We start from the raw sequence: 44,447 nt of genomic DNA on the forward strand, positions 1-44,447 counted from the left end.
ACAGTGTGCGTATTGGAATCCCAAACCTAGCACTGACCTCTTGGAATGTCAACTGCTCTTTTGCTTTTACTTTAAATAATCGCCGTCTGAAATCTAGTGAGTATGACATACTACAAGATACAAAAAACATGTCAAACTATAATGATTTAGCTATATTATTAATATTTCTGATTACAACCAAAAACAAAAGAAGAAACAAAAACCACACCCCAGACGAGTAACAGTTGATAGCTTATCTGAAGTCAATATTGCAAAGCAATGTATGATTCAAGAATTTGAAAAAGTGATTGAAATTGGTATAAAAGATACCCTAAATAACTCTGTAAAGATAATACCTTCCCAAGTTCAAAATAATTCAGAAAAAATGCTATTTATCAAAGGAGAAGTTAATAAATACATCGATAATGTTCATAATGACAACACTTTTACAGAAGTTCTAACAATACAAGAAATAAACTACTCCACAGAGAAAGTATATAAAAGGGTAATGAAGCAAATATCGAATTTACTTTACTCTTGATTAAGCACTAAACTAAGTATTCTATTTTTTAGCTACTGAGTTTTATCTTTTCTTCAAGTTGAGCAATTTCTCTATTTCCGTATAAGAAAAAGTCGCCTATTTCATTACTACCATTAAATTCTACGGGTAGTTCTATGTAAGTAATATTATCATACGGAATATGCCTACTCTCTTTTTTTATTCGCCCAATTACTGCTCTTTTTGTTTTAGTATATAAATTTATTGCAATGTTTTTATTATTCACTATTACCAACAAATCGATACCTTCTTTGACATCAAGATTTGTATTATAAATTACTTTATAATCAGTTGCATTTTCACTTATTAGCTTTGAAAAATGCAAATCACGAATTAATGATGGATAAGTTCTATATATTCTTGCTTTTAATCCATCATAGACCTCTTTGGTTAAAGGGGTTGAATTAAACCAACTTTTGTTATTAGCTAAATAATAATTATAAAATTCATCTTGTGATGGTAGCTTATCATTGTTATAAATATATTTATAAAAGCTATCAAGAAAAGTTGGGAATCGAACGCCCCATTCCGCTTTTTGATTACGGTTATTTATAAAAGTTAGTTTAAATGATAGTATTTGATTCTCAATTTCTTTTGAAGATATTTTAAAAAGTTCTAAATGATTTGAATATTTAATAACATCTAAAATAGCCATACTAAAATCTTAATTGTAAATTTAGTTTAAAGTATAATTTACCATCCTTCTCCATATAAATCTTTCCAAATCTATGTCTTGTCGTAGACGGGGTATCTAAGCTTATATTTTCAAAAAGGTAGTCTTTCAAACTCTTGCTGTCTATTATATGAAAACCTAAACAATCTCCTGACTTTTTTATAACAATAGTTCCATTTGCTAAATATTCTCCATCCCATTTTTTACCTGCAAAAAAGCCTAATAAAATATCTATTAAAAGTCTTTTGACTTTTATTTCTAATGATTCTTTTTCTCCGTAATTAACATCTTTATTCAAAGAGCCCTCTTTGTGAATTTCATCTACAATTTTAGTTAACTTAGAAATTCTTTTTTTATAAAAACTCAATAATAAATGACCTACAATATTTGGCATTAAACTATCGGAAATTTTTAAATTATGCTCCATAGTTTCTTTTTCTGCACCAACATAATTAAAAGAGCCACCCAATTCCTCAATAAAAATAATCCTATCTTTTAACTTTGTCCTTGTGTCTATTTGATTTATTTCATCAATTTTTGATTCATTTATACCTTTTATTTCAAAAATAAAATTAGTATTCCCAGAAGCGTTTAAAAGAGTGGGCTTACTACCTAAATATGATTTTATGCCAAACCCTTCATTTTGTTTTTCTATTTCTTCATTTTTAATATCTAAAATTATATCTGATTTTTGACTACTTGTTCCTCCTTTAATTACATTAAAACCTAAACTATTCTGTATTATTTCAAACTCAGGAACATTGAACGTAGCTTTTCCATTTTCAATTGATTGAGTTATTTTTTTTAAACTTTTTTCGTTTAATATACTTGAAATATCAATTGTAATATTTTTACCAGAAGTATTGTTAACAGCTTTTATTGTTGTTTTATCTATTATGAAAAAATCTAAATCTAAATTGCGAGTTGTTATTTTTGAAATATTAAAAAAATCAATTTTTTGATTTAAATCCTTATCAGATAGATGAAGCTTTTGTTCTGCTAGTAATTTAACAAATACTAATAGTTCTGTCCATTCTCCTTTATTTTTAGGTTCTTTCATTTCCAATTTTGAAAAATTTGAAGTTTCTAATGATTTTAAATGATTGAGCATTTGATTTCCAACTTCTTGAATGGCATCAATTGCAACGCTATTTCCTAATTGTTTTATCGCTTGTGTCTTACTTACTGGAAATTCATATTTTTCTGGAAAACCTTGCATTCTTTTTCCTTGCTTAACACCAAGTTGTCTTACTTGTCCGTCCACAAGATAAGAATCCCAATTTCTTCGATCATTTATATTTGAACCACGACCGCCAACTCTAATAGTAAATCCAATTTCTCTACTACAATTTCCTTCCCAGACATCACTCATTGTAAGTTTTAATGGCTTTGTTTTAGGAAATGTAAATCCTTTCATAAAGCTTTCATCACGAAAACCAATCATAAAAGCTCTTGGTCTTAATTGAGGTAATCCATAATCCGAAGCCTTTACAATTTTAAAATAAAACGAATACCCTAACTCATTTTCTAAAATTTCACGTATTACCTTAAACGTTTTCCCATTATCATGCGTAACTAAACCCCTAACATTTTCAAGAAAAAAAGCTTTTGGTTTTTTTGTCTCTAATATTTCTGCAATGTTAAAAAACAGATTTCCTCTTTCAGAATTATGATTATCTTCAAAACCTCTTTTATATCCTGCCTGACTAAATGGTTGACAAGGAAAACCAGCACAAAGGATATCAAAGTCAGGAATATCATTAGGGTTTATGTTTCTTATGTCATCATTAAACCTGTTTTCTTTAAAAAGCTTGGGAGATATATTCTTGAAATTATGTTCGTAGGTTATTCTTGCGGGTAAATCCATTTCTGATGCAAAGACACATTCCCCACCTAAGTTATGCATTGCAATATGAAATCCACCAATTCCTGCAAATAAATCAATGAAAGTGAAATTATGTTTATTATTCATTTAGTTTTCTTATCATATTTTTAATTTTTTCCTTTTTCAAAGTCCACTTTTATAATCTCAAATATTATTAGTGAAACCCAATTAAGCCCGTGACTAACAATTGGTTTAAAGAAATAGTCTGGAAATAAAATTTCAGTCGAACTCAAATTATTTTGCCAAGTCCCTTTAGTTAGATGAAAGAATCTATTTCTTATAATTATAATAAAATCATAGAATCCTATAAAAGAAAGTTTAATTTCTTGATTTAAAGTTTGACCTTTTAAATCTTTGCCATTCATAGGTTTATTACTTACTTTATCTAAGTATATTTTATAATATGCCTCCCTCAATTCCGTTCTATCAATCGTATTAAAATCTATGTCGATAGTTGACTTGAAAAAATCTTCTTTTTTGAATGTTTCTGTTATGAACCTTTTGAAAAAGGCTAATTCGCCATCTTGTTCATTATTAAAAAATGACTGTAATTGTTTATATGTCTTATCATAGTTGTTATTTTTAGAAACATAGATAAGCGGTATTGAATATGAAATACCTTCTAAAATTCCATATAAATAAAAGAATGCTTCTAGATGATTATTCTTTTTTACAGCTATAAGACATTTAATTATTTCGGGTTCTATTGAACCATAAAACTTTGAATTAAATCTAGAACGCTTAAAATATTCGTTCAGGTCTTTTAATTTTACTTCATCTGGGAAATTGTTTAGAACGACAGATTGATTTATTTTTTCGTTAGTAGTGAAGGGGAAATTTGAATAATTTTCTCTAAACTTATATACCTTATTTTCATAAGTATCAGTACAATTAATTGTGCCAGATATTAATCGAAAGATATTCAATATTTTATTTGAACTCTCAATTCTTAAATTCTGATTTTTAGTAGAGGCTTTAAAAATTGGGTCTTCGTATGTATAACGATTAATCATTAGTCAATTCGCTGAAATATTCCAACAATTCCAAACTATCTAAGTCTTTTAGTTTAGAGTAATTTTTGAAGTAATCATACGAAAGCTCTCTCCTTAATTTCCCAAGTTTTATTTTGGAAGGATTAAAATCTGAAAAAGCCTGGTCAAAAGTTTTAATTGAATTTTCGAATTGCTCTACAGTTAAATCTTTAATGTCTTTTGAAGAAGTTTTCATTCCAACTGCAAAACCTACTAGATTGTTAGCTTGTTTTAACCATTTTAATGAAATAGGACTTTTTTGAAACTTAGCAAGAGATTTAATCATATTCTCAAAAGTTGAATCTTTCTCAACTTTTTCTGCTGAAACTATTTTATTAACTATTAATTCATCCATTTTATCCTGGATGATTTTTTTATTGTCCACCATAGGACTATTAGCCATATATGCTAAATAAGCTTGTACTAAATCTGATTTATTGAAAGAGTTCATTTTGATTTTAACAGCTCTTTCTTTTTCTGTTTGAACATGTATTCCAAGTTCATTAAAGTCAAAAACATTAGCCATCATCACTTCAACTTGATGTCTAGGTGTCATTGGCTTTTGTCCGTTATTAAGAGTTATCATTCTGTAAAGTAATTTGTCAACTGAATCACTATAAACAATGTTTAAATATAGTTTTCTGTCTAAATCAATATCTTTAGAATCACTAACTCTTGAAAGTGTATTTAACCTTTGAATACCATCTAAAACGAATGATTTTGAGTTATTTTTTTCAAAAAACTTTATTATGTCTTCCTTTTTAGAATTTGCAGTTATTGTTTTATCTACAAATGCTATTGTAATTGATGGCATTATACAGCCATCTACAATATCCCTTTCTAGTTTTTCATAGAATTTTTTGTCTTGTAGTTTTCTCTGAAATTCGGTCTTATTAATTAAAGGAACTAATTTTTCGATTGCTTCTTTGTATGTTATTGAGCCACTAACAACAATTGCGTTAATTACTTCATCAGAATCAATTTCGTATATGTTCATTTCTTATTTTATTTTTATCATATTAATTACAATAATTTGATATTGTGAATTATCTGCATCTATCCAAATATAATACAAATTTACAGGGATAGTATTAGGTTTGAAACTACTTTTTTAATAAAATGAATGTTAATATGTGTAGAAGCACCCTTAAATCATTAAAATTAGTAGATTTTCAGTTATTTAAAAGAGTCGTTTATTAACAACTTTGTTTTTTGAATTAATGTGTTTTCACTAAAAATACAGTTTAAATATCTGTATATAAATATGTTATGCTAATATTTTTGTTTTTGTTCAAGAACTTGTTTGTATGTCTTTTTTGGGGTCAATGTAGTTTCTAGTAAACTCCACATTTTCGTCTCCAAAAGTGCAATAAGGGGCTTTTTAGGGCTAAAAATCGCTCACAGAAATTATTTTGATCCTGTTTTCTTTTGCTTCGTTTAAAAAGGCTTCTTTTATGTCATCAAGGTCATAGTTAATCTCTTGTGTTTCTAAATCATCAATGGCATTTTGTAGCCTTGTATCGAGTATTTTTATAGATTCAGTGATTTGTTTGTATTTTTTGTGATTCTTTCTTAGTCTTTTATTGGTTTCGTCCCATTGATTCAATTTACAAGAGTATGGAAGTGTAACAATTTTGTTTTTTTTATGCATTTTTTTTAATAAAATGAATATTAAATTATAGAGTTTTTTGTATAAAGATCAAAAACAATCCGTATTTCAACGCTTGCCAATTTCCGTCAAAGCTTTATTGATTAGTTTTTTGGAATCATTACTGACATCAGAGTCTTTGGCGTAAATTTCCCAATCAGAAATAGCACTTTTCACTTCATTAATAATAGTTTTAGAGTGTTTCATTTCAAAGGTGTTTGCCAATTCCAATAAATGTTGCTCTTCTGGTGCTTTGCCCTCCCTTGCTACCATAGGGTTATGCATGCCGTGTGATGAATTTGAAAAAGTAAGATCATATGCTGGAGCTAATTTCCATTCTCCAGCGGCGTTCATTAGGAAGGATATATTCTTGCTATAAAAGTATCATCGTATTTAAAAAAAATGGTTCCGTTGTCGGAGACCATTTGACCAACAGAAAGGGGCGTGTCGGTAAAACGAAGGTAAATATCCAATTTTTCAATAGGTTCCATCAACTTTTCTTTTTTGAATCAAATAATTTCTCAATATACTCAAGGTCTTTATCTGGTTTCAAAACGTTTTAAGCTGCCTAGCGATACTCCTGAGCGCTCTGCTAATTCAATTTTGGATAATCCTCTTTGTTTTCGAAGTTTTTTATGTTTGTTAGCAATTTCGAAACGGACATCTCTCGGAAGTTTGTCTATACTATACTTGTTCATAGAATAGATAATATATTATCTATAAATTAAGTTTAATATTTATAGTATATGAAAATGTTTGGATATAAAATAGATTTTGATATTTGTCTCTCTTATTTAGAATAAATAGCTGTTTTTGCTGCTTCAACAGTTTTTTTAGAATTACCAATAAAAATCTGATTACCATTTATTATAACAGGCCTGTTTAAAAAAGTATAGTGATCGAGTATATAATGTTTATAGTCACGCTCTTCTAATTGCTGGTTTTTTAAATCCATTTCTTTATAAAGTTTAGAGCGTTTGCTAAAAAGAGACTCATAACTACCTGAAAGTTCTTTCATCTGTTCTAATTGAGTCACTGTTATTTCTTCTTTTTTAATGTCTTGTAAAATAAATTTAGAAGGTAGATCCAAGTCTTTTAAAATTCTAATACAAGTGCTACAGGTTTTTAGATAATATACTTTTTTCATGTTCATGCGTTACTTTTATTTATAAAAACTATTTCTACAAAATAAAAGTAATTATATCATTTAGAAGTATATTTATCCAAAAAATAAATGACATGAAATTCGTATTCGAAGTATTATTCAATACAAGAGATTCTCTTAAAAGCATATTAGAAAGAACAAGTTTAGAAGATTTAAATAAAATTCCAGAAACATTTAATAACAATATTATCTGGAATATTGGTCATATAATAGTGAGTGAGCAACTTTTAGTTTATAAATTATCAGGTTTGCCAACGATGTTGTCTAACGAAATGATTGATAAGTATAGAAAAGATAGTAAACCAAAAGGTGTTGTAACTCAAGAAGAGGTTAATGAGATAAAAGATTTACTGTTTTCAACTATAGAAAAAACAGAAGCAGATTATAAAAACGAACTCTTTAAAGAATACAACGAATATACAGTTTCTACTACAGGTAATACTTTAAGAAATGTAGACGAAGCTTTGCAATTTGTGTTATTTCATGAAGGATTGCATATTGGGTATATTAAATCCCTTTTAAAGGTTGTTAAAAAATAAAAGAGAATCAATTTCTTCAAAAGGGATCGTGAATTCTATAATATCTGTTAAGTATGGTGCTACTTCATAAGTGTTGTAGAGTAAAACAATACCTTCTTCAGTATATGCTATATTTGACGGTAGTTTGAAGATGTCAGGATCACCTAAAATAATTTCCTCGTCTTTAATGACTTTATTAAAATAAATTTTAGCTACTTTTTTGAAGCCCTCAATATCTTTAAATAATTTGTTGTTAAGTATTAAATTTCCTGTTTTGGTTTCAAAATTCAGAAAAGAGATATTTAACGTTCCATGTGCTCCGCCAGTATTAATGTAAGATGTTATAGCGATACTTATTATTTCCAAAGAATGAAACAACACCTCTCCGTCTATTTGTGCTTCCCACTGTTCTGCACTTTCTGGAAAATCAGTTTCAAAGGATTGAAATTCTTTATTAAATAAAGTAATGCTTTCTTTAATAGATTTTGACGTGATATGATCTGGTTCTCCGATATGTAATGACGCTATTATGTGTTTAGTTATTATTGAATTTATTCGATCAGTAATGTCTTTATTACCAGTTGCATTAGGAATATTTACTTCAACAAGATTATTATGACTAGTTGAAATGTTAACTTCTGAAAATGACAACTTTAATTCATCTTTACAAGCCGTAAAAATGAAAAACAAACATATAATTAAAAGGTGTTTTTTACGATGCATACAGGATTTATTAATCAACATTAAAGATAATTATTGCATTTGAATTAAAGAATAATTCCTCAATATAAAATATTGAAGTTTCTTTTGAAATTATCATTTTCGCAAAAGCGGGAATCTAAGCAATGGGTGTTTATATTCAAACCTGTTTCCGTTAATTATGAGTCAAATGATTTATATAATTACATTTATTAATATTTTTTGCTTCACCGAATTAAAACTTACCTTTGTACAAAGGTTTTTTAAAATGAAATTTAATACTAAAGTAATACATGGAGGTCAAGAACATGATGCCGCTTATGGTGCCGTAATGCCTCCAATTTATCAAACGTCTACTTATGCTCAAACAACTCCGGGAGGACATAAAGGGTATGAGTATTCTAGAACTCATAATCCAACTCGGAATGCTTTAGAGAATGCTTTTGCAAGTATTGAAAATGGAACGTACGGATTAGCCTTTGGCTCAGGTCTTGCTGCAATAGATGCTGTTATTAAGCTTTTAAAACCTGGTGATGAGGTGGTTTCTACCAATGATTTATATGGAGGTTCTTTTCGTTTGTTTACAAAAATTTTTCAGGATTTTGGAATTAAATTCCATTTTATAGGAATGGAAGAGGCTTCAAACATAGAGGCTTACATTAATACAAATACTAAACTAATCTGGGTTGAAACACCTACCAATCCAATGATGAATATTATTGATGTAAAGACCGTTTCAGCTATAGCAAAAAAACATAGTATTTTACTAGCTGTAGATAATACATTTGCTACACCGTATTTACAACAACCTTTAGATTTAGGTGCAGATATAGTAATGCATTCTGCAACTAAATATTTAGGAGGGCATAGTGATGTTGTTATGGGGGCTTTGGTTGTAAAAAATAAAGAGTTAGCAGATAGACTATACTTTATACAAAATGCTAGTGGTGCTGTTTGTGGGCCACAGGATAGCTTTTTAGTATTAAGAGGTATAAAAACATTACATATTAGAATGCAACGCCACTGTGAAAATGGCAAAGCTGTTGCTAACTTTTTGGCAAATCACCCAAAAATAGAAAAAGTTTACTGGCCTGGTTTTGAAAATCATCCGAATCATGATATCGCTAAATCTCAAATGAAAGATTTTGGTGGAATGATCTCTTTTACTACTAAAGGGAACAATATGAAAGAATCAATTAAGATTGTTGAAAGTCTTAAGATTTTTACTCTAGCAGAGTCTTTAGGAGGTGTTGAATCGCTTTCTGGCCATCCCGCAAGCATGACACATGCCAGTATTCCTAAAAAAGAAAGAGAAAAAACAGGTGTTGTAGATTCTTTAATTCGATTAAGTGTGGGAATAGAAGATATAGAAGATTTAATCGCTGATTTAGAGCAGGCTTTAGAATAATTTTTTAGTCCAAATAATAAATATAACCGATATTAAACCATAGTAGCCAATCATTACTTTTGTTGAATTCCAATTGATGATTAAGGCCGTCTACCCAATCACTAAAATAGTATTGCCATCTTAAATCAAGCATTAAATCTGAAAGTTTATCGAGCTTGTATCGTACTCCAACACTAGAAACCATAGACCATGTACTGCCTGAAGACGCGTCTACCGATCCCGGATCCCATTCAGAATAAAAATTACTAGGTTCAAGTACATTTCCTATTAAAAGAGGGTTAGGGTTTTCGTATGTGGTGCTAACTTCTGGAGTAAAGGATGTATAATGCACTCCCAAGCTTACAAAAGGAGCAAGCCTATAACTAAAAGCTTGAAAGGAACGAATGCTAAGAGGATAGAATTCAAGTTGAGTTCCTATATCTAAATTTTTAGAGACACCTTTATGTCCTCTTAATTGATCAGCCAGAACGCTTGTTTTGCTAGGATCAACAAACTCACCAAGATGTTCCAGATTGGTTTTATTGTATGATATTTCGTTTCGTACTTTAAAATGGTCGTTAAAATAAGTATCTGTAGTGTAGCAGTTACAATCTGCTCTGTAAGAGAAGTTTAAATAATGTACAATACCTATTCCAAAACCAGAATTTCCAAAATTTGTTTTTGAATCCTCACGACTGCCATAATCGGATCTTAGTTGTAAAGGACCGGCTATAACCCCAATTTCATGAGAAAAGCCTAGTTGAGCACTGGCTGTTTGAAAGGTAATAAACAAGCAAAAAGCAAAAGCTACATATTTTATGTTAAGCATAGTAAGTTTTTTGTTTTTTCTGAGGCATAATCGACAACAAATATAGAAAAACTCGGTGAAATACCAAATTTTATCGGTAAACTAACATAATATTAATGAATTCTCCCAAATATATTGAAATTATTTGTTGAAAATTTCAAAAAATTAATCTTTTAACTTTAAGATAATTAGCAATTTAATTTTTTGAACTATTTTTCTAAGTCATTATAATATAGTCTAATACATTTTTTTGAGGGGTTGCTAAAAACGAAGAAATTAAAACTCAGTAAAAAATAAATCTTGTTAGTAAATAATCAAACAGAACAATAATAAATTTCTTCTATAATGTGTTGAGATTATTTATTGCGAATTTCAAAAAAAAATGATGTTTTTTTTTAAGATAACGTATATTTGCATCCTAAAATCATCTATTTAATAATAACAATACAATTTTGTGTGTATGAAAAGTAATATTGAATCATTTTTAGACTTAGTAAAAGAAAGAAATGGTCACGAACCAGAATTTTTACAGGCTGTAGAGGAAGTAGCAGAAACAGTCATCCCATATATTATTGATAATGATATATATTATGGTAAAAATATTCTTTTAAGAATGGTTGAACCAGAGCGTGTTATAACATTTAGAGTTTGCTGGGTTGATGATCAAGGTGAAATAAGAGTTAACAGGGGATATAGAATTCAAATGAATTCTGCGATTGGCCCTTATAAAGGAGGTTTGCGTTTTCACCCAACGGTTAATATGAGTATTTTAAAGTTTTTAGCATTTGAGCAAGTGTTTAAAAATAGTCTTACAACTTTACCTATGGGAGGTGGAAAAGGAGGAAGTGATTTCGACCCAAAAGGAAAGAGTGATAACGAAATTATGCGCTTTTGCCATGCGTTTATGAGTGAGCTATTCAGGCATATTGGGCATAATACAGATGTACCAGCAGGGGATATTGGTGTTGGAGCTAGAGAAATTGGTTTTCTTTTTGGAATGTATAAAAAAATAAGCAATGGATTTACCGGTGTTTTAACAGGGAAAGGAATGTCTTGGGGAGGTTCGTTAATTAGACCAGAAGCTACTGGTTATGGCACTGTTTATTTTGCACAGAAAATGCTGGAAACTAAAGGAGACACTTTTGAAGGTAAAAATGTGGTAGTATCTGGATCTGGAAATGTTGCACAATATGCAGCAGAAAAAGTAATACAGCTAGGCGGTAAAGTTTTAACACTTTCTGATTCTTCTGGTTATATATATGACGAAAATGGAATAGATTCAGAGAAATTGGCTTACGTAATGGAGCTTAAGAATACAAAAAGAGGGAGAATTAGTGAGTATTTAGAAGTATATCCTGAAGCAAAATTTGTAAAAGGTAAAACACCTTGGGAGGTTACATGTGATATAGCGTTACCATGTGCTACTCAAAATGAGCTTAATGAAGATGATGCCAATACTCTTTTAAGTAATGGATGTGTTTGCGTAAGTGAGGGGGCAAATATGCCTTCAACCAAAGATGCCATTACAGCGTTTCATAAAGCTAAGATATTATTTGCACCTGGAAAAGCGTCAAATGCTGGAGGCGTAGCTACATCTGGTTTAGAAATGACTCAAAACTCATTAAGATTTAATTGGACTAGAGAAGAGGTAGATTTAAAACTAAAAGATATCATGTCCAATATTCATGATGCTTGTATTGAATACGGGAAAGATGAAGATGGCTACATAGATTACGTTAAAGGCGCCAATATTGCTGGATTTGTGAAAGTAGCTGATGCTATGTTGGCACAAGGGATTGTGTAATTAGTATCATTAAATAAAAAGAATAAAGAAGCTTCTCATTTTTGAGAGGCTTTTTTGCTTAAAATATATTATTTTAAAGTAAAACTCGTTAGTTATAAATATATTTGAATATCTAAATAGTATGTATGTTTAAAAGACTAGTTGTTTTCATAATTTTCTTATTTCCATTATTGCAGTTTTCACAAGATTTTTCTGCTTTGTGGGAAGGTCATTTTTCATATAATGAAATAAAAGATGTAACACAAGGCAATAATAAAATTTATGCAGCAGCAGAGAATGCTATTTTTAGTTTAGATATACAAACAAACGATATTGAAGAACTTACGACTGTTAATGGATTATCAGGAGAAACCATTTCAACAATTTATTATAGTGAGATATATGAATTATTGGTTATCGGTTATGAGAATGGCTTGATAGAGATAGCTTTTGACAATGATGATAATATCCTTTCTGTAGTTGATATTATTGATAAACCTACTATTCCTGCAACAGACAAAAGGATTAATCATTTTAATGCCTATCAAAATGTTATATATATTTCGACAAACTATGGAATTTCTGTTTTCGATTTAGAAAAATTAGAGTTTGGAGATACTTATTTTATTGGAAACGGAGGAAGTCAAATACAAGTCAATCAAACAACTGTTTTTGGCGATTATATTTATGCTGCTTGTATGGATGGAGCTGGTATTAGAAAAGGACTTGTATCTAGTCCTAATCTTATTGACTATCAAAACTGGCAATTGGTTAACTCAGGTAATTGGTTATCAATAGAGACTCATTTGGATAAGTTATATGCTATTGAAGCCAATCGAAGAATTTATCAAATAATTAATGATGCTTTAACTGAAATATTTTTATATGCCGATGCTCCATTAGATATGAGGGCGGTTGATACAAATTTAATAGTGACTACAAGAAATGATGTATTTGTTTATGATGATAATTTTAATTTAGTATCTCAAGTTTCTATAGATCCTACTTTTGATACACTATATAATACTGCTATCATTGATTTAGACAATATTTATATTGGCACTGAAGATTTTGGAATTTTAAAAACACCATTGCTAAACCCAGTAATTTTTGAAGAAATACATCCGGATGGACCATTATTGAATACCCCATTTTCAATTGAAGCTGAGTCAAGTGGTTTGTGGGTCACTTTTGGAGATTTTACAATCCAATATAACCCATCTCCGATGAGACGCTATGGTATTAGTCATTTAAAAGATGAAGATTGGCATAATATACCATACGATAGTTTGTTTAATGCTAGAAATCTAAATAAGATTACCATAAATCCTTTTAATTCTGATCAGGTATTTGTTAGTTCTTTTCAAGATGGATTATTAGAAATTAATAATGACAAACCAACAATAAAATATAATCAGACAAATAGTGGGTTGGAGTCACTAGTATTACCTGGGAGCCCCAATTTTATTAGCCTACGGTTATCTGGGACAGCTTTTGATACTAGTGGCTTATTATGGTCGATTACTTCGTTACTGGAGAGACCTTTAAAATCATATAATCCTAGTAATAATCAATGGAGAAGTTATAGTTTTTCCGAGTTAATTAATGATCCAATTAATAATAATTTAGGATTTAATACTGTCGTTATAGATCCTTTAGGCACGAAGTTTATAGCATCCTTTTCTAAAGGAGTAATAGGTTTTAATGAAAATGGAAATTTACTAAAGAGTATTAGTAAAGAAGAAGAAGGGTTTCCTGTAAAGTCTGTTCGTTCATTGGCTATAGACCAAAGAGGGCAATTATGGATAGGGACAAATGGAGGTTTAAGAGTTTTATATAATACCTCAAACTTTTTTACAGATGATAATGTTCGAGTTGAAGAGATCATTATTGAAGAAGATGGTATTGCAAAAGAACTTTTGGCAGAACAATTTATATCAGACATTAAAGTAGATGGTTCCAATAATAAATGGATATCTACCATTGATTCAGGAATATTTTACTTATCCTCCGATGGGCAAAAAACAATATTTCATTTTACTAAAGATAATTCACCTTTGCCATCAAACGATGTAAATAATGTTTCAATTGATGGGGTAAATGGTACCGTCTATATAGCTACAAGCAAAGGCTTAGTATCCTTCCGCTCAGGAGGATCAAGCCCATTTGAAGATTTAGAAAATGCTTTTGCTTATCCAAACCCTGTAAGGCCAGGGTTTAATATAGTAGATGAAAAAGTTAAGATTAAGGACCTCTCAGAAAATGTAAATATTAAAATAACAGACATTGAAGGTAATTTAGTAGCCGAGGCACAATCTAGAACAAATCAGAGGTATGGCGGATACAACCTTGAAATAGATGGAGGAACAGCCTATTGGAATGGAAAAAACATGGCAAACAATGTTGTTGCTTCAGGAGTTTACTTAATTATGCTTTCTGATTTAGATTCATTTGAAACCAAAGTTTTAAAATTAATGGTTGTTAGGTAATGTTAATTGCAACAAATGCCATAGTTTTATCTAAATTAAAGTACAGAGACAACGATTTAATAGTAAGATGCTATACAGAGCAATTAGGCATTGTAAGTTTTTTATTAAGAGGTGTTTTAAAAAATAAAAAAGGACATTCAAAAACAGCTTACTTTCAGTTACTTTCACAATTACAACTAGTTTTTTTATATAAGAATAACAGATCGTTACAAACTATTAAAGAAACTAAGTTGAATACTATTTATACAAGTTTGCACTCTAATGTTTTAAAGAGTTCTATTGTTATGTTTTTATCTGAAGTATTGTCGAATACACTAAAAGAAGAAGAAAAAAACGAAACACTTTATAGTTATATAGAAACTACATTATTATGGTTAGATACACATTCTGAATATTCAAACTTTCATTTATTATTTTTGCTTAATTTAACAAGGTATTTAGGGTTTTATCCTGATACAAAAAATATAGACTATCCTTTTTTTAATTTAAATGAAGGTAAGTTCGAAATAAAATCACAAGATAGATATACTATATCTGGAGAAAATTTAACACTTTTAAAACAACTATTAGGCACAACATTTGATGCATTGTCTACAGTGCAAATTAATGCAAGACAAAGACAATCATTTTTAAGTATGATATTGCTATATTTTGAATTACATTTGGGTAGTTTTAAAACACCTAAATCGTTACAGATATTTAATCAGGTTTTTAATTAAAAAGCATGAAGTTTTTTTACACAGTTTTCTTCTTTTTACTTGTTTCTATATCTTCTAGGGCACAGAACATAAAGGTATTTAGTGAGCTTACAAAAGAGCCCATTTTTGGAGTAGCTATATATAATGTAGACAAGTCAGAAAGTGTTTTTACTAATTTTAGAGGAGAAGCAGACTTAAGTAAATTTTCGGATACCGAAATAATTTACTTTAAACATTTGTCACATATTTTAAAAAAGATAACTAAACTTCAGTTGGGAAAATCAAATAGAGTTTATTTAAGTTCTAATACACAAGGCTTAGAAGAGATTGTTATTTCTGCTTCAAAATTTGAACAAAATAAAAGAGATATTCCACAAAAAATAGTTAGTGTAAGTAGCGCAAGTGTACAATTTTCAAACCCACAAACAAGTGCTGATTTGTTAGAAAATACAGGAAAAGTTTTTATTCAAAAAAGTCAATTAGGAGGAGGAAGCCCTATGATTAGAGGGTTTTCTACTAATAGATTGTTAATTACTGTTGATGGGGTAAGAATGAATAATGCCATTTTTAGAGGCGGTAATTTACAAAATGTTATTGCTATTGATCCTTTTTCTGTACAAAATACTGAAGTTACTTTAGGGTCGGGTTCCGTAATTTATGGAAGTGATGCTATTGGTGGCGTTATGAGTTTTTATACACAGAAACCAAAATTGTCTTACTCGGATACATTGCTGTTCAAATCAAATATTATAGCAAGATATGCATCGGCTAGTGATGAAAAAACGGGACATTTCGATTTTAATTTAGGATATAAAAAATGGGCTTTTGTAACTAATGGTAGTTACACGAGTTTTGGAGATTTAAAAATGGGTAAAAATGGACCTGATGATTACTTAAGGCCTGAATATGTTCTGGTCTCTAATACAGGGGATGCTATAATCGAAAATAACGATCCACGAGTTCAAAAATCTTCAGGTTATGACCAATTAAATATCATGCAAAAAGTTCGTTATGAACCTTATAAAAATCTAAGTTTTGATTTAGGGCTATACTATACTAGAACGTCCAATATTCCCAGATACGATCGTTTAATAAGGTATAGAAATAATGTCTTGCGTTCTGCTGAATGGAATTATGGACCCCAGAAGTGGTTTATGTCTAATCTGCAGGTCACCAAATTAAGTAGTAACTCTAATTTGCATGATCAAATCAAGGTGACTTTAGCATATCAAAATTTTCAAGAAAGTAGATTAGACAGAGATTTTCAATCCACTATAAGAAATGTAAGAGACGAAGCTGTAGATGCCTATTCTTTTAATTTAGACTTAGAAAAAACATTGAGTTCCAAAACGGAGTTTTTTTATGGGCTAGAATATGTTTATAATAAAGTCATGTCTCAAGGTAAAGAAGAGGATATATCCAATAATACAAGCTTGTCATCCGTTTCCAGATACCCAAACGGAGCTAGTTGGCAATCTGCTGCAGTATATTCTAGTATTAAGTATAAACCAAATACTCAGTTTGTTTTTCAATCTGGTTTGCGTTTTAATCATATTGTTTCCAAGGCTGATTTTAGAGAAAACAATGCTTTTTTAAATTTACCTTTCCAATCATCTAAAAACGAAGCAGGAGCACTTACTGGAACAGCAGGTATTAGGTGGTCGCCAAATAGAACCATACAATGGAAATTTAATGCATCTTCCGCTTTTAGAGCTCCTAATATTGATGATATTGGTAAAGTCTTTGATTCCGAACCAGGTTCGGTAGTTGTTCCTAATGAAAGTTTAAGGCCAGAGTATGCCTATGGAGGTGAATTAGGAATCAAACTAGATTTTAATAGGAAGTTTATCTTAGATATGAGTACGTATTACACCTATTTAGACAATGCTTTAGTTCGAAGAGATTATAATTTAAATGGTAATACAGAGATTGTTTATGATGGCGAATTAAGTAATGTACAGGCGATACAAAATGCGTCAAAAGCATGGATTTATGGTTTTGAGATTGGTTTAAAAGCAGCGATTACAAATCACATCGATTTGACGTCTCAATATAGCATTATAGGAGGAACAGAAGAAGATGATGGCATAGAAGTTCCTATTCGTCATGTGGCACCTAATTTTGGAAACACACATTTAGTTTGGACATCTAAAGGGCTAAAGTTAGATATGTTTGCAAATTATAATAGCGAACTTTCTTTTAATCAACTGGCGCCTTCTGAAGTTGAAAAAGACTATATCTATGCGTTAGATACTAATGGAAATCCGTATAGCCCCTCTTGGTATACATTCAATTTTAGAGCACAATGTAAAATAAGTAATTCAGCCACGGTTACAGCTAGTTTAGAAAATATTACAGACCAACGTTATAAAACATATTCTTCCGGAATTGCAGCGGCAGGTAGAAACCTTATTGTGTCTTTAAAATATAGCCTGTAAAAAAACACCACGAACAAATTATGCTGTGGTGTTTGATATTATTTTTGAATTTCTTTTTTTATTTTTTTACTGCTTTTTTTGTAATTATTGTACCATTAGATAATGTTACTTGAGCCATGTAAATGGTGCTGTTTAAGTTAGAAAGCTTGTAAGTCTCAGAACTTTTTTGACCTTTAAAATTATATAATTGCCTTCCTAAAAGATCATATATGGCTACTGCTTTAATGTTTAGGCTGTTTGAGGTTTTAAATTGAACATGGTCATTATCTAGTTCAACAATGCTTAGACTGTTTTTGTCTGTAGCAATATTATCTACAGATAAAGAACTGGCATTAAATACAATTTCAAAGCGGTCATTAAACTCACCAACTTCCGATGTAAAAGTGTAATCAGATGTAGATAAATCGTGTATCTTATTTAATATATTATCTTTTAAATAGATGGTATTATTGTTTAAAAAATCGCCTTGAATCTTAGCAACAGATAGTTTGTATAACGTAGCTAATTCAATAGATGTATAGAACCCTAAAGGGATAACTTCTTCTTCATTTATACTGTTTGTGTTTTTACCCTGAATAGCATATTTTTTATTACTTTCTTCATTAATTAATGTGTAAATTATAGAAGCCCCTCCACTAGATAAAATTCTTGGTGCATCATATGCCATTCCATCGTTTTCGTTTGTAGCACCATCAACATAAGCAACAAGAACCTGATTAAAGATGCCATTATCAGATGTTAGATTAACCCATAATTTGTTATCAATAGAATTGTTTTTCTTTTTTGAATTTGAATTTTTGAAAAACTGAGAGTTGCTAGTTCCATCAGCCATTCTCATTGAGTTGTTAAAAGTGACATTGCCATTTGATAGTCCAGCGATAAAAAAGCCTTGTCCAGACGGAATATAGTCGTTAGGAAAAACTCCATCTCCATTATCAGAGTTATTAATACTTCCGCTACCAGCGGTTATGATGGCATAATCGTTTTGTGAAAAATTCAAATTCTCATTTCCACTGGTTGTACTAGAAGGAGCTGTTCGATGCGACCATAGGTAGGCAGCACCATCTACAACAGCAGAATTTGCAGTATAAAAAGCATTAAAATCTAAAGCGCATGGGTATGGGTTGCCAATAAGGTTCCAATGTCCACCCGTATTAGCAGAATTATAAGAGATCGAAGTTGTATATGGGCCATTATTAAAAGCCCCATTAAAGTTGTAATTATAAGACAAAGCTCCAATATAACCTATTCTGGAGTGAGTTGCAGCAAACCCTACACCAGCATCCATTGTGTATGTATTACCAGCAAATTGCCAATCATTCCCGTCATCGTCAATATCATCTGAACCTGAGTTATAAACCCCAGTATTTCCAACCTCGGCTAAAATATCTAAGTAATTGGTGGCATCATACCAATAACGTCTATCAGAATCCACTAGTGGACTAGTGGCTATGGTTAAACCAGAAACAGGAGAACTCCAATATGTATAGTCATACCAATTGTTTAATATGGACGTGCTTTTTCTCACTAAAGATGTTCCTGTACCAAGTGTAAAAGATGAAGCGTCATCATTTTGAACAAATGCACCATGATTCTGTACCGTAATATTTCCATCAACGTCTACATCATTCTGGACTTCTACAAAAGTATTGTCAATGATATTTAAAGTAAATCCACTATTTACAGTTAAACTACAAGCTCTAAAACTTCCTGTACTGGTGTCGTAGTCGTCTGCAATAATAACAGGGGTATTTATATTTGGGCCAGTAACTGGAGACCAAGCACCTGCCGTCCATGTTACAGTTGGAGAAGAACAGGTTGGTAAAGCACTAACAGTTCCGTTTATTACGATTCCTTTATTAGTAGCAGTATTTTCATCAATGTCAAAAGTTCCTGTTGCACCCGTAGAATTATAAGCGTATAGTCTGAACGTAATAGTTCCTGTGATACCTGTTATTGTTGATAAATCTATCCCGTTATTATTTTCAGTTCCAGCAGAAACGGAAGCATCAGTAAATATGGAAGAGAAACCAGAGCCAGTATCTACTTGAATATCAACCATTGTTGGACCAGTTCCACTTCTATCATATGTCAAATCCATTGTTGTTAAATCGATTTCATAACCAGAATCCGGTGTTAAAGTCCATTCTAAATAATCATTAACATCAATTGATGCACTTGTAGTCCAATCTCTAGAATTATAAGTTGCTCCTGCATTTGCGTTAATTCCAGAGCTTCTGCAAATACCTGAGGTAGAAACTAAATCAATATTTGGATCAGATGAAATAATACCACTGCATCCAGCATTTGCAACTGAACTATATGATATTATTTCTTGCCCATACCCAAAAGTAACTACAAGCAAACATGTAATTAAAAAAGCAAGGGATTTCAATGGAGTAATTTTTTTCATGATGTTAAGTTTAAAATCTATACTTCGACTACGCTCAGCACAGTGGATTTGGTTTTTATAAATTCTTATTCTTATTGTTAATTTATCTATTGTTATTTTTGAAACCATGAAGTTATCAAAAATAACATATACGGTACAAGAAGCCACTAAAAAATTAGAGCATTATTGTGCGTATCAAGAACGTTGTCATCAAGAAGTTAGACAAAAACTAACTAATATGAATATGATCCCTGAGGCTATCGATATGATAATCGTTCACCTTTTGGAGCATAACTTTCTTAATGAAGAACGTTTTGCCAAAGCATTCGTAAGTGGTAAGTTTAAAATCAAGCATTGGGGGCGACGACGTTTAACTTACGAACTTAAGAAAAAAGACGTGGTCAAAGTTAATATAAATCAAGCACTTAGTGAAATCGAAAATGAGGAGTATATCGAGGTTTTCAACGATTTAGCCGAAAAAAAGGCAAATTCGATTAAAGAAACTAACAAGTTTAAGAAAAGAAAGAAATTAATAGATTTTTTAATATATAAAGGGTGGGAGTCTGATTTAGTGTATGAAAAAGCAAATGAACTTATACAATAAGAGTACTGTTTTCATGTGTTCTTATTATGGCCTGCTCATTTTTCCAATCAATCCATTTTTGACCTCTTAAACGTCTCATCATATTATCATAATTACGCATAATCAATAAGTTATATATTGCTCTGCTAAAGTTTTTAGGATTTCTTGCTATTGCCCTTAAACTCATAGAAAAACCAGGTGTTATATAACGCATATAATGCCAATAACCTTCTGGCATGTATAAAATTTCACCATGTTTTAATTCGGTTTTATGCCCCTTAGCTTTTTTAAGCATGGGCCATTTTTTAAAATCTGGATTGTTAAAATCTATGTCTTCTCTGGTGATTAAAGAATGTGGAATTTTATACAAGTATTTACTTTGTTTTTGGTCAAACATAATAACCTGTTTGGTGCCTTCAAAATGAAAATGAAAAATATTAGCTAAATCAATATCATAATGCATAAAAGTATGGGAATTACGCCCTCCAAAAAACAACATAGGAATTCCTTTCATGAGTCGTAACCCAAAATCTGGAAACGTAAAATCTTTTTGTAATTCAGGTATTTCTTTTAGAGCATTCCAGAGAAAAATACGATACTTAGTAGGCTCGCTTTTTAGCAAATCTATATAATCGCTCATTTTCATTTTTGCATGTGGTTCATTAAACCCATCTTTATAATCTACAGGTCTGTCATCGTAAAGTGGAATAGTAATATTACCAGCTATGGCTTTCATATAATCTAAATTCCATTTGGTGTAAGCAGGCCAGTCCTCTATAAACCGTTCAATAACAATAGGTTTTTGCGGATTAAAATAATATTTTAAAAAATCCGCTTTATTAATGGTTTTTACACGAGGAATATCTTGCAGATTAAGTGCCAATACTTAAATAGTTTAGTTTTCAAAGTTAAAAAAACGTTATGAAATCAAAAATAGTATTTTTGGAAGTCACTTCTAATTTTTTGAAATGAAGCATCTTAAGCAAGTTGGCTTACTTTAATAAAAATTTAAAAGTGATAATTTATTTAAAAATATAATTACTTTAAAGTTTTAGCTTTTTCTTTTGCAATTTCGTTACGCTCTATAGTATGATCTGGTCGTGTCCATTTAGGTTTCTCACCTAAAGCTTCATATTGAGAATCACTAGCTTCAACGGTTTGAGGTTGTACTTTTTTGGTAAATGGTTTTTGTGGATTCATCCCCAATAATTCAAACATTTTCATGTCTTCATTTACATCAGGGTTTGGAGTTGTTAATAGTTTGTCACCAGCAAAAATGGAATTAGCACCAGCAAAGAAGCACATAGCCTGCCCTTCTCTAGACATATGGGTTCTACCTGCACTTAAACGCACCTGAGTTTCTGGCATGACTATTCGTGTGGTAGCAACCATACGAATCATATCCCAAATTTCAACTGGTTTCTCATTTTCTAAAGGCGTGCCTTCAACCGCTACTAAAGCATTTATTGGAGTTGATTCTGGTTGCGGATTTAAGGTCGATAAAGCGACTAACATACCTGCACGATCTTCTATGTTTTCACCCATACCTATGATACCACCACTACAAACAGTAACGTTAGTTTTGCGTACATTGTCAATGGTATCCAACCTGTCTTGATAGCCTCTTGTAGATATAACTTCTTTATAGTATTCTTCAGATGAATCTAAATTATGGTTGTAAGCATATAAACCAGCTTCGGCTAATCGTTGTGCCTGATTTTTAGTAATCATTCCAAGTGTACAACACACTTCCATATCTAGTTTGTTGATGGTTCGTACCATTTCTAAAACTTCGTCAAATTCTTCACCATCTTTCACATTACGCCATGCAGCCCCCATACAAACGCGAGAGCTTCCAGTTGCTTTTGCACGCAAAGCTTGTGCTTTTACTTGTTGTACAGACATTAAATCATTTCCTTCAATATCGGTATGATAACGCGCCGCTTGCGGACAATAACCACAATCTTCTGAGCACCCTCCTGTTTTTATAGATAATAAAGTAGATACTTGTACTACATTAGGGTCATGATGCAAACGATGAATGGTTGCGGCTTCGTAAAGCAACTCCATTAAAGGTTTGTTATAAATTTTTATGATGTCTTCTTTTGTCCAGTTGTGTCGTATCTCGCTCATAAATGAAGTTAATAATCTGTATCAAAAATACTAATTAAATAGAATATACGTTCAATATTTCTCTAATTAATATACCTATTGATTCAGGCATACGTTTTTTATAAAACTAAAGATTTTGTATTTTACTATTGTCTGATTATATGATAAATGTGTTATTTTGCCTACTTTGTATTTGTCTTTAAATAATGAACCTTAAAGAGTATGAACAGAATACTGGTTTTCTTAAAACATCCAGATAAAAAGAGTATTTCCAAAATGATAAAGGAAATAATAACTCTTATGATTAAAAAGAGAGAAATACCTTTTTTTAAGGAAGCATGCAAAGAAGTTGTCAATGCCGTTAAAATTATACCAGATAGGTTTATAGGTTGGGATGTTGCAATTACCCAAAATGGTCCGATTATAGTTGAAGCAAATTGGGATCCCCATATTTTTTTAAGTGACTATGCATATGGAGGTTTGTTAAAAAATAGACATATAAAAAGATTAGTAAATGATTTAAAAAAGTAAAATGAATTAAACTAAGAAGAAAGTATAGAATAACTACACATGCATTAAAAGAGCTTTTTTCAGCTTAAAAGGTTTCTAAAACATAAAAACCCGAAGTTAGTCGGGTTCTTATATTTTATACATTTTTGAAAAGAATCTTATTTTTCTTCTTCAGTGTTGTTTGAAGTGTTTTCATTGACCTCTTTCCCTTTTAAATATTCAGGTAATTGCATTCCAGCCATATTGAACATGTCTTGTAAAGGAGGTACCGATTTATACATGCCAGAAAGGAAATTAGCTGTTGAAGATTTTCCATCTTCTCCACTACCACCATTTTCCCATACAGTTACTTTGTCAATCTTAATATTTTTAATGGCTTCTGCTTGTGTTTTAACTAACTCAGGTAGTTTATCCGCAATTAATAATAATACAGCATCTTTAGAATTATTACCAGCTGCTTTTACAATTTGGTCCAAACCAGCTGCTTGTTTTGTTAAGATTTCATATAGCCCTTCTGCTTCTGCTTGTGCTTTGAAAAGAATCGCATCAGCTTCACCTTTGGCGCGTCTTCTAATTTTTTCAGCTTCCGCTTCGGCGTCAATTTCAACTTTCTTTTTATCAATTTCAGCAGGAACAATAACATCAGCCATTTGAGATGAACGTTCTCTTTCTGCTCTCGCTGTTTCGGCTTCTTTTTCAGCAGCATAAGATTCTTCCAATGCTTTTGCGCTTTGAACTTTTTCAGATGCAATCGCGACACGTTCTGCTTCTGCTTCTCTTTGACGACGTAACGAATCGGAATTGGCCACAGCAATTTTTGCGGTATTTTCACCTTCTACGGCTTGTGCATTAGCTGCTGCAACTTGAGTTCTTTCATCTTGTACGGCATTAGCTTCACCAATAGATCCATCTCTTGTTTTTTCTGCAACCGATTTACGAGCTGCATTAATAGCATGCGCTGCGGCCTCTTTCCCTAAGGCTTCTATATAGCCAGATTCATCAACAATATCCGTGATATTTACGTTGATTAGTTTTAATCCGACTTTCTTTAATTCAGATTCTACAGATTGCGAAATATTTGCTAAGAATTTATCTCTATCGGAATTAATTTCTTCAATATCCATAGAAGCTACTACTAAACGTAACTGACCAAAAATAATTTCTTGAGCTAGATCTTGAATTTCATTTTGACCTAATCCTAATAAACGTTCCGCAGCATTTTGCATGATGCCAGGCTCAGTTGAAACACCAATGGTGAAACGAGAAGGTACATTTACACGGATATTTTGTTTAGAAAGGGCATTTACCAGATTTACTTCAATCGATATTGGTGTTAAATCAAGAAACTCATAATCTTGAATTACGGGTAAAATAAATGCAGCACCACCGTGAATACATTTAGCCGATTGCCCGCCACCTACTTTTCCGTAGACTACTAAAATCCTATCGGAAGGACAGCGTTTGTAGCGTCTAATTAGTACTATTAAAAAAAGGAATATAAATAATACTCCAAAAATAAGAGCCATAGGAAATCCTAAGTTAAGCCCTTCCTGAATTATCAGTAATTTCATAAGTGTGTTGTTTTAAAGGTTCTATTGGTTTTCTTGTTTGATCGACGATTAAAATACCATTTGAGGTAACATCGACTACTTTTATTATTGTTCCGGATTTTAATTCTACTAATGAATCTGTCAGGGCATCCAGTTCGCGCATAGCGCCTTGAACTCGAACACTTACTTTTCCCATTTTGGATCGATCGGCACCAATGGTAAGATATACTTCACCAATGGCATCAATCGCATTTTTATAGTTTAAAGTACCACTATCTGTTAGTTTACCCATGAAATAGAACATGGAGGCCATAATAACCATCATTATTAGTCCGCAGAATATAGAAATGACAATGGTTATGGGCATAGATAAACCAGCATCTATACATGCAATACCACTCCATCCAAAAATGGTAAAAAATCCAACTAGGTTTTTAAAAGTGATAAATTGAAACCCAATTCCTGTGTCTCCATCAATTTCAGAATCTATATCTCCAACTCCGTCAGCATCGCCTCCAGTAAAAGATAATATCATTACGATTGTGAAAATCAGTGACCCAATGATAGCAATTAGCCAATATATTTTTGGAAATAATTCTAAGTTTGAAAACCACTCTAGCATAGTTTGAGAATTAAAAATTAATGATTTAAATGTAAGACTATTTGAATAAGCTTACAATTTATTTTGAAAGTAAAATAGAAACCACATTTCCTGAAAAAACCAACGGTATTTATAAGGATATTTCTTATTTTTTTAGGAGTGTTTTTATTATCATATATGGCACACCAATAAATTCTTGATACTGTAACATTAAAACAGCAAGTTCAATATTTAAAGCTCCAGATGCTCCAAAGGAGTGACCTATCTTCCTCTTATATGTAGTCAAAACTGATTTTTTGTTACAATTTTTTTAAGCTGGCTTATATTCTGAGAAATTATCTTTTATAACATCGAAAATTATAATCATGAGATGGTAAATATTCAGTTTTAAAATTACTACAATAGCAATTATTAAAAATTAGTTATTAGTCACTTAAAAATTTAACGAATGGATACTCATTTTATAATAAGAAACGTAAACTGTTATTTATAATTTAAAATAATAATTAGTATTTTTAGAAAAATAGTTTATTATGAAATTCTTAAAAAGAACTCTTTTACTTTTAATTATTTTAATATTTGGTTGTAAAGAGAATGGCTCTAAAGTTATCATTAGTGGTAATATAAAAGCAGATACTCCTTATATAGTTGCTTTTACAACCCCAATTAATGAAGCTGCTTATAGTCCTTTTAAAGAAAAAATAACTCCAGATTCTTTAGGTAATTTTCAAATCAAACTTCCTTTAGAAAAAGCTGCTTTTGTAAAACTAGTCATAACCAAAGAAGATGGTTTTCAACAAATAACAAATACAACTTTGATAGTAGAACCTGATAAAAAATATATCTTAAATTTTGATTTAAATAAAAAGGATAAAAATGAAATTACGAGTATCAATGGTTTTAATAAACTAGCTCAACAAGAACTTAATAAAATAAATAATCCTATTCATATCCAAGTGGGAGCTAGACCATTTTTTAAAGATTCGATTGCTTCAGTGATTGTGTCAAAGGTAGATTCCTTAAGGTATATTGATATTTCAAAGTTTGAAAATCTTTACAAAAAAGATAGTATTTCTAAAGCTTTTTTTGAATTGTTAAAGTTAGATAGGGCATATTATTATGAAGCTTTAAAAGGAACAATTGGCTTTGTTAAATTTTTAATGAACGAAAGAACTAAGGGCATGTTTAATAGCGAGATTAAAACTATGTGGGAATCATGTTTTGAAAACGATTTGCTTACGCGATCTGATTTTCAGAATACAGAGTGGGGCTTTGCTTTTGCAGAAAATTATTTGTATTATAAAGGCTATGAGACTGTAAACTTTGATTTCGAAAAGTTTAATTCCAGAAAGTATTCATCGTGGATTACAGAATCAATAAATCTAGTTGATACGTTACTTCCTAAAAGTAGATTAGAATTTTATAAAGCTGCTTTTTTGTTCAATAACTTAATACAAAAGAATTATGAAAAAGAATTGGTAACTGTTTTTAATGATTTCAAAAAAGAATTTCCTAGTAGTAGTTATACAAAATATCTAAATCCTATGATAAACGAAGTAATAGGATTTCATGAAGCAATAAAAGAACCTTTTAGTGAAGACATTAGATTTGTGAAAGATTATGAAGGCTTTAATAGTTTTGATGAGGTTCTAAAATCATTGAAAGGAGAGAAATTATATGTGGATTTTTGGGCAACATGGTGTGGACCTTGCAAAAAAGAATTTAAACACAGTCAAGAATTAAAAAAATTATTAAGTAAATACAATTATAAAAGTCTTTATGTTTCTATAGACCGTGAAGAAAAACATCAGCAGTGGTTAGATATGGTTAAATTTTACAATTTGCATGGAACTCATTTAAGGGCTAACGAAGTATTATCTAAAGAGATTAGTGAAATGGGGGTAAATTATATTCCAAGATATTTTTTGGTAGATGAAGAAGGGCATATTATAGAAAATAAAGCTAAAAATCCTTCTCAATTAGAAGCTTTAGAAAAACAATTAATTCAACTAAATCGTTAGCTTTATGTTTTAGATAACAAAATACTAACTGCATTTCCTCCAAAACCAACAGCATTTACAAGAATATTTTTTATTCTTTTTGGTGTTTCTTGATTTTCTAAATAAGGAATACCAATAAATTTTTGATTTTGTAACATTAAAACTGCAAATTCAATATTCAGAGCCCCGGAAGCTCCAAAGGTGTGACCTATCTTCCATTTGTTCGTAGTTAAAGCAGGTGTTTTGTTACAAAATATTTTTTCTATAGCTCTATATTCTGAAAGATCGCCTTTTACAGTTCCAGGTGCATGCATTACAATAATATCAATATCGTTAGGATTTAATCCACCTAAAGCCATTTGCATCGATTTTTGAAAACATTGAGCATCACTCGAAATAGAAATATTATGCTCTAAAATTTCAGTGGCATAACCAACCCCTTTTATAATGGCCAAAGCATTTTCTTTTTCACCTGTTTCCAAGCAAGCCATTGAGGCACCTTCCCCTAAAACCATGGTGTTTTGTTTTTTTTCAAGATCTAAAGCGAGGCAAGGAAAAGATTCTTCGCTGCGCTCTGAATGACAAGGATCACTTAATTTGTTTTTTGAATATATTTTGAGTGCTCGCATTTGTGCAATGGTAAATGGCGTAAGAGGGGCTTCGCTACCTCCAACTAAAAATTTATTACACATACCAGAATTTATCCATGCAATACCATTAAGCATGGCATGTAAGGCAGTAGAGCAAGTTATTGAATGGCTAATTTCGGGACCTTGTGTTTGTAAATCGTGAGCGACCCAAGACGAAATATTACCTAATGTGGTTGTGGGCGAGCTTAATGTCTGGGTTTTATTTTTTTCAAGAAAATCTTTGTGATAGGTTTCAAAAAGTTCTGTAGCGCCACGGGATGATCCGATATTAATTCCAAAATTGTCTGAACCATTCCAACCAGCTTGTTTTATAGCATGTCGAGAAGCATAAATAGCAAATAAAACAGTATCATCAAGAGATTTGTATTTGGAATCTGATTCTCGTAATAATGTAATATACGCTTTAGCATCTTTAGGAATTTCAGCAACTAAAGCCTTTTCGTTATCAAATAATTTTTCTGAAAGACAATGTTTATCGTTTTGATAACTGTTCCATGCGTCATCTAGAGATTTTCCTAACGGAGAAATGGATGAAATAGCGGTTATGGAGATTGGTTTTTGCAAGATTTTAAACTTTAGACAAAAGTAAGTCTTATTGTATTTATTTCACATGGTTTTATCAAATAAAACGGATGGCGAATGGGTTTATGAAAAACTATATATTTTAATAAAAGAAACGTATGAGGAAATTAATTTGTTGAACAAAGATTTATAAGGAATTTAACTATGGTTAAACAATATCTAAAGCATCTTCAATAACTTGATAGATTTTTTGTAGTTGCTCCTTTGTAATCGTATAAGGTGCTTGAATATAAATAGTGTTCCCTAAAGGACGCAGAAACACACCATGGTCTAAGAAAAATTTAAACAGTTTATCTCGTAAATTACCGTAACGTTTCATTTCTATGTTTAAATCCAGAGCGAAAATAACCCCTGTTTGTCGTGTGGATTTTACTTTTGGGTGCGTTTTTATATATATATTAAATGCTTTATGAGAAGCAATAATGGTTTTTATATTTTGCTGAATAGTTTCAGATTGTAATAATTCTATGCTTGCTAAAGCAGCAGTACAGGCTAATGGATTTGCCGAATACGTATGCCCGTGGAACAAACCTTTTTTTATGTCATCGCTATAGAAAGCTTTGTAAATGTCTTCAGAACATGTAGTAAGCGCCATAGGAACTAAACCACCAGTTAAGGCTTTACTTAAACACATAATATCTGGTTTTATGTCTATATAATCTGATGCAAAATATTTTCCTGTTTTTCCAAAGCCCGTCATAACTTCATCGGCAACAGTAACAATATTATGTTTTTTACAAAACCCTAAAATAGTATTTAACCCTTCCGAATCATACATTTTCATGGCTGCCGCGCCCTGTACTAAAGGCTCGTAAACAAAACCAGCCACTTTATTGGTTTCTGCTATGGAGTTTAAAGTGTTTAAAATAGCTTCGTTATTTTCTCCGTTTGGGGTTGGAATTCGTTTTACCTCTAAAAAGAAATCTTCAAAAGGACCGTTGTAAACCGATAATCCAGACACGCTCATAGCACCAAAAGTATCGCCATGAAACCCATCTTCAAAAGCAATAAGCGTGTTGCGTTTTTCTCCTTTATTAAAATGAAATTGCAAGGCCATTTTAATCCCAATTTCAATAGAGGTTGATCCATTATCACTAAAGAAAATTTTGTTTTGATTGTCGGGCAAGATTTTAATGAGTGCTTCGGATAATTTTATAGCAGGCTCATGAGTAAAGCCACTAAAAACCACTTGATCTAATTGTTGCATTTGAGTAGCAACACGACTAGTTATATATTCGTTACAATGCCCATACATGCAAGTGTACCATGAAGCAATAGCATCAATATATTTGTTACCATCCTCATCATATAAAATACATCCTTTTGCTTTGGTTATGGCAATAGTTTCTGGGTGCAATTTGTGTTGCGTTAAGGGGTGCCAGAGGTGTTTTTTGTCGCGGGCTTTTAAGCTCATAGTTTCGTCATGCTGAACTTGTTTCAGCATCGCATTATGTTAATAATCTAAAGTTTTTAAAGTTGGATTCAATTCTTTGATCAAATTGAGTTTCCATTCTTTGTGCCAATTTTTTAATTGTTTTTCTCTGGCAATTGCTTGTTCAATATCTGAAAACTCTTCGAAATAGATTAAATCTTTTATGTTGTATTTTTTAGTGAATTTTGAAGCAGTTTCATCATAATGTTCTTCTAACCGTTTTGATAGATTTGCTGTAATTCCAATATAAAATGTAGTTCTGTATTTATTTGTTAATATGTATACGTAGCTTGATTTCATATTTATTATGTGACACGAAATACTGAAACAAGTTCAGCACGTGCAAGTTCAGTGTGACGAAACTTACAACCTATCTTTAAATAATTCGGCATATTCACTCACTACATTTTTATCAAAATAAGGCTCTTCATTAATACGTCCAATAACAGGGGCTTTTGTCATTTTATAAATGATACCCTCAGTGGTTTTATGTTCATTACCACTAAAAATAATAGAGACGTCGAACCCTTTTTCTTTTAAAGCATTTACCGTTAACAGAGTGTGATTAATACTTCCAAGATAATGCCTGGAAACAACAATCACTTTATAATCAGGTTTAATAAGGTCTAAAATAGTTTGCGTATCATTTATGGGTACTAGTAACCCACCTGCGCCTTCAATGACTAAATGATTTTTAGTTTTTGGGGCATTAATCTGCTTTATATCAATTGAAACCCCATCAATAGCTGCTGCTGCATGAGGACTCATAGGGGTTTCTAAGGCATAACTATTTGGGTGAATTTTAGACTTGGTATTGGTGATAAGTTTTTCAACGGTATGCTTATCGTCATGTTCTAATTCTCCCGCTTGAATCGGCTTCCAATAGTCAGCGTGCAAAGCTTCAGTTACTATAGCTGAGACAATAGTTTTACCAACATCGGTAGATATTCCTGTGATGAAATATGTTTTCATTTTAAATCGAATTCTGTTTTACAATCTTCGCATTTATACTTGTGTTTTGTATAAAAAGGAAGTGAAGAAAATAAAAACCCAAAAATAAACCAGAATAATGATTTAACATCTTTTATTGTAGAAAATAATTCGACTTTTTCACTTTTACAATTTGGACAATTGATGGTGTTACCTTCATCATCAAGAGAATATTTTTTAATAGTATCTAAAATATGTTGCGCCTTTAATGCCTGACGTGATAATACTTTTAGCTTAACACCTCCTATAGCATTACTTACCAATGGGTCTGTATCTATAGTTAAGTGGTCTGACAGAAAAACTTGAATGCCTTCTGCTTCTAACCGCCCTTTAATAATTTGCGCTTCAGATGAATATTGAAATCTGGCTATTGTTTTAAACGTATCACTCATAAAATAGTTTTCGAAAGTTTTAATGAAATACTGAAACAGGTTTAGTAAAAGCAAGTTCAGTATGACTTTGTCATAAAAATAGTAAGTCCTTTTAAAACTTCGGATATGTCTTCTTCAGAATTAAACGCATGTAAACAAAAACGCAATCGTTCTTGTTCTTTTGGAACTGTTGGTGATAATATAGGTTTTATATTAAAACCGTGTTCTTGAAACTTTCGGGCAATTAGTTTCACAGCATCATTCCCGGAAATAATACAGCAATGAATAGGAGAATGACTTTCTATAAAATAGTTTTGAAGCCCATTTTTAATAATCTCACTTTTAAAATGAGTAATATTTTTATGAAGTTGTTCTCTGTTCTGGGTTAAAACCAATTCATGATAAGCCGAATGAATAGTAGCTAAAGTATGAGGTGTTAGAGCCGTAGTATAGATAAAACTTCGAGCAAAATTCACCAAATACTGCTTTAAAGAGTCACTTCCTAAAATCGCAGCACCATGCGTACCAATGGCTTTTCCAAAAGTGATAATTCGGGCAAAAATGTCCTTTTCTAATTTTAAATACTGGACTAAACCAACACCGTGTTCTCCCAAAATACCAACGGCATGCGCTTCATCTACAATTAATAAGGCATGGTGTTTTTTACATAGTTGGACTATTCTTTTTAAATCTGGTGAATCACCATCCATTGAGAAAATGGATTCTGTAACAACATAAGTATTCGTTTTTTGTGAGACCTCTCGACTGCGCTCGAGGTGACATTTTAGATCCTCCGAATCATTATGCTTAAACTTATAAGCTTTGGCATTAGAGAGTTTTATACCATCACGAATGGAAGCATGACTATATTCGTCGTATAAAATAATATCTCCACGTTGCGGAACAGCAGAGAAGAACCCCAAATTAGCATCGTAGCCTGAATTAAAAATTAAGGTAGATTCGCTATTATGAAAATTAGATAATAAGGATTCAACAATATTGAAAAGCGGATGGTTTCCAGAAAGTAACCTTGAGCCTGTTGCCCCATTATGAATCATATTATGTCCAACTAAAAACTCATGAGTATTATTAAAAATGATTTCAGATTTTGAAAATCCTAAATAATCGTTAGAGGAAAAATCGATTAAATTATTTTGAGTTCCTAGTTGGCGTAAGGCATTATTAGCTTTACGTTCTTCAAGTTTTTGATATAGTTTTTTAGGAAACATGGGGTAAAGATACTAAAAGACCTGTCAGGTTTTAAAAACCTGACAGGTCTAATCTGTGAGTGTAAAATATCTTTATTTTGATAAAATTATTGTTTTTCGATAATTTTTGTATATTTGTTATCGTTAAACAATAATTTTATAAATATATAATGAAAGACAATACAAATATTTTAACTATTATGACTTGGGTTATTTTGCTGTCTTTAGCTTCCATTTTGCTTAATGATATTAGAGAATTTGATTTTAACCAGTTTAAAGAATTTCAAAGTTGGGCAAAATTTGCAGATAAAAATGAATCTTGGTTTACTTCAAAAAATGCGATACAATGGAGTTATTATGTGATTAGTGCTGGTTTATTTATTTGGAGAGGCTATCTTATTTATGGTTTTTCTTATTTTTTATCAATTCTAAAAGAGATAGAAAATGGGGATTACTTTAGTAATAATAATATAAAGTATTTCAAAAAGATAGGGAATATCTTTATTTGGTATACGATTAGTGTTCTTGTTTTAAGATTTCTTCTGGCATCCATAGGAAAATCTTCGTTCAATTTTTTTAATGAACTTAAAGCCGAATTTACTTTTTTAATCCCAGCTGGATTAGCTTTTTATATCCTCGCAGAGATATTCAAACAAGCTAAGAAAACACAAGAAGAAAACGATCTAACCATATAGTCATGGAACTTATTAAAAAAATAGGATTTAGGCTAATTTTTGTCTATTTCATCACTTATGTATTATTATTCATCACTTCACCTTGGTTAGAATCTATTTTAAATGGGTTCTCATTACATGTTTTAGATTGGGGTAACGACATTGAATTTAAAAGTACAGGAAGTGGCGACAGAAAATTTGATTTTGTACGCTTATGGTTCAATGTATTATTAACGCTAATAATAACATCTATTTGGAGTCTTTTAGACCAAAAAAGAGAAACTTATGATAAGCTACATTATGGATTTCTTGTTTTTATAAGGTTCATGTTATTTGTTATCATGCAATTGTACGGAATGGCAAAGGTGTTTAAAGTACAATTTACGTCGCATAGCTATGAAAAATTGATACAACCTATTGGAGAATTATCGCCCATGGGGTTAGCATGGACATTCATGGGGCATTCTTTTATGTATAACATCTTTCTAGGCTTTGCTGAGGTGTTAGGTGGTCTTTTATTGCTTTCTAAAAGAACTACAACTTTAGGAAGCTTAATTATACTAGGCGTTATGAGTAATGTTTTAGTCATGAATTTAACATATGATATTCCTGTAAAACTATTCTCTACTCATATTATATTGATGTCATTGATTTTGCTGATGTCTGATAGAAAAAGACTGATTGATTTTTTTATAAGAAACAGAAACGTTGAAAAAAATGAGCTTTATACGCCTTTAAAGAAAAATAAATTCAGAACGTTTATTTCTGTCTTTAAGAAGGGTGTTGGGGTACTCATTTTAGTAGTTGTTGTAGCGCAATGTTTTTTAAAAATAGATGTTAGAGGACTGCTAACAGATAAATCGATGCTTCATGGTGTTTGGGAGGTAGAGTCTTTTCAGAAAAATAAGCAATTACTTCCACCACTTTTAACAGATGCTACAAGATGGCGCTATTTTATTATTGATGAAAAAAGAAAAGCTGTTGTTAAAAAAATGACGGATGATTTGGAACGCTTTAAAATGAATGTGGATGTAGACAAACAACAAATGATGCTATCAAATGAAAACGATTCTACACTTCAAGTTTTGTCTTTTAAATTTCAGAATAAAGTGAGATTAAAAATGCAAGGCATTATTTATGGCGATACGTTAAATATACTCTTGAATAAGAAATCTGACGATGATTTTAAGTTAATAAGTAGAAAATTTCAGTGGATTACTGAAAAGCCTTATCAATATTAATAAAGCGTTATGATTTTAAAAGAAAAAACTACTCAAATTAACTTTAAAAGTTATGCCTTGGATATATTCATTTATCTATCTATACTTTTTTTAGTTAGAGAAATTAATGTATTTGGGCACTTGGGTAGTGTTATTTTGGGTTCGATTATGGCACTAATAGTGGCAAACTGGAGAATGAAAAAGCGCGATGTGTCTTGGAAAGATTTAGGCCTCCGTAAACCAGAAAATATTAAAAAGCAATTATGGGTTGGTGTATCAATTATAGTGGCTGTTTTAGTGATGGCAATTATGACAAAAGTCCTAAAAAATTATTTCCCTGATGTTTTTCCTACAAATGAAAACACAGATAATAAGTTTGCCTATTTAAAAGGAAATTTATTATTATTCTTTTCAATTATTTTTTTCATTTGGATTGAATCTATGCTTGAAGAATTAATTGATAGAGGATTTTTAATGAATTGGTTGGAGGGTTTGCTTTTTAATTCATCATTCAAAATAGGTCTGGCCATAACCATTCAAGCTGTATTATTTGGTTTTAGACATTCTTATGATTTATCAGAAATATCCATAACAACAGGGCTAATTGGTTTGTTTATGGGAATTGGGTATTATGCTTCAGGTCGTAATCTATGGGTGTTAATTATTGTGCATTGCATTCTTAATACCTATTCAATAGGATATCTCACATTTTTAAAATAACCCTGAAATAATATGGCATTAAACTAAAGATTTTAATAAAAGCTAGTTTTGGTAAAACCGTTAATTTAGCAAATAAATACTCCTAATACTTTAAAGGATCTTAATCATGAAAAACATAAATCTTTTATATAAACTTCTACTTTTTATCAATATTTTATTTTTGATACTATTATTAGTCTTAATAGTAATTTTAGTCATTCCAGATTTTTTGTATCAAAAACCGCATGATGATAAAGTGTTGGGGATATTTAACCATTTGGTCATATTTTGTCGCGGATTACTTTTGTTTATGGGCCTGTTTAAAATTCAACAAGCATTAAAAGCTATTATAAAGTATGGTTTTTATAACAAGGTAAGTGAGGTTAGATTTAAAAAGGGAGGGCTTTTTCTTATTCTTTTTGGCGTGATAGGTTTTATATTTAATATCATAATCAAAAGTGAGTTAGAGTTGAATGTATTTATAACCAACTTTGTTCAATACTTTTTTGTTTTATTAGTAGGTTTAGGGCTTTTTGTTTTTTCAGACTTTATAAAAAGCGGTACAATTCTAAAGGAAGAAAACGATTTAACCATATAACCATGCCAATTATTGTAAATCTTGATAGGATACTTGCCGAGCGTAAAATGAAAAGCAAAGAGTTGGCTGAAATTATAGGTATAACGACAGCAAATCTTTCTATTTTAAAATCAGGCAAAGCAAAAGCAGTGCGCTTTTCAACTTTAGAAGCCATTTGTAAGGCTTTAGATTGTCAGCCTGCTGATATTTTAGAGTATGTCGAAGATTGATTTAGTATTAAAACATGTATTTTTGAAATATAAATCCTAATTATTAATTTATTATGAAAACGTTTTTCTTTCTTTTATTATTTACTGTTACTTGTATTAGTTTTGCGCAGAATAACTATATCGTAAAAACGGAAGATGGAAGACGCGTCTTACTTAAAGCTGATTTTACCTGGGAGTATATTGATGCTGAAAAACCAAAACCTATAACGGATACTTCTCCAGCAAATACTTCAAAGCCAAAGGAAAATAAAGGCTGTAATTTAGTTGAGGATTTTACGGAACCTAAGTTGAATAAAAAAATTCAAACTCAATTAAAAAGAGGCAGAGCAACGATTGCTCATGTAAAAAAGAAAGTTGCTAAAGATTATAACTGTAAAATTGCAGATGTTTTATTAATATCGGTTTCAGAACAAAAGGAGAAAGCTGTTTATCACTTTTGTGCTAATGGTACCAAAACAACTTACAAACGTATTGGTAATTCTATAATAAAGAAGGATAAGTTCTTTTAGAGATTAAATATATTCTTTCATCTTTTTCTTTATAACTATATTTTTCTTACGACTCCTAATGTTTATTATTTATAGTATTTAAAAAAACAGGGAAATCCTGTATATTTACTAGCATGTACGCCTTAGTAGATTGTAATAACTTTTATGCGTCTTGTGAGCGCGCTTTTAACCCTAATTTACGCAACAAACCCATTGCTATTTTAAGTAATAATGATGGCTGTGTTATTTCGCGAAGTGATGAAGCCAAAGCATTAAATCTCCCTATGGGGGCTCCTATTTTTAAATGGGAAGCATTTTGTAAAGCGAATAATATTCAAGTATTTTCTTCTAACTACCCACTATATGGAGATATGAGTAGTCGGGTAATGACCATATTAGAGCAGTTTACTCCAAATGTGGAAGTGTATAGTATAGATGAAGCATTTGTACAATTTAGAGGCTTTGAAGGTTATGATTTTGAAGACTATGGGAACCAAATTAGACAGCGTATTTTAAAATGGACTGGAATTCCTACTTGTGTGGGGATTGCACCAACAAAAGCGCTTTCTAAAGTAGCAAATAAAATAGCTCGTAAATTTCCAAACGAAACCAAAGGCGTTTATGTGATTGATTCTGGAGAAAAGCGGATTAAAGCTTTAAAATGGATAACACTTGAAAATGTTTGGGGAATTGGACGTGGGTTGCAAAAACGATTAAAAATAAAAGGATGCAAAACGGCATTGGATTTTGTTCAGTTGCCAGATGAATGGGTACGTAAGAATTTTTCAATTACTGAATGGAAGCTAAAAAAAGACTTAGAAGGTATTTCTAAGTTGAAATTGGATGAATTTCAAATAAAAAAAGCGATTGCCACGACTAGAAGTTTTGAATATACCTTCTCTGATATTGAGAATATTAAAGAGCGAATTTCGACATTTGCAACAAGTTGTGCTGAAAAATTACGTAAGCAAGGATCGAGTTGCCATATGATTTATGTAACCTTAAGTAGTGACAGGCATAAAAAAAAATTAGAGCAACATAGAGTAAGCAAAGTAATTAGTCTGCCATATCCAACAGATTCTAGTTTAATAATTAGTCAGCAAGCAGTTCAGGCAGTTACATATATTTTTAAAGCAGGAATAAAGTACAAACGTGCAGGAGTTGTAGTTACAGGTTTAGTGCCAACAGGCAATCAGCAATTACAAATGTTTGATAATGAAAATCCTAAACATAAACCTTTAATGCATACTATAGATAAGTTAAATGCGAAGTATGAGAACTATAAAATAAAATTTGGAAATCAAGATTTAAAGCGCACATGGAAAATGCGTCAGGAACGATTATCACCAAGGTATACAACTAATATTAATGATGTTATTAAGGTGAAATAACATATTATAATACTTGTTTTTTACGCTAACCTACATTTATTTTACGCATACATACGTATTCCATTTAATATAGAACGTATTTTGTAAATAATCATTATAAATAAAAGATGATGAAAAATAAAGTATTATTTTTTGTAGTATTTAGTTTATTGGTAACCATTACAGGTGTTGCCCAAATTCAAGAAAAAAATATTTCAGATATAGAAGTCTCTAGCCCTAGACCTTACAGGTATGAGGGTGCAGGCTATAACGAAGTAGCTATTGATAAACTGCCTATATTTAAATTAAAAAAAGGAGGGAATTCAGAAGAACTAAACAAACTCATAGCCGAAGTGTCAAAAAAAGGGGGAGGTGTTATAAAAATACCTTCTGGCGCATACAATTTTATGCAAATATTATTAAAATCCAACGTGCATATACGTATTGCAAAGAACACAGTTATAGAATTTCCCGAAAATTCAGGAAACAAGAAAGGAGAGAAATCAATCATTATGATTGGCCGTTTGGCCAATGAAGGGCGTATAAAAAATGTAAGTATCGTTGGAGAGGGCTCATTAACTAATCGTCCTAAATTTATTTTAAGGCAGGTAGATATAAAGCACCGTAGAGTATTTAGTATTGGCAGTGTAGAAAACTTACTTATAGAAAACTTTACTATAGAAGATAATGAAACTAAAGGCTCTGCCATAGCTTTTAATTTACAAAGAAAGGGCGATAGTAAAGCGTATAGAGCTAAAGGTGCTACTGTAGCGAATATATCTATGACAGGTATAGAACATGGGTATGCTTTGGTACAGAACAATGTGGGAGAAAACATACTTCTTAAAAACTTGATATGTGAAAACGGTGTAACTTGCCGCGTGGAAACACATTCAGCCAGACCGTTTAATGTGGGCATAGATAACATTGTCATTCAAAATATAGTGAATAAACATGGTAAAGCTGCTGTTTTATTACAACCACATTCTGTAGTTAATGGACGCGTTATAGTTGAAGGTGTTAAATCCATAGGTAGCGTATGGACTGTTTTTCTTAAAGAAGGCTTTGTTGCTAAAGATTCTAAACGAAGAGAAAACGGGGTGTTTATAGGCTCTAAGATTAGTGGTATATCAATGGTATATAGTAATACTAAAGCGGTTCTTTCTCGAAGAAATGTTAAAAATGTTCCTGATGCGCTCAAACAATTTATTTCCGAAGAAGACAGAAATATTAAAAAATTTAAAGTAATAGATCCCTCAATAATAGAAAAAGGCGTCCCTGGACCATCTATAGCACCTGTTTTTTCTAATGTGAAAACATATAGTGTTGAATTACCCAATGCAGATGAAATTAGAGTGTCTGGTGAAGATGTACACTTAAGAAAAGTAAAGTTTTTTAGAATAGACTAGATTAACAAAGGTGTTATTAATGTAGTTAGATCTTTAGTCGCTTTATAACTAATAAATCACCTATTATGCAGGAAAATAAAAAACAAATAGTAGTCTGCAATAATTTTTATCTGTTGCAAACACGCTTATAACCTTAATTTACATAACCAAACCATTGACAATTTTGAACAATAATAATTTCACCCTTACTTCAGCAAAGATAATTGTATGTACAATATTTAGTTTGTTTGCGATAACAACAAATATAGCGCAAAGTGAAGTTCGGGATATTTCAGATATAGAGGTGTCAAGCCCTAAACCTTACAGAAGTGAAGGTGCTGGTTACAATGAGATAAATATTGATGATTTGCCAGTGTTTAAATTTAAAAAAGGAGGAAGCTCCGATAGGCTAAATGCACTTATTATAAAGGTTTCTAACAAAGGAGGAGGCGTTATTCAAATTCCGGCAGATACTTATGAGTTTTTCCAAATAGAGGTAAAATCAAATGTGCATTTGCGTATTGCAAAAAATACCATTATAAAGTTCCCTTTATCATCTACGAGAACTAAAGGTGAGAAATCTTTTTTTATGATAGGAAGGTTAGAAGATGAGGGGCGAATTAAAAATGTAAGTATAGTTGGAGAGGGAAATGCTCAAAATCGGCCTAAATTTATTTTAAGACAAATAGATTTAAAACACCGTAGAGTGTTTAGTATGGGAAGCGTTCATAATTTATTAATTGAGAACTTTACTATAGATGATGAGCTTACTTTTGGGTCTTCAATTGCATTTAATTTACAGAAAAATGGCGATAATAATTCGTATAGAGCTAAAGATGTTACTGTAACCAATGTGTCTATGACAGGAGCAGATCAAGGCTATGGCTTAGCACAAACCAATGTAGGAGAAAATATTTTACTTAAAAATTTAGTTTGCGAAGGAGGAATGACCTGCCGTATCGAGGCGCATACAGGAAGAAAGTATAATGTAGGACTTGACAATATTGTGATACAAAATGTATTAAGTAAGAGTGGGAAAGCCGCAGTATTATTACAACCACATTCTGTAATTAATGGACGCGTTTTAGTTGATGGGGCAAAATCCATTGGTAGTGCATGGGTTGTGTTTTTAAAAGAAGGGTTTGTTGCTAAAGAATCTAAACGAAGAGCAAGAGGAGAATTCCGTGATTCAAAAATGAGTAATTTATCAATGGAATATAGTAATAGTACGGCAGTGCTATCTCAAAAAAATATTAAATATGTACCAAAAGAACTTAAGAAATTTTTAGGAAAAAAAGTTGAAAAAGATAATAAGAAGAAAGAGTCAGAAGTAGGCGTTCACGGACCATCGGTAGCTCCTATTTTTTATAATTTGAAATCGTACACCGTTGAATTACCTACTGAAGATGAAATTAAAGTTTCAGGAGAAGATATAGATCTAAGAAAACAAAAGATTTTAGTGATAAAATAGATAGACTAAGATTTAAAAATGGGCCTAAAATCCGATTGTATAATCATAGCAATCGGATTTGGATTTTGTTGTATAAATATGTAATTTATTTCTGTTTAATTTTGAAATTGGGCATTAATAAATTGAAATATTTTTAATAGATCACTCTAAAAATATACCTACAAAAGAAATAAATTATATGTACTATTTCCAAGTTAAAATGGGATTACTAACAAATAGTGCGTAATCTTTATTAACTTTAATGCCAAAGTGTCTTTAATAGTAAATTCTTTAAAATGATATTACATAAATCTAATGCCCTAACGTTTTTTACTCCCAAAACGACAAATAGTTTAGGAACTCCTTTTTTTGACACAGGAATTTCGGCAGGATTTCCTTCACCAGCTGAAGATTTTAAGGAACAACGTTTGTCTTTAGATAAAGAACTCATTAAAAATAAAGAAGCTACTTTTTTTGCACGTGTAAGCGGACAATCGATGATTGGCGCGGGACTAGACGATAATGATTTGCTGGTAATAGATAGAAGTTTGGAACCTTCAAACAATAAAATAGCTGTCTGTTTTTTAGATGGTGAATTTACAGTAAAACGCTTAAAAGTAGATAAGGACGACGTATGGTTACAGCCGGAAAATCCTAATTATCCGATTATCAAAATTACTAGTGATAATGATTTCATTATTTGGGGTATTGTAACTAGTGTGATTAAAAAAGTATAGTTTTTAATGGCACAAATTGTTTACAAACGTGCTGAAACAAACGAGGAGTTACAGCAAATTTTAGACTTACAACGTGTTAATATTAAGCCATCATTATCTAATGAGGCCATAAAAGCTGAAGGGTTTGTTTCTGTAATGCACACTTTTGATGTTTTAAAACGCATGAATGATGCTTGCCCACATATAATTGCTGTACATAAAGAAAAAATTATTGGCTATGCCCTATGCATGCTTAATGCTTTTAGAAATGATGTGCCCACACTTATACCCATGTTTGAATATATGGATGGCATCATTGCATCAAAAAACTTATCGGAGCTTCATTATTTAATTATGGGGCAGATTTGTATAGACAAAGCATATCGAAAGCAAGGTATTTTTAAAAAGTTGTACTATTACTTTAGAGATGAATTAAAGTCAGATTTTGATGCTGTAATTACAGAAGTTAATTCTAAAAACAGTCGTTCCTCTGAAGCACATCGCGCCGTAGGATTTAACACTTTAGATGTGCATACCGAAGCTGGAGAAAATTGGGAGTTGATTATTTGGAAATGGATCTAATACCAACCATTTCACATTTGAAATTATTGTATAAAAAAACGCAAAGCATTTGCTTCACGTTTTTAATATATTTTATAAAAAGAAATTTAGTCTGCTAAAACAATAATTTTATTGTCTTTCATTTCTATGGTTCCAGAATTTATCTTTAATAAAGTCGTGTCTTTTTCTCCTTTAGTAAATTTGTCCTGAACGGTTTCGTCTAATTCAATATTTCCTGAAATTTTCACAATCCCCTCTTTTAATAGAGATACAATTGGTGCGTGATTATTTAACATTTCGAAGTCTCCATTAACTCCAGGAACAGCAACGCTAGTTACTTCACCGCTAAATAAGGTTGCTTCAGGTGATACAATTTCTAAATACATATTTTTCAGTTTGCAGTCGCAGTTTGCAGTTTGCAGTCACTGAAGACTGAAGACTGGTTACTGCTAACTATTTTACGCTTCAGCTAACATTTTATCTCCAGCTTCGATAGCTTCTTCGATAGTTCCTTTAAGGTTAAAAGCAGCTTCTGGTAAGTGATCTAATTCACCATCCATAATCATGTTAAACCCTTTAATTGTTTCTTTAATATCAACTAACACACCTGGAATACCTGTAAACTGCTCTGCTACGTGGAAAGGTTGTGATAAGAAACGTTGTACACGTCTAGCTCTACCTACAGCCAATTTATCTTCTTCAGATAATTCTTCCATACCAAGAATAGCAATAATATCTTGTAATTCTTTATAACGTTGTAATAACTCTTTTACGCGTTGTGCACAGTCATAGTGTTCGGTTCCTAAGATATCTGCTGTTAAGATTCTAGAAGTAGAATCTAATGGGTCTACAGCAGGGTAGATACCTAACTCAGCAATTTTACGAGATAATACTGTTGTTGCATCTAAGTGAGCAAAGGTCGTTGCAGGAGCAGGATCCGTTAAATCATCTGCAGGTACGTAAACCGCTTGTACAGATGTAATAGAACCTCTTTTTGTTGATGTAATACGTTCTTGCATTGCACCCATCTCTGTTGCTAGTGTTGGTTGGTAACCTACCGCAGATGGCATACGACCAAGTAATGCAGACACCTCAGATCCAGCTTGTGTAAAACGGAAAATGTTATCTACGAAGAATAATACATCTTTTCCTTGTCCTTCACCAGCACCATCACGGAAATACTCAGCAATAGTTAAACCAGATAATGCCACACGAGCACGAGCTCCAGGAGGCTCATTCATTTGTCCGAATACAAACGTCGCTTTAGATTCTTTCATCTTAGATTTATCAACTTTAGATAAATCCCATCCGCCTTCTTCCATAGAGTGCATAAAATCATCACCGTAACGGATAATTCCAGATTCTAACATTTCTCTTAAAAGGTCATTTCCTTCACGAGTTCTTTCACCTACACCAGCAAATACTGAAAGTCCACCGTGTCCTTTTGCAATATTGTTAATCAACTCTTGAATTAATACTGTTTTACCTACACCAGCACCACCAAATAAACCAATTTTACCACCTTTTGCATAAGGCTCAATTAAATCGATGACTTTAATACCTGTAAATAAAACTTCAGTAGATGTCGATAAATCTTCAAATTTAGGAGCTTGACGGTGAATTGGTAACCCAGCGTCATTAGCTTTAGGTAAATCTCCAAGACCATCAATAGCATCTCCAATTACATTAAATAAACGTCCGTAAACATCATCACCAATTGGCATTTGTATAGGCGCACCAGTAGCTATAACTTCAGTTCCTCTACTCAAACCATCAGATGAATCCATGGCGATAGTACGAACTGTATCTTCACCAATGTGAGACTGTACTTCTAATACTAATATAGAACCGTCAGGTCTTTTAATTTCTAATGAATCGTAAATTTTTGGAAGTTCTGAACCTGCACCGAATTCAACATCGATTACCGGACCTACTATTTGTGCAACTTTACCTGTAACTTTAGACATTACTTATGTATTTAATATTATGCGATTTAATTGTATGAAAACACTTTTAGTTTTCGCGTGCAAAGATATATTTTTTAATTTAAAATAAAAGTTGTTTTTAGAGCTTTTTTATAATAAAAAAACACCTTCTAACTGAAGGTGTTTTATAATGATATTTTACCTCACCCAGAACTGCCAAAAAAAGCCATTCTGACCTCTCCAAAGGAGAGGTAAACAGGAACACCCGACCCCCTTGGGGTGGCGATTTCCTAGAATATGGCAAAAATTGGTTATATTATGATTATGGAACAACAATCAATACTTTCAATCACGCAACGTTTCGGTACTCAAGAAGCCTGTATAAGCTACCTTGAGTCGATTCGTTGG

The 44,447-nt window shown here is 31.4% G+C and carries 45 protein-coding genes; 21 read left to right on the forward strand and 24 right to left on the reverse strand.

Annotation, left to right across the window (positions count from 1 at the left end):
* Positions 1-221: hypothetical protein (locus EM932_RS21120; RefSeq protein WP_211344324.1), on the forward strand; the 221-nt coding region annotated here is incomplete at its 5' end.
* 327 nt (positions 222-548) lie between these two features.
* Here EM932_RS21120 and EM932_RS18475 read toward each other — a convergent pair.
* From EM932_RS18475 to EM932_RS18510, 8 genes are all read right to left on the reverse strand, one after another.
* Entirely contained in the window at positions 549-1,193 is a 645-nt protein-coding gene (locus EM932_RS18475; RefSeq protein WP_135878688.1) for a TaqI family restriction endonuclease, read from the reverse strand.
* A 1-nt stretch (position 1,194) separates the two neighbouring features.
* Positions 1,195-3,183: an HpaII family restriction endonuclease gene (locus EM932_RS18480; protein WP_135878689.1), complete on the reverse strand. Its 1,989-nt coding sequence runs from the start codon at positions 3,181-3,183 to the stop codon at positions 1,195-1,197.
* 20 nt (positions 3,184-3,203) lie between these two features.
* A complete protein-coding gene (locus tag EM932_RS18485) occupies positions 3,204-4,109 on the reverse strand; it encodes a hypothetical protein (RefSeq protein WP_135878690.1) in 906 nt (301 codons plus the stop codon).
* Positions 4,102-5,124 (reverse strand): hypothetical protein, encoded by a 1,023-nt coding sequence (locus EM932_RS18490; protein WP_135878691.1) that lies wholly within the window; start codon positions 5,122-5,124, stop codon positions 4,102-4,104. Before EM932_RS18490 ends, EM932_RS18485 begins: the two co-directional genes overlap by 8 nt.
* 390 nt (positions 5,125-5,514) lie before the next feature.
* Entirely contained in the window at positions 5,515-5,778 is a 264-nt protein-coding gene (locus EM932_RS18495) for a hypothetical protein (RefSeq protein WP_135878692.1), read from the reverse strand.
* 66 nt (positions 5,779-5,844) lie between these two features.
* Positions 5,845-6,141 (reverse strand): HipA domain-containing protein, encoded by a 297-nt coding sequence (locus EM932_RS18500; protein WP_262709958.1) that lies wholly within the window; start codon positions 6,139-6,141, stop codon positions 5,845-5,847.
* Between the two features lie 173 nt (positions 6,142-6,314).
* A complete protein-coding gene (locus EM932_RS18505) occupies positions 6,315-6,473 on the reverse strand; it encodes a helix-turn-helix domain-containing protein (protein WP_135878694.1) in 159 nt (52 codons plus the stop codon).
* A gap of 92 nt (positions 6,474-6,565) precedes the next feature.
* Positions 6,566-6,922, reverse strand: a complete 357-nt coding sequence (locus EM932_RS18510; RefSeq protein ID WP_135878695.1) for an arsenate reductase family protein — start codon at positions 6,920-6,922, stop codon at positions 6,566-6,568.
* A gap of 92 nt (positions 6,923-7,014) precedes the next feature.
* Between EM932_RS18510 and EM932_RS18515 the strand changes: the two genes are divergently transcribed.
* A complete protein-coding gene (locus tag EM932_RS18515; RefSeq protein ID WP_135878696.1) occupies positions 7,015-7,479 on the forward strand; it encodes a DinB family protein in 465 nt (154 codons plus the stop codon).
* Here the strand turns inward: EM932_RS18515 and EM932_RS18520 are convergent.
* Positions 7,459-8,181: a DUF3298 and DUF4163 domain-containing protein gene (locus EM932_RS18520; RefSeq protein ID WP_135878697.1), complete on the reverse strand. Its 723-nt coding sequence runs from the start codon at positions 8,179-8,181 to the stop codon at positions 7,459-7,461. The two genes, EM932_RS18515 and EM932_RS18520, sit on opposite strands and share 21 nt — an antisense overlap.
* 244 nt (positions 8,182-8,425) lie before the next feature.
* Here EM932_RS18520 and EM932_RS18525 point away from each other — a divergent pair, with 244 nt between their 5' ends.
* Complete coding sequence (locus EM932_RS18525; RefSeq protein WP_135878698.1) at positions 8,426-9,565, forward strand: cystathionine gamma-synthase; 1,140 nt, start codon at positions 8,426-8,428, stop codon at positions 9,563-9,565.
* 4 nt (positions 9,566-9,569) lie between these two features.
* Here the strand turns inward: EM932_RS18525 and EM932_RS18530 are convergent, their stop codons facing one another.
* Entirely contained in the window at positions 9,570-10,373 is an 804-nt protein-coding gene (locus tag EM932_RS18530; RefSeq protein ID WP_135878699.1) for a THC0290_0291 family protein, read from the reverse strand.
* Between the two features lie 439 nt (positions 10,374-10,812).
* Between EM932_RS18530 and gdhA the strand changes: the two genes are divergently transcribed.
* The 4 genes from gdhA (at position 10,813) to EM932_RS18550 (ending at position 17,760) form a co-directional block, all read left to right on the forward strand.
* Positions 10,813-12,156: an NADP-specific glutamate dehydrogenase gene (gdhA, locus tag EM932_RS18535; RefSeq protein ID WP_135878700.1), complete on the forward strand. Its 1,344-nt coding sequence runs from the start codon at positions 10,813-10,815 to the stop codon at positions 12,154-12,156.
* A gap of 125 nt (positions 12,157-12,281) precedes the next feature.
* Positions 12,282-14,624, forward strand: coding sequence for a type IX secretion system anionic LPS delivery protein PorZ (gene porZ / locus EM932_RS18540; protein ID WP_135878701.1), 2,343 nt, complete (start codon positions 12,282-12,284; stop codon positions 14,622-14,624).
* Positions 14,624-15,343, forward strand: a complete 720-nt coding sequence (recO, locus tag EM932_RS18545) for a DNA repair protein RecO (protein WP_135878702.1) — start codon at positions 14,624-14,626, stop codon at positions 15,341-15,343. The genes porZ and recO overlap by 1 nt, the downstream gene beginning before the upstream one ends.
* Positions 15,344-15,348: 5 nt before the next feature.
* Positions 15,349-17,760 carry a TonB-dependent receptor plug domain-containing protein gene (locus EM932_RS18550; RefSeq protein ID WP_135878703.1) on the forward strand — a complete coding sequence of 804 codons (2,412 nt, stop codon included), beginning with the start codon at positions 15,349-15,351 and terminating at the stop codon, positions 17,758-17,760.
* Between the two features lie 58 nt (positions 17,761-17,818).
* Here EM932_RS18550 and EM932_RS18555 read toward each other — a convergent pair whose 3' ends face one another.
* The gene (locus tag EM932_RS18555; protein WP_170179847.1) at positions 17,819-20,173 is read right to left on the reverse strand and encodes a T9SS type A sorting domain-containing protein; all 2,355 of its coding nucleotides are present in this window, start codon (positions 20,171-20,173) and stop codon (positions 17,819-17,821) included.
* 106 nt (positions 20,174-20,279) lie between these two features.
* Here EM932_RS18555 and EM932_RS18560 point away from each other — a divergent pair, with 106 nt between their 5' ends.
* Positions 20,280-20,756 carry a regulatory protein RecX gene (locus EM932_RS18560; protein ID WP_135878705.1) on the forward strand — a complete coding sequence of 159 codons (477 nt, stop codon included), beginning with the start codon at positions 20,280-20,282 and terminating at the stop codon, positions 20,754-20,756.
* Here EM932_RS18560 and EM932_RS18565 read toward each other — a convergent pair.
* Together EM932_RS18565 and bioB are read right to left on the reverse strand one after the other, a co-directional pair.
* Positions 20,746-21,618, reverse strand: a complete 873-nt coding sequence (locus EM932_RS18565) for a cupin-like domain-containing protein (protein WP_135878706.1) — start codon at positions 21,616-21,618, stop codon at positions 20,746-20,748. The two genes, EM932_RS18560 and EM932_RS18565, sit on opposite strands and share 11 nt — an antisense overlap.
* Positions 21,619-21,773: 155 nt before the next feature.
* Positions 21,774-22,868, reverse strand: a complete 1,095-nt coding sequence (bioB, locus tag EM932_RS18570; RefSeq protein WP_135878707.1) for a biotin synthase BioB — start codon at positions 22,866-22,868, stop codon at positions 21,774-21,776.
* Between the two features lie 201 nt (positions 22,869-23,069).
* Here bioB and EM932_RS18575 point away from each other — a divergent pair, with 201 nt between their 5' ends.
* Positions 23,070-23,378: a sugar-transfer associated ATP-grasp domain-containing protein gene (locus EM932_RS18575; protein ID WP_135878708.1), complete on the forward strand. Its 309-nt coding sequence runs from the start codon at positions 23,070-23,072 to the stop codon at positions 23,376-23,378.
* 137 nt (positions 23,379-23,515) lie between these two features.
* Here EM932_RS18575 and EM932_RS18580 read toward each other — a convergent pair whose 3' ends face one another.
* The 3 genes from EM932_RS18580 to EM932_RS20975 all read right to left on the reverse strand — a co-directional run bounded on the left by EM932_RS18580 (position 23,516) and on the right by EM932_RS20975 (position 25,794).
* Positions 23,516-24,928, reverse strand: a complete 1,413-nt coding sequence (locus tag EM932_RS18580; protein WP_135878709.1) for a flotillin family protein — start codon at positions 24,926-24,928, stop codon at positions 23,516-23,518.
* Positions 24,897-25,529 (reverse strand): hypothetical protein, encoded by a 633-nt coding sequence (locus EM932_RS18585; protein WP_135878710.1) that lies wholly within the window; start codon positions 25,527-25,529, stop codon positions 24,897-24,899. Before EM932_RS18585 ends, EM932_RS18580 begins: the two co-directional genes overlap by 32 nt.
* Before the next feature lie 124 nt (positions 25,530-25,653).
* Positions 25,654-25,794 (reverse strand): hypothetical protein, encoded by a 141-nt coding sequence (locus EM932_RS20975; protein ID WP_170179848.1) that lies wholly within the window; start codon positions 25,792-25,794, stop codon positions 25,654-25,656.
* Positions 25,795-26,041: 247 nt separating this feature from the next.
* Between EM932_RS20975 and EM932_RS18590 the strand changes: the two genes are divergently transcribed.
* Positions 26,042-27,529, forward strand: coding sequence for a TlpA family protein disulfide reductase (locus tag EM932_RS18590; protein WP_135878711.1), 1,488 nt, complete (start codon positions 26,042-26,044; stop codon positions 27,527-27,529).
* Positions 27,530-27,531: 2 nt separating this feature from the next.
* Here the strand turns inward: EM932_RS18590 and EM932_RS18595 are convergent, their stop codons facing one another.
* The 6 genes from EM932_RS18595 to EM932_RS18620 form a co-directional block, all read right to left on the reverse strand.
* The gene (locus EM932_RS18595) at positions 27,532-28,722 is read right to left on the reverse strand and encodes a beta-ketoacyl synthase N-terminal-like domain-containing protein (RefSeq protein ID WP_135878712.1); all 1,191 of its coding nucleotides are present in this window, start codon (positions 28,720-28,722) and stop codon (positions 27,532-27,534) included.
* Positions 28,723-28,888: 166 nt separating this feature from the next.
* A complete protein-coding gene (gene bioA / locus EM932_RS18600) occupies positions 28,889-30,154 on the reverse strand; it encodes an adenosylmethionine--8-amino-7-oxononanoate transaminase (protein ID WP_135878730.1) in 1,266 nt (421 codons plus the stop codon).
* 39 nt (positions 30,155-30,193) lie between these two features.
* Complete coding sequence (locus tag EM932_RS18605) at positions 30,194-30,472, reverse strand: GIY-YIG nuclease family protein (RefSeq protein WP_135878713.1); 279 nt, start codon at positions 30,470-30,472, stop codon at positions 30,194-30,196.
* 63 nt (positions 30,473-30,535) lie between these two features.
* Positions 30,536-31,144, reverse strand: coding sequence for a dethiobiotin synthase (gene bioD / locus EM932_RS18610; protein WP_135878714.1), 609 nt, complete (start codon positions 31,142-31,144; stop codon positions 30,536-30,538).
* Positions 31,141-31,554 carry a putative signal transducing protein gene (locus tag EM932_RS18615; protein ID WP_135878715.1) on the reverse strand — a complete coding sequence of 138 codons (414 nt, stop codon included), beginning with the start codon at positions 31,552-31,554 and terminating at the stop codon, positions 31,141-31,143. The genes bioD and EM932_RS18615 overlap by 4 nt, the downstream gene beginning before the upstream one ends.
* A gap of 56 nt (positions 31,555-31,610) precedes the next feature.
* Positions 31,611-32,762, reverse strand: a complete 1,152-nt coding sequence (locus EM932_RS18620) for an aminotransferase class I/II-fold pyridoxal phosphate-dependent enzyme (RefSeq protein WP_135878716.1) — start codon at positions 32,760-32,762, stop codon at positions 31,611-31,613.
* Positions 32,763-32,911: 149 nt separating this feature from the next.
* Between EM932_RS18620 and EM932_RS18625 the strand changes: the two genes are divergently transcribed.
* The 11 genes from EM932_RS18625 to EM932_RS18675 all read left to right on the forward strand — a co-directional run bounded on the left by EM932_RS18625 (position 32,912) and on the right by EM932_RS18675 (position 42,135).
* On the forward strand, positions 32,912-33,436 hold the full coding sequence (locus EM932_RS18625) for a DUF2975 domain-containing protein (RefSeq protein ID WP_135878717.1): 525 nt from the start codon (positions 32,912-32,914) through the stop codon (positions 33,434-33,436).
* A gap of 2 nt (positions 33,437-33,438) precedes the next feature.
* The gene (locus tag EM932_RS18630; RefSeq protein ID WP_135878718.1) at positions 33,439-34,656 is read left to right on the forward strand and encodes a hypothetical protein; all 1,218 of its coding nucleotides are present in this window, start codon (positions 33,439-33,441) and stop codon (positions 34,654-34,656) included.
* A gap of 9 nt (positions 34,657-34,665) precedes the next feature.
* Entirely contained in the window at positions 34,666-35,355 is a 690-nt protein-coding gene (locus EM932_RS18635) for a CPBP family intramembrane glutamic endopeptidase (RefSeq protein WP_135878719.1), read from the forward strand.
* A gap of 106 nt (positions 35,356-35,461) precedes the next feature.
* Positions 35,462-35,932 (forward strand): DUF2975 domain-containing protein, encoded by a 471-nt coding sequence (locus EM932_RS18640; RefSeq protein WP_135878720.1) that lies wholly within the window; start codon positions 35,462-35,464, stop codon positions 35,930-35,932.
* Between the two features lie 2 nt (positions 35,933-35,934).
* On the forward strand, positions 35,935-36,141 hold the full coding sequence (locus EM932_RS18645; protein WP_135878721.1) for a helix-turn-helix domain-containing protein: 207 nt from the start codon (positions 35,935-35,937) through the stop codon (positions 36,139-36,141).
* A 53-nt stretch (positions 36,142-36,194) separates the two neighbouring features.
* Positions 36,195-36,650, forward strand: coding sequence for a DUF3157 family protein (locus EM932_RS18650; protein WP_135878722.1), 456 nt, complete (start codon positions 36,195-36,197; stop codon positions 36,648-36,650).
* 113 nt (positions 36,651-36,763) lie between these two features.
* Complete coding sequence (locus EM932_RS18655) at positions 36,764-38,020, forward strand: Y-family DNA polymerase (protein WP_135878723.1); 1,257 nt, start codon at positions 36,764-36,766, stop codon at positions 38,018-38,020.
* Between the two features lie 107 nt (positions 38,021-38,127).
* Positions 38,128-39,408, forward strand: a complete 1,281-nt coding sequence (locus EM932_RS18660; protein WP_135878724.1) for a glycoside hydrolase family protein — start codon at positions 38,128-38,130, stop codon at positions 39,406-39,408.
* A gap of 163 nt (positions 39,409-39,571) precedes the next feature.
* Entirely contained in the window at positions 39,572-40,858 is a 1,287-nt protein-coding gene (locus EM932_RS18665; RefSeq protein WP_135878725.1) for a glycoside hydrolase family protein, read from the forward strand.
* Between the two features lie 275 nt (positions 40,859-41,133).
* Entirely contained in the window at positions 41,134-41,574 is a 441-nt protein-coding gene (locus EM932_RS18670; protein ID WP_135878726.1) for a LexA family protein, read from the forward strand.
* 6 nt (positions 41,575-41,580) lie between these two features.
* Positions 41,581-42,135 (forward strand): GNAT family N-acetyltransferase, encoded by a 555-nt coding sequence (locus EM932_RS18675; protein ID WP_135878727.1) that lies wholly within the window; start codon positions 41,581-41,583, stop codon positions 42,133-42,135.
* Positions 42,136-42,221: 86 nt separating this feature from the next.
* Here EM932_RS18675 and EM932_RS18680 read toward each other — a convergent pair whose 3' ends face one another.
* Both EM932_RS18680 and atpD read right to left on the reverse strand, forming a co-directional pair.
* Positions 42,222-42,500 (reverse strand): F0F1 ATP synthase subunit epsilon, encoded by a 279-nt coding sequence (locus EM932_RS18680; RefSeq protein WP_135878728.1) that lies wholly within the window; start codon positions 42,498-42,500, stop codon positions 42,222-42,224.
* A 72-nt stretch (positions 42,501-42,572) separates the two neighbouring features.
* Positions 42,573-44,081, reverse strand: coding sequence for a F0F1 ATP synthase subunit beta (atpD, locus tag EM932_RS18685; protein ID WP_135878729.1), 1,509 nt, complete (start codon positions 44,079-44,081; stop codon positions 42,573-42,575).
* Between the last annotated feature and the right edge of the window lie 366 nt (positions 44,082-44,447).

This window comes from Flavivirga rizhaonensis (genome assembly GCF_004791695.1).
Classification (GTDB): domain Bacteria; phylum Bacteroidota; class Bacteroidia; order Flavobacteriales; family Flavobacteriaceae; genus Flavivirga; species Flavivirga rizhaonensis.

Coding starts and splice junctions, on each gene's coding strand:
- EM932_RS18550 (WP_135878703.1), top strand. CDS start 15,349: ATGAAGTTTTTTTACACAGTTTTCTTCTTTTTACTTGTTTCTATATCT.
- EM932_RS18650 (WP_135878722.1), top strand. CDS start 36,195: ATGAAAACGTTTTTCTTTCTTTTATTATTTACTGTTACTTGTATTAGT.
- EM932_RS18520 (WP_135878697.1), bottom strand. CDS start 8,181: ATGCATCGTAAAAAACACCTTTTAATTATATGTTTGTTTTTCATTTTT.
- EM932_RS18640 (WP_135878720.1), top strand. CDS start 35,462: ATGAAAAACATAAATCTTTTATATAAACTTCTACTTTTTATCAATATT.
- EM932_RS18645 (WP_135878721.1), top strand. CDS start 35,935: ATGCCAATTATTGTAAATCTTGATAGGATACTTGCCGAGCGTAAAATG.
- EM932_RS18575 (WP_135878708.1), top strand. CDS start 23,070: ATGAACAGAATACTGGTTTTCTTAAAACATCCAGATAAAAAGAGTATT.
- EM932_RS18505 (WP_135878694.1), bottom strand. CDS start 6,473: ATGAACAAGTATAGTATAGACAAACTTCCGAGAGATGTCCGTTTCGAA.
- porZ (WP_135878701.1), top strand. CDS start 12,282: ATGTTTAAAAGACTAGTTGTTTTCATAATTTTCTTATTTCCATTATTG.
- EM932_RS18590 (WP_135878711.1), top strand. CDS start 26,042: ATGAAATTCTTAAAAAGAACTCTTTTACTTTTAATTATTTTAATATTT.
- EM932_RS18585 (WP_135878710.1), bottom strand. CDS start 25,529: ATGCTAGAGTGGTTTTCAAACTTAGAATTATTTCCAAAAATATATTGG.
- EM932_RS18615 (WP_135878715.1), bottom strand. CDS start 31,554: ATGAGTGATACGTTTAAAACAATAGCCAGATTTCAATATTCATCTGAA.
- EM932_RS18675 (WP_135878727.1), top strand. CDS start 41,581: ATGGCACAAATTGTTTACAAACGTGCTGAAACAAACGAGGAGTTACAG.
- EM932_RS18655 (WP_135878723.1), top strand. CDS start 36,764: ATGTACGCCTTAGTAGATTGTAATAACTTTTATGCGTCTTGTGAGCGC.
- EM932_RS18625 (WP_135878717.1), top strand. CDS start 32,912: ATGAAAGACAATACAAATATTTTAACTATTATGACTTGGGTTATTTTG.
- EM932_RS18475 (WP_135878688.1), bottom strand. CDS start 1,193: ATGGCTATTTTAGATGTTATTAAATATTCAAATCATTTAGAACTTTTT.
- recO (WP_135878702.1), top strand. CDS start 14,624: ATGTTAATTGCAACAAATGCCATAGTTTTATCTAAATTAAAGTACAGA.
- bioB (WP_135878707.1), bottom strand. CDS start 22,868: ATGAGCGAGATACGACACAACTGGACAAAAGAAGACATCATAAAAATT.
- EM932_RS18580 (WP_135878709.1), bottom strand. CDS start 24,928: ATGAAATTACTGATAATTCAGGAAGGGCTTAACTTAGGATTTCCTATG.
- EM932_RS18485 (WP_135878690.1), bottom strand. CDS start 4,109: ATGATTAATCGTTATACATACGAAGACCCAATTTTTAAAGCCTCTACT.
- EM932_RS18490 (WP_135878691.1), bottom strand. CDS start 5,124: ATGAACATATACGAAATTGATTCTGATGAAGTAATTAACGCAATTGTT.
- EM932_RS18560 (WP_135878705.1), top strand. CDS start 20,280: ATGAAGTTATCAAAAATAACATATACGGTACAAGAAGCCACTAAAAAA.
- EM932_RS18605 (WP_135878713.1), bottom strand. CDS start 30,472: ATGAAATCAAGCTACGTATACATATTAACAAATAAATACAGAACTACA.
- bioA (WP_135878730.1), bottom strand. CDS start 30,154: ATGAGCTTAAAAGCCCGCGACAAAAAACACCTCTGGCACCCCTTAACG.
- EM932_RS18530 (WP_135878699.1), bottom strand. CDS start 10,373: ATGCTTAACATAAAATATGTAGCTTTTGCTTTTTGCTTGTTTATTACC.
- EM932_RS18495 (WP_135878692.1), bottom strand. CDS start 5,778: ATGCATAAAAAAAACAAAATTGTTACACTTCCATACTCTTGTAAATTG.
- bioD (WP_135878714.1), bottom strand. CDS start 31,144: ATGAAAACATATTTCATCACAGGAATATCTACCGATGTTGGTAAAACT.
- EM932_RS18555 (WP_170179847.1), bottom strand. CDS start 20,173: ATGAAAAAAATTACTCCATTGAAATCCCTTGCTTTTTTAATTACATGT.
- EM932_RS18670 (WP_135878726.1), top strand. CDS start 41,134: ATGATATTACATAAATCTAATGCCCTAACGTTTTTTACTCCCAAAACG.
- EM932_RS18660 (WP_135878724.1), top strand. CDS start 38,128: ATGATGAAAAATAAAGTATTATTTTTTGTAGTATTTAGTTTATTGGTA.
- EM932_RS18525 (WP_135878698.1), top strand. CDS start 8,426: ATGAAATTTAATACTAAAGTAATACATGGAGGTCAAGAACATGATGCC.
- EM932_RS18515 (WP_135878696.1), top strand. CDS start 7,015: ATGAAATTCGTATTCGAAGTATTATTCAATACAAGAGATTCTCTTAAA.
- atpD (WP_135878729.1), bottom strand. CDS start 44,081: ATGTCTAAAGTTACAGGTAAAGTTGCACAAATAGTAGGTCCGGTAATC.
- EM932_RS18480 (WP_135878689.1), bottom strand. CDS start 3,183: ATGAATAATAAACATAATTTCACTTTCATTGATTTATTTGCAGGAATT.
- EM932_RS18635 (WP_135878719.1), top strand. CDS start 34,666: ATGATTTTAAAAGAAAAAACTACTCAAATTAACTTTAAAAGTTATGCC.
- EM932_RS18680 (WP_135878728.1), bottom strand. CDS start 42,500: ATGTATTTAGAAATTGTATCACCTGAAGCAACCTTATTTAGCGGTGAA.
- EM932_RS18620 (WP_135878716.1), bottom strand. CDS start 32,762: ATGTTTCCTAAAAAACTATATCAAAAACTTGAAGAACGTAAAGCTAAT.
- EM932_RS18630 (WP_135878718.1), top strand. CDS start 33,439: ATGGAACTTATTAAAAAAATAGGATTTAGGCTAATTTTTGTCTATTTC.
- gdhA (WP_135878700.1), top strand. CDS start 10,813: ATGAAAAGTAATATTGAATCATTTTTAGACTTAGTAAAAGAAAGAAAT.
- EM932_RS18510 (WP_135878695.1), bottom strand. CDS start 6,922: ATGAAAAAAGTATATTATCTAAAAACCTGTAGCACTTGTATTAGAATT.